Origin of the sequence: Sphingomonas sp. Leaf339, assembly GCF_001426195.1 — a bacterium.
Lineage (GTDB): Bacteria > Pseudomonadota > Alphaproteobacteria > Sphingomonadales > Sphingomonadaceae > Sphingomonas.
In genome coordinates, this window is record NZ_LMRS01000060.1 from 57,377 (window position 1) to 104,240 (window position 46,864).

Here is a 46,864-nt window from a genome sequence, read left to right on the forward strand (position 1 = left end):
TGCCGCTCCCAGCCAGCGTTCACCATAAAGCAGCAAGATTGCTGGCTTAGCTAACACCGCCAAACCGATCAGAATGGGTCCCATGATGCCGGAGATCGTCCGCATCGCGCGTAGATAGGTGTCGTGTAATTCGCCGGTATCGCGATGAACTTGCGAAAGCTTGGCGAAGATAACCCGGGTAGCGGCACCATAAACGTTTTGGAACAGCATCATGTTAATGCTGCTTGCTCGTGAAAAAAGGCCAAGTGCGGCCAACCCCAGCATCCGGCCAATGATGATGTCCGAGAAACGAGCAGCCAGCGCTGAAATACCGCCGATCGACATCATGCGCAGGCCGAAGATAACCATTGTGCGCCAGTCGCGTAGGGCAAAGCGCATGCCGACATATTGGCGGCCCAGCAGCGAATAGCCAAGCGATCCCGTCAGCGCATAGGCAATGGCACCGTAGCCTGCGCTCATGTAGCTAGCTCCCGCCAGTGCTGCTCCGACGGTAGCCATTGCGCTGGTGATCGTCTGCGAGACAGTAATGATCGAGATACGTTGAAACTGCATGGTGCGCTGCAGCATGCTGGATGGACGTAGATCGAAGACCGCGATCAACGGGGCTACTGCTAGCAAGCGAAGGACTTGTGCAACCGCCGGGTCACCCAGGAAACGCCCCGCACTGGAACTGATCGCTATTGTCACCGTGCTTAGTGCGACGTTCAAGATGGCGTTAACTGTGAAGGCAGTGGCCAGTACATCGTCGTCCGGATCTACCGCACGGACGATGAAATTACCTACCCCGAACGTGGCGATGACCTGAAACGCTCCATACGCGGCAAAGGCCACAGCATAGATTCCCATCTCCCGCGGTGTGAGCAATCGCGTCAGGACGATCATCGCGGCGAACGAGATGCCGAACGACAGAAATTGCGCCAGTATGGTCCACAGGAAAGCTCGACGTACCATCGTTCACTCGCGCAATAAAAGCGCACCTTGCAAGGAGGTCGCGTGCTGCCGCATCTCGGAAAGAGAGCGCTATATCGGATCGCTCTCTGTAGACAAGCGCCGGCTTCCCGCAGCGCTTAGCGCACGAACACCGCGTCACATTGCAGCACTTCGCCCGTGTCCCCATCATAATGACCGTTGAACATGCCTGCGCAGCGAAACCCGTGGCCGACGATGTCGGCGCATAACTCATAGAACAGCTTTTCACCTTCATAGAGGGGCTGGAGCGCCATTTCGCAATACACGACGGCTGTTTGTGCCAGCGTCATCGGGGCACCACGCAAAACCTCGCTTTCGAATCCCTGAACGTCCATTTTCAACAGATAAGGCGTGGCAAAGCCGTGTCGAGGAACCGCCTCGTCGAGAGGCAAAACCCCAATCTCCTCGGTGCCGACATAGGCGGATTCCGGTGCCGTCAAGCGATGCCGTTCCAGCATCGGCAGGATGGAAGAACTCTGCGAATTGCCGGCGACGTTGATCTTCACCGTGTCGCGGCCGGCACCGATCGCAGTGCGTGGGGCAATCGTCCATAGTGGGTCGGATTTCGCCGTCCGTGACAGGGCCGCGTGTGCATCGCGAAGTGGTTCAAACGACATGATCGGCCCGCCCCATCCAACGGACCGCATCTGTTGTGCGAATTGACCTTCATTGGCGCCGACATCCAGCACGCAGGCTACTCCAGCCTGATCTATGAGCCGCTTCACGGCCGCGATACGATCTTGCACCGAATTCACGCGCCGTAGTTCGACACCCGCGATCCGTAAGAGCCGTTGTATCGTATTCTTCACCGTTGACCTTTCTGTCGACTGTCCAATCCACTCGCGGTTTGCCGCACTTGGTCACATCCCTCCCTTCGGGCCATCCGTCTGTTTCGTCAAATCAGCGCAAACATCGCGACGGCCTCACACCGGCACACAGGTGGCCTCGTGCCATCAATTGGACGGTAAAAAGCCACGTCTTGCCATAACGAAACACACTAGGTAACACATATCGAAGGATAATTGGGTATCGACATTTCAAATCGCTTCAGTGGGGCGAATAAGGTAAACGGTCATTTCAACCCCCACTCTTCGCACGATCTCTGACGCCCCCACGTCCCGCCCCGTTGTGCGTGACGCAGAAGAACGGCGTCACGCGCGACGCCTGATTCCGTTCTTTTTCCGTCCTATACCTTCTAACCCCGATGCGCGCCCGAAAACACTTTATACTCTGCAGATCGGACGCGGTCTCGCCGCTCTAGCGGTATTATTCTATCATGCTAACCTAATAATCGGATTACCAAAATACTTTGGTACTCGCGCTGCTGATATTTTCATGCCCGGGCGTGCGGGTGTTCACTATTTCTTTGTGTTGAGTGGCTTTGTAATTGTACTAGCGCATTGGCGAGATTTAACGGAGTCTCCGGACATCGGGTCTTTTGCTTGGAAACGGTTTCGCCGGGTCTATCCGATGATTTGGGTTGTTCTAATACCTCTTATGGGTTTGGTCGCCATCGCCCCGTCCTTCTCGCCCGCTGGCGGCGCCTCACCTTGGCAGTTCCTCGCTGCGCTGATGATTACCCCACCTTTACACCGACCCTATGCCGAGCCATTTCTCGTCGCCGAGTGGACTCTACGCTACGAGATCATCTTCTATCTTCTTTTCCTCGTCTTGCTGAAAAGCAGATCGCTATTTGTCGTTCTCACCCTTCCTGTTTTGATTGCGGGTATGGTGAGTCTCTCCAGCACCACAGAAGAGCCCACCAACTTCTGGGTGGCGCCTTATTTTCTTCTTTTTTTCATGGGTATGGCAGGGGGCTGGGCGTTCAAATCACTGCCAATCGGCCGGCCCGCATGGTTGTTGGTCCTGGGCCTTGCGGGTCTGATCGCTTGCGCTTGGGTCGCCTATCGAACGGATATCACCCCCTTGCTTACCGTGGCCATTGGCCTGGTATCGACCATAGTAGTGGTGGGTGCGGCCCGGGCAGAGACGGGACGCCCCTCTGCCTTGGCGCGCGTCTTCACCTTTCTCGGTGATGCGTCCTATTCTATTTATCTCGTGCATTACCCGCTGCTTTCGATCTCAACAAAAATGCTGATGCCGGTGACCAACTCGCCGTATCTTGCGTTCTTGATAGTGACCGGTCTGGCTCTTGCAGGGGGGATCGGCTGCCATTTGATGGTTGAACGCCCGCTGCTGCGCCGTATCCCGCGACGGCCCCCGGGTTTCGGCCGTCGTGCCAAGGAAAGCTGATGTCTGATCGATCGACCCGCCGGATGTTCATGGGCACCGCCCTTGCCACCGGATTTGCCGCGCTTTCCATGCCCGCCTGCGCACAGCGGAATGGTCCCGCACGTAGGTTCGACGTGCAAGATTTCGGCGCTCTTGGTGACGGAAAGGGTGATGACGGGCCTGCTTTCCAGCGGGCGATCGACGCGGCTGCTGCGGCCGGTGGCGGAACGGTGCGTTTTGGCCCGGGTATCTTTGCCCTGCGGCTTTCCCCGGGGCCTGGCGGCAACGGTGGCGCAGCCTTCACTCTTCGGTCGGGTGTGCGGCTTGAAGGTGCTGATCGCGCCCGTTCGGTGCTGCGTCTGGCAGACGGACAGCTTGGCCCCGGCACTTTTCTGCGGATCATCGCGAGCGAAGGCACGCTGGAGAACGCCGGGCTTTCCGATTTCACGTTGGACGCCAATCGCACTGGGCAGGGTGAATTCCGTGACGCCTCAAACGGCGGTGCGATCGTGCTCGGTTGGGGCGGTCGCTGTACGAATGTATCGGTCGAACGCGTCACCGTGCGCGGCGCGAACGGGCAGGGCATGATGCTGCTGGGCGCCGTCGGCAATCCCGGTCGCGCCCTGCGTGTGGCGGACTGTCTGGTGGAACGGGCCAGCTATATCGGCATCCAGAGTTCGCAATTCGACGGGTTGGTGATTGAGCGTAACACGGTGACGGATTGCGTCGACAACGGCATCGACGTTTATGGCAATGACGATGCGAACCATTCCATCATTGCCACGTCGCACAGAGGGGTAATCCGCGGCAACGTGATCCGCCGATGCGGTATCGGTATCTTCCTGGAAACAGTCGCCGACTGCCAGGCGGTGGAAAACGATGTTACCGATTGCCGTCTGGCCGGCCTCAGGATCAACCGGATCAACGGGGAGCCGCGCAATCTGCTGGTGGCACGTAATCGCTTTGCTGGATCACCCTTCGGCGTGGCAGTCGGCGGGGATACCGGCGGTGTGGAAATCCGCGACAACACCATCAGTGGATTCACCACCGCGGGGGTTCAGTTCACCTACAATGTCAGCCACATCACGGTGGCTGGCAATCGTTTTCTGCCGGCTAAGCCAACCGTGCCGGTTGTACTTGGCCAGCCCATTGATCCTAAGCGGGACCCGCAGGAACAATTGGCTTTCGTCACCCTTGGACAGAACAGCGTGCCTCGCGGGCACCGGGCGGATGCGATGTTCGTCAACAACTACAAACGCCAGTTCATGATCGACGTCGGTCGTTTTGTGCCGACCCGCTAGAGCGGCTGGATTGCCGGCACAAGGGTGATTTCGGCCTGATGCAACGCAGGCGGGAAGCATGCTAGGTCCGGTGCCGCACCCGAGCCGGCACGCCGAACGCGACCGAGCCTGCCGGGATCGAGCGAGTGACGAGCGAATTGGCACCAATCACGCAGTCTGCACCGATCTCCACCCCATCGAGGATCGAGACGTTATTCCCCAGCCAGCAATGGTCGCCGATCGTCACGCCACGCCGTTCGGTACGACCGGAAACGAAACTGCCGCTTTCATCCGCGGCATGGGCCTCGGCCGTGATGGTAAGCCCGGCGCCCGCCTGCACGGAGGCACCGATGCGGATCGGCCCGCCGATCCCGATCACCGCGCGCGGTCCAATATAGGATCGTTCGCCGATCCACAGCCCTTCAGCCGGATCGTTCAATCCGCTGCGCCCCTGGATCCAGGAGTGTTCGCGGATCGTCACCCTGTCGGCCAACACGATCCCGTGGCGCGCAGACCCGTCGACATAGCTCATGCCGCCGATCAACACGCCCCGCCCCGTGCGCACCCGGCCGGCCATCACCCACTGGATGTTCGGTCCCAGCATCAGCCCGTTCCAGCGCCGCAACCGCAATGCCGACCAAGCAAGGCCACGTAGAGTAGGCCACCCACCCTTAGCGATCATGTAGCCCAGATCACCCGGCCCGATCGCATAGGTACGCCCGGTAGCGAGCTTGACGAGTTTCGCGATCATGACACCGCCTCTTCCATCATGACCTCGTCATAGATTGCGATCAGCCGTTCATGAAAGCGATCCCCAGAATAGGTTTCGGTAACCCGTTTGCGGGCGATCACACCCATCGCCCGGGCACGTTCCGGATCGGCCAGTATCCGGTCCAACGCATCGGAAAGACCTCTGACATCGCCCGGTTCGACTAGAATACCATCGATCCCGTCGCGTACTATCTCGGTCAGCCCACCCGTCCGACTCGCGATGACCGCCTTACCCGCCGCCATCGCCTCCGCTGCAGCCAGACCAAAGGTTTCCGGCGCGAGTGACGGCACCACGACGCAGGTCGCGGCTGCCACCGCCTGCGCCAGCGTGGCTTGATCCAGTTGACCAAGCATCTGCAGATTTGCGGGCCGGCTCGCCGCGATCGCGGCATGCAAGCTACCCTCTCCAGCCATGGCGAACACGGCATCGGGACGTCCTCGCGCCAGCTCGGCGAACAGGTTCGCCCCCTTGTAGCCCTCCATGCGCCCTACGAACAGCACCGGCGCACCCTTTCCTGGTGGCGGTGCGGGTCGCGCGGGGATAGCGACCGGGTTCGGCAAGGTGCGCATCCGATCGTCCGGCAGGCCCATAGTGCGCAGCAGTTGGCGCTGAAACTCGCTGACCGGCAGGAACCGGCGCACGATCCCGCGATATCCGAGCCGGTCGGCGATCTCCATGTCGGCAAGCGAGGCGATCGTCTTCGCCACCGATCCGTTGCACCGGTGCCGCAACGCCGGCCAGCGTCGTCCACCGGCACATTCGTAGCAAATGCCTCCGTCGCGAAACATCGTCGAACGCGAACACACGGTGCGGTAATCATGCAGCGTCTGCACCACCGGCGCGCGTGCACGCGCGAGCGCCGGCAGGATGGCCGGCGACAGGCGTTTGAACCAGCTGTGGAGGTGGATGACGTCGAATTGCTCGTCCCGCAACAGGTTCGCCAGCGCCCGTGCCGCACGCGGCCGCCACAGCGTCGCCGGGACTTCAGAGAGCGGTGTGCTGTCCGTGCGGGCCGCTTTTGGGAACCGGTCTGCCCATGGGCTCGGTGCGTCGGTCGGGTCTGCGGCGGTAAAGGGCACCACCTCATGTCCGTGTGCCTCCAGGATGCATGTTTGATCGAACATGACGCGATCCATGCCGCCGGCAATGTAATGGTTCTGGCTGATATTGAGGATGCGCATGATGGTACTCTGCTATGCCGTCAGCGCAGCGGAAACCGGCTATCCGGTCCCAAGCGTCCCGCCAGCCCCTCCGCAGCGCTTTGGCGGATGAAGCGGTAGTTCTGCATTCGGCCCGTTTTACGGGCGTAGAAACGCAGAATCGAGAAATAGAGCTGGCGGTTCAGCGCAAAGACCACCCGGTTGCGGCGTCGGAAACGGCTTTCGAAAAAGGCAAGATTGCGCACCGCATAATGGCTGCGAAAGTCGCTGTCGGTGAGCAGGGCGGCAGCAAAGCGATTGCGTAATCGCGCGGTCTGTTGTGCGGCCGGTTCCAGGTCTTCGATCAGGGCATCGGCCACCTGCACGACACGGCCGCCTGCGGCGGTGATGCGCCAGGTGAATTCGGTATCGTCGGCATACATGAAGAAGTCGCTGCGCGGTAACCCGAATCTGTCCACCAGCGACCGGTGGAACAACATGCCGCCGAAATGGGTCACCCCCACCTGCCTGTCGCGGGGCGCGTGCGGCGTCCGCCGGCGCGACAGGCGCCGCACGATCTTGTCCGCGATGTCCGAAACGTGAAAGCCCCCAAAACTGTCCCATCTCGTCAGCAACTGTCGCGCGCCGACATCGCCGATGGCATGTTCGGATCGGGCGGCGACAACGGCCAGCAGATTCACCGGGGTGCGCGCCGCCTGCCGCGCATGCGCGGCGAGCAGCACGGCCAGACAACCCTCGTACGGGCGGTTGTCGTCGTCCAGCACCCAGACCAAGGGTTTGTCCATCCGCATCGCCACTTCGAATGCCGCGGCAAAGCCCCGTGCGCTGCCGGTGTTGGCGCCCATGGCGACGACCTGCGCCCAGTCACCAAACCGTTCAGTAAGCGTTTCGTTGACGGGCCAATGCGCACCGTTGTCGATCACCACCGCGCGTGCCACCCCTTCCGCACGCAGCCGCTCCAGCACGGCCAACAGCAAGTCGCACCGCGCGCCGTAGGTGACAATGGCGGCGGTCACATCCCCGGGTGCGAACGCTATGACTGGTGCGATCACCCTGACAGGCTCTCGGGTGCCGGAAGAGCCGCCTGCGGACGTTTCAATTGCAGGCCGAACCGGAGTTTCTGGGGAATGGCGAAAGGATGACGAGCTTCCTCAAATGCTAGAAAGGCCCATAGCAGCGGCATGCATTTGGACGAGGTGAAGATGTCGATGAACAGCGCCACCACCGCCATCATCACCAGTGAATAGCGAGCCAGCCCGCGCGGATCGAGCCGCAGGATCGTCACTACCAGCCAGTACACGAACAGCGCCAAGCCCAACAGTCCGGTTTCCCCGAAGACACGCACATAGTAATTGTCGAGCGCGTTACCCCAGGAACCAGGCGACCAACCCACCACTGCAGCCAGCGGATTATTCAACGTGGTCTTGATGAGCGTGGGCCACCGCACCGCGCGGTAGCGGAAACTCAAATCACCCTTGGTGTCGACCATGTAGCGAAAGATCGTATCGCCATCGAGCAGGCGTTCGCGGAAAAAGGTCGGATCGTCCAGGACCGGGGCACGTTGCCACGAGATGACGAACGCATTGACCATGCGCTGCGGCCCTTCGGACTGGCCGATCCGTGTGTCTTGGATTGAATTCATGATCGGCTGCACAACAACGGAATACAGCAGGAAGACAAGCGCTGCCGCCACGATGCCGCGTAACGGTCGCGACGAAAAATAGCTGAACACCATTCCCACCAGTGTCACCCGCGACTGGGTAAGAAACACCATTATCAACAGCGGCCCCGCCATGAGATAGGTCGACACTCCATAGGCCAGCATCGCCAGCATGACCGATGTTTCAAACGGGCCAGATGTGTTAATCGTCAGTCGCTCGGTCGCGCCGGTGAATTTGCCAATAACCCCGATGACGCCGGAGAATTCGAGCGTGCCCCAGGCAACAAAAATCGCGCTTACCACGAGGAACGCCCGCCGCATCGTCCACCACGTTACTTGGTGACAGGCTTCATAAATTATAAAGTACCATACGAGATATTGAAGAAGTCGAACTGAATATACTATTCCGGTAAGTCCGAATGAACCTAAATTAACCAGTGCTGCAAAAAAGTTTGCTCCGACAAATACAAGGTATAGCTTGATTGGTAAGCTTATATTGAGCCGCTGCCGGCGCGGAAGCACCGCAAAGGCGCCAACCGCGATTAAGCTGATTATATCTTCAGGACGAACAGGAAAGGATATTAAAGGAAGATCTATCTTTGGAGCAATGATATATAATAAAAAAAGAACAAAATAGAAGTTCATCGTGTAGCCATCTTCATTGCGCTCATCATGAGTGACGATGATTGTTTTGCGCATATTTCGGTGAGTAAAAGATGCCCTTGGAATGCATTGGTGGCAGCCAGTTGAACGACGTGCGTGTGGCACGCGTTGCGCAATGCCATCCATCCTGTTGGCATCGCCGTAGCCGCACTTGATATCATCGCCGCATCCTTGGTCCGATCCAGCGTCAGCGTGCATGCTGGATCGCGCAGTCGATCAGGAATACAGCCGGTTGCGCTGGCGAACACATCGACTCCCTGAGCGTAGGCTTCGATCATAACCAGCGGTTCGGCTTCGTCCACTAAGGTCGTTGGCAGCACGAACAGATCGATGTCGCGGTAAAAGTCTGCCTTTTCCTTCCCGCCGATCATGCCGCGGTATTCGAACGCATCCGGATGCCGGGCCGCTGCCGCCGTGATCGCATGCGCCAGTTCTTGATCGCACACGGGCCCGGCCAAGATCAGGCGAATGCCTGGCACCTGCGCGACAAGGGTGTCGAACAGGTCAATCAGATAAAATACGCCTTTCGCACGGGTCAGCACCGACAGATGGCCCAAAGTGCATGGGCGTTCAGGCCGCGCAACAGGCCGAATTTGGGTGTCGGGCGGAAACAGGCAAGTGTTCGACAGCGTGTATGCCCGTCTTTGGGGAGAAGACAGATACATAGCGGCAAAGCGGTCGCGCATAACGTCCGACAGCAGAATGTGGTTCTGCCGTGATCCTGCACAAGCGACCAGCGCCCGCATCACTTTCAACGGCCCGCGATTAATCGATCGGAAGGAGTGGTGGTGAAACCACGCTTCCACTCCACGCAGCCGTAACGCTACGATTGCGGGAAGCAGCATCCAGGCGCCCAATTGACCGGGGACCGAAAAATAGGCGACATCGTCGGCGCGAGCGTGTCGCAGCAACATCCAGCCATTGGAAAACCCGCGAACGATCTTGGCCGTTACCGTGCGACCCACGCTGAGCGGCACCAGCGCGGCGCGTTCTGACAAGTGGCCAAGCATAGCAGAGTTGCAGTTGCTCTGGCCGTCAACAGGCGGCGGAAGCGAGGCGATGAACCACAGCCGAGCTTTGCCTGCCGATGCGACCGTACCCGTCGCCGTTCGGGCAACCGGCTCGCTAGGTTCGGCATTTGGCAAGTGGCTCTCCCAAAACGGCGCGTGAAACCACTGGCCTGATTGCCACTTATGCCGTCTCGTGCAATAGGCCCGCTTATAACGGTGTACCGGTTTGGAGAAAAGACGAAAATGACGCAGGCAGTTGGTCGCGGCGACGCCATCGCGGCCGGCGGATTGCTGGTCGTCACTTTGCTTTTCGGTGGTGGCAGCCGATTGTTTCCGACATATCGGTTGGTCGTGGAACTGGCCGCGGTTCTTGCGCTTGCGTGGTTTGCCTGGCGTTCTTGGCAAAGGCCGCAAGGCTGGCCGACCTGGGTAGCTGTCGCTTTGCTGACTAGCACCATCCTGATGCTGTTGGTGCAACTTATTCCGCTTCCATCGCCCGTTTGGCAAGCGTTGCCTGGGCGCGAAGATGCCGCTGCCGTCTACGCTGCTGCCGATGCAAGCGATCGTGCGGCTCCGCTCAGTCTCAATCCTGCCGGTACACGTTCCTCAATTGCCTTCTTCATAGTACCGTTTGCGATGTTCGTCGTTGCACTGCGGAGCGGCGCGGATGTGCGGCGGCTTTTGTTACAGTTGATTGCCGGATTTGCGATCCTGAATGGACTGTTGGTAGTTCTTCAATTCCAAGGTTTTCCTTGGCTGACGTTTTATTACACTACCAGCACTCGACCAGGTAGCGGGCTGTTCGCAAATAAGAACCACAGCGCAGTTTTTTTGGTGGCCGCAATGCCGGCGCTTGCGTGGACGATCAAGGAAAGATGGCATTCCGCCCCCCTTGCAACACGTCGATGGATTGCTGCTGCGGCGACGGGTTTTATCTCGTTGACAGTATTTGGGTGCTTGTCGCGCGCTGGTTTAGCATTGTTGCCGATCGGGCTTCTAGCATCGGGGATGATCCTAACGTCTGGTCGTCCTACCCGGCGCGGCATGGCGTTGACGTTCGGTGGGCTGGCCGCGGCAGCCGTGCTGCTTGTTATTGTGCTACCCCAGACGGCCGTAGTAGGACGGGCGCTTGAGCGCTTCGATGCCGGTTCAGATCTCCGCTATCAGTTCTGGCCGGTGGTCGTTGACACCACGAAAGCTTATTTACCCTTCGGATCTGGGTTCGGTACCTTTCCTGAAGTTTTTGCCGCTCGCGAGCCGCTGTCCATCGTTCGACCTACTTACGTTAACCATGCTCATTCAGACTATATGGAAATCGCGCTTGAGGGTGGCGTGCCAGCGATCGTCATTCTTGCGGGTTTCCTGATATGGTTCTGCGCAGTCGCCGCTTTACGGTTGCGGGCCTGCCGATGGGGAAGCGTGGGTTTTGCGCCCGTTGTGATCGCTGTCGCGGGGGTGCTGGAACTAATCCTCCACTCGCTCCTCGACTACCCGCTTCGCACCCTGGCTCTGGCGGGGCTTGCAGCCATGTACTGCGCCGTTCTTGCAGCGCCGCCAAGCGCTCTGGATTTAGAGCCGCCGAGGCGCTATCGCCAGAAGGTCCGCCGAACAGCCCGTTGAGTGGGTCGGGAAATGATCGCTGGCAAGCGTCCAGAGCAGGAAGATTTTGGAAACGTTATGACGAAGGCATTTTCGGTTGCTCTTTTGAGTCTGCCCGCTTTCCTAGCTGGATGTGCGACCAAGGAGAGTTTCCAACTTCCGCAGGGGCAGCAGGCATACCAGGTCATTCCGCCAAGAAGAATTGAGGCTGACCAGCCCGAATACAAGATCAATGCGCTCGACAGCCTGACCATCACGGTGTTTCGTGAACCTGATCTCGCCGTTCAGGCTGCAGCGGTTGAATCGGGCGGTGGCATCGTGCTGCCGCTGATAGGTCGGGTCCAGGCCGCTGGTCGTACCACGACTGAGCTTTCTAAAGCGATTGGCGAGCAGTTACGGCAGAACGGACTGCGCTTTCCCCGTGTCTCTGTTATCATCGCCGATACCGAGACGCAGAACGTAATCGTCGACGGAGCGGTGGGTCAGGCGGGCGTCTACCCCATCAACGGAAATACCACACTACTGCAAAGCATTGCTCGTGCACGGGGCGCTACCCGCACCGCCGATCTCGACCGGGTGGCAATCTTCCGGACTATCGACGGCAAGCGGAACGGCGCACTGTTCGACGTACTGGCGATCCGCGAAGGTCGCGCACCCGATCCCTACATCCGGCCAGGTGATTACATCGTGGTCGGTTCCTCGTCGATCAAATCTTTCTATTATGATGCGCTCGCTGTGTTGCCAGCTTTTGGTCTGTTTGCTCCCCTTCTTTATTGAGTGACATCGTTGCGCATCCTTTTTCGCTTTAAATCATCAGGCCTTGCTGCATGAACAAGCTTTCCTCCATTAATCTCCCTCGCGGCGCTCCCCAAGGCCGCGAAGAAAATGGCTTGCCGCCAGGCGCGACAGCGCGCGGGGGCGGCATGGCGTGGCAGTCGATCGATCTGCGCTCGCTCTGGTCGGTGGTCTATCGCAACCGCTACATTCTCATCGGCGCACTTGCAGTGTGCGTCACCCTCGGGATTATTATCACTTTCCTGAGCACGCCGATTTATCGGGCTACCGCGCGTATCCAGATCGACATGGAGTCGGCCCAGATCATTAAGGGTGGTGACGTGCAACCCCAGAGCGGCGTTGGGGACGCCGACCGTTATCTGGAAACTCAGGTCGACATCCTCGAAAGCCGAACGCTGGCGCGCGAGGTTGCGACCCAGCTCGGTCTGTTGCGCAATAACGCCTTTCTCGAACAGATGGGGATGAAGCAGTCTGAATCGGCAGAAGCAAGTCCGGCCGTGGATCGGGCCCGCCTCGAACAGGTACTCGGCGTGCTTGACGCCAATCTCAAGGTAAAGCTTCCCGTCGATTCCAGTGTCGTCAACATCGCTTTCGACAGCCCCGACCGAAATCTTTCCGCGAGGATCGCCAACAGCTTTGCTGAAAACTACATCACCAGCAATCTAAGCCGAAAGTATGATACGAGTTCCTATGCCAGGCAATTTCTTGAGGGGCAGTTGCGGCAAACCCGCCAGCGCCTCGAGGAGTCGGAGCGCGCGCTCATCGACTACGCCCGAGGCGCGCGACTGATCGATACCAGTTCTGGCGGCGGAACGGGATCGGGGTCGTTGACCGCGTCGAGCTTGGTTCAGCTAAACCAAAGCCTTTCCCAGACGGTTGCTGCCCGCATCGCGGCCGAACAGCGCTGGCTTCAGGCGCAATCAACGCCGCTGATGAACCTCGCGATAGTTCAGCAGAACGGCGCCATTTCCGCACTGGTCCAGCAGCGTGCCCAGTTGCGGGCACAATACCAGCAAAACAGTCTGCGTTACGATGCAAATTATCCGACCCAACGGGAGCTACAGACTCAGATAGACGCGTCTACCGCTCAGATTACTCGCCTAGCAACCGAGCTACGTGACGGCATTCGCCAGGATTATGTCATTGCGCAACGGCAGGAAGCCGGCTTGGAGAAACAGATTGCTGGCCTAAAGAACATGACGCTTGCCGAACAGGATCGCAGCGTTCGCTACAACATTCTACGCCGCGATCTGGACACTAACCGCACCCTGTATGACGGGCTACTGCAGCGCTACAAAGAGATCAGTGCTGCGGCGGGCATAACGGCTAACAATATCTCGATCGTCGACCGTGCTGATCCCCCAGGTGGCACCGTACGTCCACGCCCGCTTCTTAATCTGGCGTTGTCGATCGTTGCCGGCCTGTTGCTCGGTGCCGGACTCGCTTTCCTTCGTGAGAATTTCGACGATGCGATCCGCTCTACAAGCGATGTCGAGCGCATGCTTGGCTTGCCCGCGATCGGCGTAATTCCGAAGTTGAAGGAAGAAATGAACGTTCGCGAGGCAATGAACGATCGCAAATCGGATATGTCCGAAGCCTATGCTGCGTTGCGAAGCGCACTGCAGCTCTCCACCTCGACCGGAGCACCTAAAAGTCTAATCTTTACGAGCAGTGGGCCTGCTGAAGGCAAGTCGACCAGTGCACTCGCCATTGCCCGAAGTTTTGCTCAGATTGGGCACAAAGTCGTGCTAATTGATGCCGATATGCGTCGTCCGTCGCAACACAAGCGGTTTGAAGTCGATAACCAAAAAGGTTTGTCGAATGTTTTGGCTAGCCAAGCTAGTTTGGAGGATGTGCTGATCAAAACTGATCAGCCTGGTCTTGACCTAGTCACCGCGGGCCCCATTCCTATAAATCCAGCCGAATTGATTGCGGGGCCAGGAATGCTGAAGCTCGTCAACCAGTGTGAGCAGACCTATGACATGGTCGTAATTGACTCTCCACCCGTGCTGGGCCTAGCCGATGCTCCCACGCTAGCATCCGATGTTGGCAGCATGGTATTTGTGGTCGAGGCCAATCGCGTCCATGGTCGCCGCGCCAATGATGCGCTTGGTCGTCTGTCTGGTAGCAACGCCCGCATTCTGGGTGTGCTGCTGACCAAATTCGACGCGAAAGCCATCGGCTATTATTCCTCAGATTACGGCTACATTTATAGTTACGGCAATCGGCCTGCGAAAGATTGATGCTGGCGGAAAAAAGTGGGCCAACGAGGGGATGGATCAGTAGCCGCCGTGACCAAGGATGTTATCACAATCGTTCGAAAGGCGACCGCGCTAGTAGGCGCAGCGTTAATTGGCTGGTTTGTTTGCGAGCAGGGGATCGCCGCAATAGCTGCGCGCACAAACAGCACAGCGCTGCTCTCGCGTTTTGATCCCGCAAAGTATCCGGATGCTGGCACCCGCTTGGCCCAGATTGATCTAGCGAAGGGCCGGTTCGATCAGGCGGCCGCTCTAGCCCGTGCAGCAACACTCGCAAATCCGCTGAATGTCCGTGCCGTTCGTACCCTTGGACTGGCGCTTGATGTAAGTGACAAGACCGCCTCAACTCACATCATGCGTACAGCCGAAAAGTTAAGTAGGCGTGACACTCAGACCAGCATGTGGGTGCTGCGCGACGCGGCGCTAAATCAGGACGTACCGCGTGCGCTTGATCAGATTGATGCACTGGCGCGACGTCAAGTTCAATCAAAGCTGACCAGCAAAATATTTTACGCCGGTCTTACCGATGATCCATCCCGACGTGCTTTTGCAAAGCTACTTGCTCGCAGGCCACCGTGGCGCAGCGGCTTTTTTGCAAATATTCGAGTAAACTTGCCAGTTAACTCTTACGAGCAGATGGAGCTGTTCCTAAATCAGCTTGACCGAACAAATGCTCCAGCCTCTGCCGAAGAACGGATGACGTTCATCGACCGTATGGTTGATAGCGGCGATGTAAGGCGCGCTCGCGCTTATTGGTTTCGTAGCTTTAATATTTCTTCTGAAAATCAAGCTCAGACACCCTACGATCCGCAATTCCGCGTGGTCGCTGCACGTCGGGCAGATGCCCCGATCAGTCCTTTCGATTGGGCGATCAATCAAGATATGAACCAGTACATCAGCCTACGCTCAACCGATGAGGGGCCGGCGCTTGATATTGCCCCCGGATCCGGAGACGGAACAGCGTTGATCTCGCAGACACTGATGTTGGCCCCCGGCTCCCATCGGATTGATACCGTAGTAGAGGGTCCGGCAGACCAAGCACCGGCAGGTTGGCAACTGGTCTGTTCCCAGTCCAACTCCGCGTTGATCCGTTCCTTTGCCCGGCCTGGCGACGAATTATCAGGTGTCACCATCGACGTACCGGCCAACGGTTGCTCCACACAGCGGCTGATCCTGACGGCAAACGGTCGGATCGGAGCACGTCCAATCTCAATCCGGCAAGTCGTCATTCGCTGAACCGCCGTTTGCAGTGGTGTTGGGCATTCTCAGGGCTGTTGGCGGCGCCAATAGAAGGGTTGCATGGATAGTCGCATCTTCCATGCGTTTGACAGCGAAGCTTCGCGCGCGCCGATTTTGTAGCCGGCATATTTCGCAAGGAGTCTGATCCCGGCAGTTGGAAGGCGCCAGGGATCGTGCCGCGCGAGATACGCCATTTCGGAACGAGCGAAGCGCATCCCCTCCCCCTCGACCCGACCATAGGTGTCGAGCAGCCAACGATTGCGGCCGTGGAAAACACCCACATCGAAATAGCGCCGGAATTCCTCCGCGATGCTGTAATCGTGACTGTGTACCACCTCGGCATCGCCGCGATAGGTGATCTTCCAGTTTTTCATCAGCATCCGTCCGGCGACGAGCTGGTCTTCCGCGAAGAAAGCATCCTTAGGAAAACCGCCCGCGTCCGCCAGCGCCTTGGTGCGATAGGCGGCGAAGCTGTCGGAACAGAACACGACCTTGGCGCCTCGCCGTTGGCGATCGGCAAACTCACGCGTCTCCGATACGGGCGGGTAATTGAACAGTCGCGCATGCCGCTCGATCCCCTGTGCCATGGGGCGCGGTAATTGCCGGCCATAGGCCATGCCGACCGCCGGGTCGGCAAACGCGGATACCAGACGGGCGATCGTGCCGTCGCCTTGGGGAATGGCGTCCTGGGTCAGCATCACCACATATTCTGCCAGCGGCCGCATCTCCACCGCGCGCTGACGCGTACCGCCGTGATTGAAACTTGCTTGTTCGATCTCAACCACCGTCGCACCAAATTCTCGAAATGCAGCGGCGCTACGATCACGTGATTGAGAATCAAGCACTAGGAAACGGTCATGTGGTAGACCTTGCCGTGCAAGCGCGGGGAGCAGGTCGATCAGGAACGGTTCGGCATTCAGGACCGGGATAACCACCGACACGGTTGCAGGGTCGACCGTCCATACTGATCCTCGTTTCTCCGGAGGCGGCGCGGAATCAGAAAGCATTGGCATGTCGTATAACAAACAAGGTGCGGAACAGAATCCACAAGTCCCTGCCTATCGACCAGTCGATCAGATATTCGAGATCAGAAGCCAAGCGGTTGGTTAGGTCGGCCTGTTCCACCGTCGCGCCGCGATAACCGCGGATCTGTGCTAGACCGGTCACACCAGGCTTGACCACATGACGATGGCGATATCGTTCGTCGATTTCCCAGTAGAGTTTCTCGGCCGCCTTGGCGGACAGGGCATGCGGCCGGGGACCGACAATACTCATTTCACCCCGTAAAACGTTAATAAGTTGAGGAAGTTCATCGATGCTATTTCGGCGGATGAATTCACCTACCTTCGTGACCCGGGCATCCTGACGCGCCGTTAACCGGCTGGCGCTGCTGTCGCTCTGATCCGAATGCATGGAACGAAATTTATACATCCAGAACAAACGGTTGTCGCGCCCGATGCGTTGTTGGCGGAACAATGCCGCACCCGGCGTCTCCCACCTGATGGCAAGAGCGACCACAATAAAAGGCAGAGCGAGCACAAGCAGGCCAACCGAGGCAACTACGAGATCGAAAATGCGCTTCTGCAGGCGTTCGCGCAGATGTAGCGGGCCGGTCGAAACCACGATCGTCTGCCGTCCGGCATGGTAGTTGATGCCGATCGCACCTAGGCGATCAAAATCCGGGCCCAAGATTTCCCCGTCCACGGCCAGTGATTTCAATACGCGCGACCACGCCACCGCGCGATCATCGGAACAGACGACCAGCACTCTGTCTGCACCTACAAGCCAGGTAGCCAGGTCATGATAGGAATGAGGATCATCAGTCGTGGGATCAAATTTGAGCGCTTCCACATCAATGCAGATGTCCCCGGGCAGGCCTTTCCATGCAATTCCGTCGCATAGCACCACCGTGTTGAACGGGATTCCGCCGAACCGACGCTCAAGTATCCGGCCGATAACAAGCCTTTCCGACACGAGCATGACGGATGCCAGCAATGCTCCGGTCCAGAAGATAATACGCGAAAAAGCCGCACCAATCTTAAACGAATAGGCCAGGATCAACAATGCGACGAGTGCGAAGACCAAGGCGCGAATTGCCTTAAATGCCCCTTCGCGCGGACGTTGCAGAACGCGCGCACCATAGGCATTGTTGACAATGGCATCCCACAGAAAGATGGGTACGATCACCGCCGACATTGCGATCGCGTGCTGGAACCCCTCCACCGGCATATGAATTGCGTTGATCGCAAAAAAACTGCCGACAATAGCGACAATGTCCGAAAATATAATTAAACAATAAGCGCGAACACGCCGCACTAGGTTCGGGCTCGTTAATTTGTCATGCGTGTCCTCCTCTCTAGATGCAGGGTTAAGATAGCCCATCGGATCTTTCCGGATTCATATTTCTAGTCAAAGCGCTTTATTTAAGATTTAATTATCGTAGCGGGACATTGGTTTGATATTACCTTATAACTAACTGGCGGTAATCAACATGTAATGGCGAGACTGGGGATATAGAAGACTAAGAAATTACTAATACTTCCTAGATCCTTACAATAACCGTAAAAGATTCATCAATGAGCATGCTACGATCGCCTATTTAGCAATAACAATTCACAAAAAGTTCCTGCCAGACCACTAGTTTGGCGGTGGTTTACCGCAAGCCGTTGGCAATGCCAAGTCTCCCTCCCGGTCAGCCGGGTGGCCGGCAATCGCCGCAGCCTGTGCGCGGGATCGAGTGGCATGTGCGGCTGTTCGATGATCCACCCTTCTTTGACCCGCGAAAGCTTGGTCACGGTTGCGATCGTGCAAATACCCACGTTGACCCGTGGCAAAGATACGTTGCAATATCAACAGCTTGGAGCTCGTTTAGATCTGAGGCGTTGGGATAGGCACATCTCGGTGCTACTTCTGTTAATGAGTATCTGATCGGCGTTCCAAATCCGGCGTCGCCTCGTCGACGTGCCGTCCACGACGATACCTTTTCTCCGCTTGGCCCGGCGGGGGAGGAATGAATATAGAGTGCCATGGCCGACACCCTCATCCCATCTTCTCGTACGGTGCTAATGTTGGGTGGGACAGGTTTTTTGGGCACCAATCTGGCCGCTGATCTGGTCCGGGCAGGTCATCGCGTGATCGTCGCCGGACGTGAGGCCCGCATTGCACCGTACCGTAAGGATCAATTGCGATCCGATGTAATCCTCGCCGTGAACGATATCGAGGCCATCGTGGCGCTGGTCCGCGAGCAGGGTATAGACACGGTGGTGCACATGGCTTCAGCAATGGTCCCCTCGAGTTCCTTCGCAGAATATGAAATCGAGCAGCAAACTATCGCGCTGCCGACGATGGCGCTGGGGCGCAGACTAGCCGATCTCGAAACGGATCTGGTTTTCATGTCGTCCGGTGGAACGGTGTACGGAGCCTCGCCTAACGGCATGGCAGGTGAAGAGGACAGTTGTGAACCGATCAGCTTTTATGGGCAGGCCAAGCTTGCGATCGAAGCCGATCTCGCTTTTCTCCGCCGCGCGTACGGCCTGAATTATCTGATCGTACGGCCGTCCAATCCGTTCGGGCCGCACCAGTCCTTGCGCGGCACGCAAGGACTCATTTCGGTCATCCTCGGCAAAATTGCGGACAATCGTCCACTGGAGGTTTGGGGCGATGGCACCAGTATTCGTGATTATATCTACGTCGACGATTTCACGGCGTCGGTCCGCGGCCTGATCGAGCAGAGGGTCCGCAACACCATCGTCAATCTGGGCAGTGGAGAAGGGCATTCGCTGCTGGAGGTCGTCGCCACGGTGAAGAAGGTCACCGGCTGCGCGCTCGAACTGGTGTTTCGGCCGAGCCGCCCCGTCGACGTGCCGCGCTTGGTGCTTAATATCAGTCGGCTACGTGATCTGGGGCTTCACCACGCCCGTTCGCTGGAACATGGGGTGCGGACCTATGTGGACGTTCTTGCAAGCGCCGGCACGGTATAGATAAGGGCGTGCCCACGCCAACGGGTTTCGATGGGTCCAAGCGCCGCGGCCCGATGCCTGGATGACGTTCGATCTTAATGCCTTCATACGGACGAAAATGAATTAAAGGTAGCCTGCTTGCCAATCCGTTCCCTGTTGCGCAGTCTCCTGCGTCATCTGCCTGTCCGCATCACGATTCGTCTGCACGATGCAGCGCGGGCCATTCGGCTTAGGCGCCATTGGCAGCGGAAGAATCCGGCGCCAATCGCCCTTGTCTCCACGCACGAACTGAGCCTCAGCGGCGCGCCGCGTGTCGCGCTTGATGTCGCGCGTGTGCTTCGCGACGGGGGGCATCAGATCATCGTCATATCCCAATCCGACGGGCCCATGCGCGTGGAGTTCGAACAACTAGGGGCGCTGGTCCTGATCGATCTACTCCCTGGACGCAATCGCCCGTATTTGCATTGGCTCGCAGAGCGTGCGGAGGTTGCCTTCGCCAACACCGTCCTGTCGGCATCCCTCGTCGATGCATGGGCCGCCCGTGTTCCGACCTGCTGGTATCTACATGAATTATCGGCGTTCGAAACGCTTGCTGCCGCTGGCGTGCTAGCCAACCCGCTGGCGGGTGCCGCGCGGGTCTGGGCGGGTAGCGAGTTATGCGCTAGGCTCGTGCGGCCGTATCGTGCCGATGTTATGGTCCTGCCCTACGGTCTGGAACCGATCCAGGAGGTATCGCCAAACCGTTCTAGTGAGGGCGAGGAGGGTAGGCTCCAGATCGGGATCTTTGGCTCGATCGAGCCGCGCAAGGGCCAGGATTTGGCGCTCGACGGGCTGGCGATGCTCGATCCTGCCGACCGCGCGAAGCTGCGGCTGCATCTCTATGGCCGGCAGTTCGACCGCGAACTTACAAACTATGTTCTGCAGCAATGCGACACCATGCCGGAGGCTAGTTTTGATGGAGAGCTCGACGCTGCTAGCTATCGCACCGCCTTGGCCAGAACCGACTGCATACTCATCAGTTCCCGGGAGGATACGGCACCGCTGGTTTCGATCGATGCGCTGTCGGCGGGGCGCGTGTTGCTTCTCACCCGCGCGGTCGGCACCAGCGCCTGGCTGAGCGATGGCATCGACGCCCTAATTGAGGAACAGGCCGACGTGTCGGCCATGGCCCGCCTGTTCCGGCGCGCGCTTGCGACAAGGCCGTACGGTGCCGAGATCGGAGCGGCCGCCAAAGCTAGTTTCGACGCCAATTTCTCGCTTACCGCCTTTGCAACCCGGCTCAATGACGAATTCGCCTTGGCCAAATCCCACCGGCGCTGACAGGGGTAGAAATGGCCTTGTTCTCAACGATTGACCGCCTTGCCATAGAAGGCGTGCATTCCTGCGACACCCTCACGCGGGATTGGACCTTTGTGCCGTCCACCCCATGGTCGGGCGCGTTCGTGCATCGCCTCAAGGCGCAGCTGACGGAGCGTCGGCCCCCACCGCGCCGGCTCATCATGAAAGCGCCTGACCATAGAAAACGCTGGGTGCTCTATTTCATGTTCCTGCTCGACGGAGAGGTTACGGCAGCACATCGCTTCACCCTCGAACGACTCGCTGCACTGGACGCCGGCCTGTTCGTGATCTGCGCCCTGCCATCGCCCGACACGGTGCCTGCGGTGATTTTCGATTATGCCGATGCGGTCGTGGCAAAGGGCCTCGAAGGATATGATTTTTCCGCTTATGCCATCGGCCTGAACATGATTGTGGAGAACAGCCCGGGCTGCGACCTGTTCGTGATGAACGATTCGGTCTTCGGACCATTCACCGATCTGGGTTCGGAGATGGATACGGCTCTCTGGCGCTTCACCGGCTATACCGCCTATTCGCTGATCGAGAACCACATCCAGTCTTACGCCTTCATTCTGAAAGGGGTCGACCAAGGGATGGAGCGGGCCTTGCGCCCCGTCCTACCGCGCGGCTTTGTCTATGATCGCTACAAGGACGTGGTGTTCCAGCAAGAGACCAGACTTGCGCGAGTTGCCTCTCGCGGGATGTCTATAGGTGCTAAATGGTATTCCCATCACCGGTCGAATAGCGAGCCGGCATTTTTCTGTGCGTTGTCCCTACTGAAAACCGGGTTCCCATTCCTAAAAAAATCACTGTTCCGAAAAATGCCCGGCACTTACGATCCAGACGCGGTCGCCGCTGTATTGGAAGAACTGAGACATCCGCGACCCTAAGCGCTCAACGGAGTGCCTCCCAAAATCATATTCTGATATCAAAACGGCCCGCCTCGATCATCAAAGCGGGCCGTTCATTTAATTAAACCACCGCCAGTCCCACATCAACATTGCCCCGCGTCGCGTTGGAATACGGGCAAATCTCATGCGCTGTTTCCACCAGCGTCTGCGCTTGATCGCGGTCCAGGCCGGGGAGGGCGATGGTCAGGTCGGTGGTGATGCCGAAACCGCCGGCAGCGCGGGGGCCGATACCAACTTTGGCGGTGACCGTCATGTCGGTGGGCAGTTTCACCTTCAGTTGTTGGCCGGCGACCTTCAGCGCGCCGATGAAGCAGGCGGAATAGCCTGCGGCGAACAGCTGTTCAGGGTTGCTGCCGTCACCGCCGGCGCCGCCCAGTTCCTTGGGCGTCGAGAGCTTCACGTCGAGCGTGCCGTCTTCCGACCGGGCATGGCCGTCGCGACCGCCGGTGGCCATGGCGGTGGTGGTGTATTTAACGTCAACCAACATTACTTATCTCCACATTAGTTATTGTGATAAACATATGAGGGAGGTAAAAGGCTCTGTCCATCATTAATTTGCCGCAATAAGCATTATTGTGGTATTATCTTGATATGGAAGACGTCACCCCCCTGTCCGGTCCCCTGCCCCTCGACGAGCAGCTCTGCTTTTCGCTTTATGCCGCGACGATCGCGATCAATCGGGCGTACAAGCCGGTGCTCGACCAACTGGGCATCACCTATCCGCAGTTCCTGGTCCTCCAGACGCTGAACGAGGCGGGGGGCGGGCGATCGATCGGGGCGATCGCCGAGCGGCTGGCACTGGAGCCGAGCACGATCACGCCGCTGGCCAAGCGGCTAGAGGCGGCGGGCCTCGTCACCCGTGTCCGCAACCCGGCTGACGAGCGACAGGTGCATGTCCGTCTGACCGAGATGGGCAAGACGCGCTGGGCGGAAACCGGGTGCCTCGCGCCGTTGATCGTCGCGCGGTCGGGGATGACGCCCGAGCGGCTAGCGGCGCTGAATGCGGAGGTGTCGGCGCTGCGGCGCGGGCTGGCCGCGGCGTAAATTTGATGGCGAGATAGGCAGCCTGAGTGGGTGATCGATCCCGCTCGTACATGCTATCCGCTCCCGTCCTCATCCCTCTCTCGGTGAGTGAGGAAAACTTAGCTGTCCAGCGTCTGGCGGACTCTGGTGGCGAGTTCCTCGATGGTGAAGGGTTTGCCGATCAGCGCTATGCCGTCCTGCTGAATGGCGTCGCGGGCATAGCCGGTCGTAAAGAGTATCTTCAGGTCCGGCCAGCGCTCTGTCGCCTCCTGGGCCAGCTTCACACCGTTCACTTCCGGCATGACGATGTCGGTGAACATCAGCGCGACGTCGGAGCGCGTTTCCAGCAGGCGCAGCGCGGCCGCGGCGCCGTCGGCGGACAGGACGCGGTAGCCCAGTTCGGTCAGCGCATCGGTGCTGAACTGGCGGACCGTGGGTTCGTCCTCGACCACCAGCACCACTTCGCCCCGGTTGACCGGCACCGGCCCGGCCATGGCCTTGCCCTGCTGCTGCACACCATCGGCGCTGGTCAGGCGCGGCAGGGAGATCGTCACGCGCGTCCCCTGGCCGGGGGCGGAATCGATCGCGACATGGCCACCCGACTGGCGGGCGAACCCGTACACCTGGCTAAGGCCGAGGCCGGTTCCCTTGCCCACTTCCTTGGTGGTGAAGAACGGGTCGAACGCCTTGGCGATCACCTCGGCGGTCATGCCCGTGCCGGTGTCGCCGACGGTGATCGCGACATAGTCGCCGGGGGTGAGGCCGGGATGGTCGCTACCCAAAACGACGTCGCGCGTCTCGATCGTCAACCGCCCGCCCTCCGGCATCGCATCGCGCGCGTTCATCGCCAGATTGAGGACGACGTTCTCGAGCTGGCTCGCATCGGCCAGCGCGCGCCAGCCGCCACCGGCCAGCACAGTCTCCATCACGATATCGGCGCCCAGTGCGCCGCGGATCAGGTCGGTCATGCCGGTTACCAGCGCGTCGACATCGACGGGTTCGGGATTGAGCGGCTGGTTGCGGGTGAAGGCGAGCAACCGCTGCGTCAGGTTGGCTGCCCGCCGCGCGCCATCCAGCGCGGCATCGACATAGCGCCTGATGCGCGCGTCCTGACTGTCGACCCGCCGATTCAGTAGGTCGAGCGAGCCGATGATGACGGCGAGCATATTGTTGAAATCATGCGCGATCCCGCCGGTCAGCTGGCCAACCGCTTCCATTTTCTGGCTCTGGCGCAGCGTCGCTTCGATCCGCGCCTGTTCGGCCAGTGCAGCGGCGACGCGGGCCTCCAGCTCTGCCTCGGCGACCTTGCGTTCCTCGATGTCGATGACCGATCCGACATAACCCAGATAGCTGCCATCGATGTCGAAACGCGGCGCGGCGGTATCGATCGTCCAGCGATAGACGCCGTCGGCGCGGCGCAGGCGGAAATCGACGCGGTACTGGCGCTGTTCCGCATTGGCGGTGGCGAAGGCCTCGCCGGCCAACGGCCGGTCGTCGGGATGGACGGCGTCGAGCCAGCCATTCCCCTCGCCGCTACCGTGTTCCTGCCCGGTGAAGTCGTACCACCGCGCGTTCAGATAGGTGCAATAGCCGGTCGGATCGGTCACCCACATCATCACCGGCGCATTATCGGCCATGTTGCGGAACCGCGCCTCGCTCTCACGCAGGCGGTCGTCGGCGCGCAGGCGCTCGATCGCGGTGGCGATCTGCGCGATCAGGGTGCGCAGGACGCCCAGTTCGCCGTCCGAAAATGGCGGCCCCCGCCGCCCGAACGACAGGGTGCCGAGTAGGCGGTCGTCATGGATCAACGGCGAGCTGACATAGGCGTCCAGCCCCAGCATCCGCAGGAACGCGGCCTCGGGATCGTCGGACAGCTGGATGTCAGTCAGATGCGCCGGTGTCCGCGTCTGGGCGACGATGCCGCAGATGGTCTGGCCGAATTCCAGGCGGCGGGCCTGCCGCTGTTGTTCGGGCGTCAGCCCGGCGGACGCGACGAGGCGCAGGTCCTGATCGCTGCAGGTGTAGAAGAACGATACGTTGAGCCCGAACGGCTCCTCCAGCAACGCATAGACGTCGCGGATCATGGTCGCAGCATCGTCGGCCGCCAACAGGCTGGCCGCACCCTTCGTCAACAGGGCCAGCCGCTGTCCGCGCTTCTCCGCCCGTGCCGCTTCCGCCTCGGCCAGCGCGGCGGTGCGCCGCAGTTCCAGCTGCGTCATGGTATAGGCGGCCAACATCTTTAGCGTGCGTTTCTGTCGTTCGCTGATCCCGTCCGGCCGGGGCATCGTGTCGAGAACACAGACCGCGCCAACGGGTATGCCATCCGGCGTTTCCAGCACGGCACCGGCATAGAAGCGCACACCCTCTGCCTGGATCAACGGGTTGTCGTCGAACCGGCTGTCGCGCGCCAGATCGGGTACGACCACCACACCCGGTTCAAGTATGACATGTCGACAAATCGACATGTCGATAGGTAGATTGTTCCAGTCTACCCCTATCGCGGCCTTGAACCATTGCCGGTCGCCGACCACGAAATTGACCATCGCCATCGGCGCTTCAAGGATTTCGGCCGCCATGGCTGCGATGTCGTCGAATGCCGCCTCTGGTGGGGTATCGAGGATGTTGTAGCGGGCGATCGCATCGATCCGGGCGCGATCGTCGAGTATCGTATCCTCGCCCCTGTCATCACAGTCGCCGTTGCTCATCCGCCATCTGTCCCGCCGGTGGTGTTTTCACCCATCAGATGGTCGATCGACCAAAAGTGCGTTTCGTTCCAGTGTTAAAGCGGGTCTGGATCGTCAACCCGCGCGTTAACTGATGATCGATTACCCCACATCTTTTCCCGGTGGCGATGTCTTCCCTCTCTCCTGTGTAGCGATATCACCATGCCCTTCCGCGCCATCTTCTTCGATATCGACGGCACGCTGGTCGACAGCAATGACAGTCACGTAGCGGCATGGGAGGCGGCGTTCGCAGGGGTCGGCGTGACGTTCGACCGACAGGTGATCCATGACCAGATCGGCAAGGGCGCCGACATGCTGGTGCCGACGCTGATGCCCGACAGCGACCAGGAGATGCAGGAGAAACTGGGCAAGGCGCAGGGCGCGGCATTTCGCACAGGTTTCCGCGACGCGATCAGGCCGTTTCCGGAAGCACATGCGCTGCTGGCCCGCGCGGCCGCGAACGGGCAGACGGTGGTCCTTGCCTCGTCCGCCTCGCGTGAGGATCTTGACCATTATCTGGGCCTGCTGGGCGCGCATGATCTGGTCGATGCGACGACCAGCGCCGACGATGTCGAAAGTACCAAGCCCGCGCCCGACATCTTCGCAATCGCGCTGAAAAAGGTGGCACCGCTCACCGCCGGCGATGTTGTCGTGGTGGGCGATACGCCCTATGATGTCGAGGCGGCGAAGAGGTGCGGGATCGCGGCGATCGGCCTGCGATCGGGCAAATTTCCCGATGACGCATTGCTGTCGGCAGGTGCCATCGCGCTCTACGACGATGTCGCAGCGCTGCTGCGTGATTATGAGGCATCCCCACTAGGTCGATGAGCCTCCATTCAGTTAGTGATAATCACTTGCATTAGCCGCTGCCGGTTCTATGCACCCTCCACTTGCGGATTGGGAAAGTGGTTTCATGTCGATGGTTTTGGCGCTGATCGCCGCGGCAACGGCACCAATTGCGGATGTTCCCGTGGCGGAGAGGGAAGTCGCCGTCGATCCGCAGCGCAGCGACGAGATCGTCGTCACCGCCCGGACCGAGGGCAGCGATGATTACGGCGTGAAGGCGCAGACCACCGCGACGCGGATGCCGCTCAGCCAGCGCGAGACGCCGCAATCGGTCAGCGTCGTCACCCGCGCGCAGATCACCGATTTCCAGCTGAACGACGCCAACGCACTGTTGGCAACGGTGCCGGGTGTCACCGTGCAGGCGCAAGAGAGCGACCGATTCTATTATTCGGCGCGCGGGTTCGACATCCAGACGTTCCAGATCGACGGCATCGGCCTGCCTTTCGCGTTCGAGGTGCAGACCGGATCGATCGATACTGCGACCTATGACCATATCGAGGTCGTGCGCGGCGCGCCGGGCCTGTTGTCGTCGACCGGCAATCCGTCCGCCGTCGTCAATTTCGTGCGCAAGCGGCCGACCCGCGAATTCCAGGCATCGGGCAGCGCGCAGTACGGTTCGTTCGACAACCTCCGCCTCGACGGCGATGTCAGCGTGCCGCTGACGAAGGACGGCAGCATCCGCGCGCGGGCGGTCGGCGCGTTGCTCGACACCGACAGCTATCTCGATCGGTATCACCTGCGCCGCTGGACGGGATACGGCATCGTCGAGGCCGATCTGGGGCCGAACACGGTGGTCAGCGCCGGCTATGGCCATCAGGAGCACAAGTCGAACGGCGCGATGTGGGGGGCGTTGCCGCTCTATTACACCGACGGCACGCGCATCGACCTGCCGCGATCGACCAACACCGGCCCGGACTGGTCGAGCTGGAACGTGATCGACCGCCAGATCTTTGGCGACATCACCCACCAGCTTGGGGGCGGTTGGGTCGTGAAGGTCAGCGCGATCCGCCGCGCGATCGATGAGAATGACGAGATCTTCTACGTCTACGGCAATCCCGATCGGGCGACGGGGCTGGGTATCTTCAGCTATCCGGGCGCGTTCCGGGCGCAGACGCGCAACCTGACGATCGACGCGAATGTCGGGGGCAAGCTGTCGCTGTTCGGCCGGGATCACGACGTGATGCTGGGCGTCAACCGCAGCGCGCAGGCCTATGGCCAGCAATCCAGCTACGACAATGCGACGATCGGCGTGTCGTTGCCGCTGGCGACCGCGTTCGACGGGTCGTTCCCGCGGCCGAACTTCCCGACCACGTTCGACACAAGCCCAGCGTTCAGCCAAGATTCGCACCTGCGCCGGGAAACCGTTTACGGTCTCGTCCGGCTCAACCTCGCCGATCCGTTGAAGGTGATGCTGGGCGGTAACTACACCCACGCGTTCAGCGAGGGTGTGTCGTACGGGGCGGCGACCGATTACGACCGCAAGCGCTTCCTGCCGTTCGTCGGCGCGACGTTCGACCTGACGAGCAACATCAGCGCCTATGCGAGCTTCGCGACGATCTTCAATCCGCAGACGCAGTTCGGGGCCGACAACCGCCTGCTGGCACCAATCAAGGGCGACAATTGGGAAGCGGGGGTGAAGGGCGAATGGTTCGGCGGGCGCCTGAACGCCAGCGCCGCGCTGTTTCAGGCCCGCCAGAAGAACACCGCGGAAAGCGCCGGCTTCGATCCAGTCCTGCTGCGGACGATCTATCGCGGCGTGGATGCTACGTCGCAGGGTGTCGAGCTGGAATTCAGCGGCCAGCTGGCGCCCGGCCTGCAGGCGACGGGCGGTTACACGATCATGCGCGTGCGCGGCGACGACGACCGGGCGGTGCGCACCTTCGTACCGCGCAACACCGCGCGCCTGAACGTCAGCTATGCACCGCCCGCGTTCGACCGGGCGAAGGTCGGTGCTTCATTCCAATATCAGAGCCGCATCTATCTGGAGCCGGCGGGTATCCTGTCGTCCACCACCCAGCAGCAGGTGCGGATCACGCAAGGGGGATACGCACTGCTCGACCTGTTCGCGCGCTATGCGCTGACGGACAACCTCGCGGTGAGCGCGAACCTGCGCAACGTGACGAACAGCAAATATCTGGGGGCGCTGAATTACGACCAGGGTTTTTATGGCGCGCCGCGCACGGTGCTGGGGACGGTGAGCTTCCAGTATTGAGGACGTCTATCGGATAGCCCCCGAATGGTTTAGTCCTGCCCGGGACGAACGGGATGGGTCGGGGCGATGCCGGCCTTCGCCCGGTGCAGCGCCGTCACCCGCTTGACCTGCGCGATGCTGCATGCGGCGAGTTCGGCTGTCCTGGCGATACTGATACCGGCCTCGCGCAGGGACACGATGCGGCGATGCTGGGCGATGTCGGCCTTGCGCCCAGTATAGCGCCCCGCCGCGCGGGCGATCGCGATCCCCTCGCGCTGGCGTTCGCGCCGCGTTTCGTAATCGTCGCGCGCTGTCTGGAGCGCCAGGCGCAGCAGCATGTCCTGTACTGCCTCCAGCACGATGCGCGCGACGCCGGCGCTGTCGGCGACCAGATCGGACAGATCGACGATCCCCGGCACCGCCAGCCGCGCACCCTTCGCCCGGATCGCGGCGACCAGCAGCTCGGCCTCGGGCAGTGGCAGGCGGCTGATCCGGTCGATCTTCTCGGCCACCACCACCTCGCCCGGTTGCAGGTCGGCGACCATTCGCAACAGCTCTGGCCGGTCTGGCCGCGCGCCCGACGCCTTCTCGCGGTACACTGCCGCCACATAATATCCCGCCGCCCGCGCACCGGCGACGATCGCTTCCTGCCGCGCAAGATCCTGTTCCTCGGTACTGACGCGCAAGTAAACGCGCGCCGCCCGGATCGTCTGGTGGTCGTGGCGTGTCATATGGCTCTTTCGGGTACACCTTTGATGGCTATCATTACTGGCAATGGCCAATAAATGGCAATGGCGATGCTGTGTAGCCTGGCCAAGCTAGCCGACCCTTGTAAGCTATCAATCTCAATATGAACGTACCTGATGCGAACGTGACACCTAAAAGAGAAAATGATACCTAATTCTTAAGCAGGTCAGAGTATGGAGTTTTCTGGAATGGAAGCGCAGCGGGTCAAGATCGTCGAGGGCGGCAAACTGGTAATACCAGCCCTGATGCGTCGTGAACTTGGAATCGGGGCAGGTGATACCGTTTTGGTCGATATCAATAATGGCGAGTTGCGGGTGCGATCCGTGTCCAAGGCGCTCGAACGCGCACGGGCCATCCTGCGGCGTCATATTCCCGAAGGCGTCAATCTGGCCGATGAACTGATAGAGGACCGTCGTGCCGAGGCAGAGCATGAGTAACAGGATCGTACTCGATGCGTCGGCATTGCTCTGCCTGCTCAATGACGAACCCGGCGCCGATCGGGTTGCGGCGGTTCTGACTCGCTCCCTGATCGGCGCGACGAATCTGGCTGAGGTCGTATCGAAACTTCGCGAACGCGGTCTTTCCCTGGACGAGGTGCGGGAAGCGCTGGGGGGCTTGCATCTCGATGTCCGCCCCTTGTCGCCGGCGCAGGCGATGCTGATCGGCGACCTGCGCCCCGCCACCCGGCCGCTCGGCCTGTCGCTGGGGGATCGCGCCTGTCTGGCGCTGGCGATGGAGCTGAGTGCGGAAATCTATACGACGGACGCTGCCCTGACCAAGGCGGACGTCGCGATCACCGCGACCGATATTCGCCTCTGACCGGCCGGATATCATCGCGGGCCTCCCTCTCCCGCGGGGAGAGGGAGGAAATCGCTTACCCTACGCCTTCAACCCCTTCGCCATGTTCAGATGCGCGGTGACGGTGGGGACCAGACCGGCCGCGAAGGCCTTTAGCGTCGGGGTGTCGCCGGTCGCGGCATAGGCTTTCAGCGCGTCCAGCGTCTGCTGGTGGCCGGCGGTCTGTTCGGTGATGTACGCCTCGTCGAACGCCTTGCCGTTCAGCGCCTTCAGCTGATCGACCTTCTGCTGCTGGTCGGGCGTCAGCGTCGGGTCGGGCGTCACCGCCGGCGTCGCGCCGGCCGCTGCGGTCTTCAGCTTGGCGGTCGAGGCGGTGTGCGCGTCGATCATCTTGCGGGCATAGGATTTCACCGATGCGGCCGATCCGTTGGTCAGCGCCAGTTGCGAGGTAGCGATCTCGAACGCGTCGCTGGCGGCTGCGGTGTTGGCGAAGGTCTGCGCGGCGCTGACGGCGGGTGCGGCGGTCGCCGGGGCCGAGACGTTGGCGGCGTCGAAGCCGGCCGCGTTGGCGTTGGCGTCGTCCGCCTTCTTGCCGCTGCCGCAGGCGGCCAGCGCCAGCAGGGCGGTGGACGCGATGATCGTGTGGCGGATGTTCATGCTGTGTCTCCTCGGCATGCGCTCGGGCGCATCGGTGTCACAAGCGCGCGTCGTTGGGGTTCCGTTCCGATATGCCCTATTCGGCACGGACCTTACGGGGCGTCCGCGTCGTTCTTGGCGGCAATCGCCCGATGCGGGCCATGCGCAAGGAACGGATACGATGAGCATCTTCGGCAATATCATGGGGAAGATCTTCGGCCACCCCAAGGCAGCCGCTCCTGCGGCCCCCGCCGCGCCAACGCCCGCCCCGCAGGCTGCTCCGGCCGCCACCCCGACCCCTGCCCCCGCCGCGGCAACGCAGAGCGTCGATGTCGGCGCGGTGCTGTCGGAAATGGCGTCGATGAAGGATGGCGGCGGTAATTATCAGACGTCGATCGTCGACCTGCTGAAACTGCTCGACCTGGATTCCAGCCTGTCCGCACGCAAGGAACTGGGCGACGAACTGGGCGTCCATGCCGGTGCCGACGGCAGCGCCGAACAGAACATCGCGCTGCACAAGGCAGTGATGGCGAAGCTGGCCGAGAATGGCGGCGTGGTGCCGGACTCGCTGCGCAATTGATAAGCCCCTCTTCTCCCTATCCCGACGGGAAAGGGAGGGAACGGTGAAGCCGCGGAAGGATGAGGGCCGAGGGTGTGAAGCCCCTCGGGGCAACCCTCCGGACCGCCAGACGTTATCCTGGATCAACTGCGAAAGATCATCATGACCCACGCTCCCCCCGTCCCGGCCGGGAACCAGTCCCCCTATCCGATCGCCGAGCCTCCCCACACCAAGTCCGCCGCTCATGGATCGGACGCATCGTCGGGCAAGGATGACAACACGACGAGCACCGTCACCGACATCGTCGCCCGGCTGCCGTCGGTCGAACCCCGCACCGCCTATATCGGCGCGATCGCGGTAGTGGCAGCAGGGCTCGTCGGTGGACTGTTCTATGCGCTGACCAATCGCCAAACGAAGACACCTGCCAAGCCTGCGCCGAAATTATCGCGCAAGTCGGCGCCGAAATCGTCCCCCAAGCCCCGCGCGAAAGCCACGGCTGGCACGCGGCGTAAGGCGTCGGACGCGAATTAGGTCTATCGCCGGTCCGTCAATGACGGACCGGCATTCTTTTCGTCTTCCGTCGTTCTTCCTATGTATCCGGGAACAATGGCTTCCTCCCCGCTCATCCTGGCGCTCGGCGATAGTCTGATCGCCGGTTACGGCTTGGCGTCGGCCGACAGCCTGCCCGCCCGGATCGAACATCGCCTGCGCATCGACCGGCCTGACGCCCGCGTCATCAATGCCGGCGTGTCCGGGGACATGACGGGCGACGTATTGCGCCGCCTGCCGACGGTGATGTCGCGGCTGAATCGTCGCCCCGATCTCGCGATCGTGCAGGTAGGCGCCAACGACGTGCTGCGTCAGGTATCGCCCGCGTCGATGCGCGCCAATCTGGCGGCGATCCTGATTGAGCTGGATCGGTGCTGCGTGCCGGTGTTGCTGACGATCGTCGATCCGCCGGCCATCCTGCGCGATCGCGCCGCAGCGTATCTCGGCGTGCACGAGCAGCTGGCGGCGGAACACGGCGCCGCCATCTGCGCGTTCTTCCCCGCCGGCGTGCTGGGCCATCCGGCGATGGTGCTGGCCGACCGCTTTCATCCGAACGCAGCCGCCATCGCACTGGTCGTCGATGCGATGATGCCCGCGATCGAGCGCGCGCTGGGCGATGCGGACGGTCGGCTGAAAACGGCCTAAGCCGCCAGCCGTCAGAGGCGCACGCCCGGACCAAGGATCAATACGAACACCGCGACCGACAGGATCGCCGCCACGCGCAACGCCATACTCTTGCGAAGCGTGAACGTCCCCGGCTCGTTCGATGACATTGTAAAACGGGGAATGGTCAGCAGCCCCGCATTGCCGCCCAGCGCCACGCCGATCGAGGCTCCCAGGGTAGACCGCCAACCAGCCCCCGCCATCACAGCTGCCAACAAAGATTCGATACCGGTCGTCAACCAGATGGTCGTCGTGATCCGGCGCGCATCCGCCATCGCGGTCGGGCTGTGCAGCAGCCGCGACAGCATTGCGGCGCTCAAGCGGATGACGGCGACATAGCCGGCGACGCCGATGATCGCCAGCACGGCCCGCGCCAGCCCGGTGTTTGATACGCCCGCGATCACGCCAGACGTGTTCCAGTCGCCAATCCCGAAGGCCGCCGAAAACACCAGATAGCCGAATGTCGTCAGGCCGTTCACGGCGATGACGATCCACGCCGCCAGCCGGGCCATCGGGTCGCCGACGCGACGCCACCACAGATAGCCCAGTGCCATCAGGGCTACGTTCACGGCGGTGCCCGCTCCCGCGATGACCCGCCACCCCGATAGCGACACCGATTGATGATCGCAGTTGAAGTGGAAGGTGCTCCAGCCGATCGGGTCGCCGCCCGTTAACCGGCACGCGACGCCGTGTCCCAACCCTTCATGCAGGGTGGCGGCTGCGACCCATACCAGCGCGGCAAGCGCGGCAACGTCCATGGTGCGGTTGGTGTTCACGGCGCTGCCCCCAGCTTGTTCGGTTCGCGGATGTCCGTTTCAGACCGATAATACAAGGCGTTGCATGGCAGTCGCTGCGGTAGATTCCGGCCGACCCGGTGATGCGGTCATCGCCGATCGGTACCACCCGAGACATAAAAACCATGAACGATCCGTCATGAGGGTTTACGCACCCAACCTTGGTCGCTAATGAGAATAGCTATCAAATAAGGGGAATGAAGTGCTGGCTGGTTCTAGCCTGTTGTCGATGGCGCTTGTGCTGGCGGGTGCGCCGGTGATCGATCCTGCCGCAACACCGTCGCCGTCATCATCGGCTGATGTCGTGGTCGATGCCGATACGGCACCCGACGATCAGGATCAGGACATCGTCGTCACCGGCGAAAAGGACAAGCGGCCGACCACGGCGATGAAGTTGCCGCTGACGCTGAAGGAAACACCGCAATCGGTGACCGTCGTCGATCGCCAGCGGATCGAGGATTTCAACCTCACCAGCGTCATCGAGGTGCTGGCCCAGACGCCCGGCGTCACGATCTCCACCACCGACAGCAACCGCACCAATTTCAACATCCGCGGCTTCGCGGTGCGCAATTTCCAGCTGGATGGCGTGCCGACGATCTATCAGGTCAGCGGCTACGAAAACAGCGCGGTCGGCGACATGGCGATCTATGACCGGGTCGAGGTGATCCGGGGTGCGGCCGGTCTGGTCGCGGGCGTCGGCGATCCGTCGGCGACGGTGAACCTGATCCGCAAGCGCGCGCCCGCCGAATTCCGCGGTTATTACACCATGCAGGGCGGCAGCTTCTCGACCTATCGGTTCGAGGGCGATGTCGGCGGGCCGGTGACGAAGGACGGGTCGGTCCGCGCGCGCATCGTCGCGGCGTACACCGACCGGGCATCGTATATCGATTACCAGCACGATCGTATTCCCGTGCTGTACGGCACGATCGAATGGGATGTGACGCCGCATACGCGGCTGCGCGTCGGGGCGGATTACCTGCGCACGGATTCACGCGGGTCCGGCTGGGGATCGGTGCCGCTGCTTTATAGCGACGGCACGAAGACGAACTTCCCGCGATCGTTCAGCACCGCCGCCAATTTCAATCAGTGGCTGCGCGAGACGACGACGGTGTTCGCATCGGTCGAACAGGATATCGGCCGCGACTGGGTGGCGCGCGTCAGCTACAACGGCCGGCGCGGCGACAATGACAGCACGTTGTTCAACGCGCCCAACGGCTATCCCAATCGCGACGGCACCGGCATCGGCACGCCGTTCAGCTTTTACGGCGAGGTCGACCAGAACGAGGATTCGGTCGATGGCTATATCGCGGGCAAGGTCCGCCTGTTCGGCCGCGAGCATGAGGTGGTCGGTGGCCTGAATTATTTCGAGCGCGATTTCGCGGCTGGCCGCACCGCGTTCGGCACCTCGCCCCCCGGTTATCCGGATGCCGCCACGATCGACATCGATCCGTGGAACCCGGCCATCCCGCGCCCGCCGATCGTCCGCACCGATGCGCTGCTGTTCTCGCAGGACCTGCGCCAGATCGGCGGATACGGTGTCGTGCGGTTGAACCCGGCGGACTGGCTGAAGATTATCGCCGGCGCGCGCTACACCGATTACCGCGTCGACCGGAACGATTACAATGCCGCCGGCGCGCTGGTGCCGGATGGTCCCAACAGTGTGCAGCATGAGAAGAAATGGGCGCCCTATGGCGGCGTCGTGGTCGATCTGACCAAGGCGGTGTCGCTTTATGCCAGCTATGCGTCGGTGTTCAATCCGGTGTCCGCGCGCGACGTGAACAACGACATCCTGCCCCCGACGACGGGCGCGAATTACGAGGCGGGGGTGAAGGCGACGCCGTTCGGCGAGGGCTTCACCATGTCGGTCGCGGGTTTCCACATCAAGCAGGACAATCTGACGCTCACCGATCCCAACGGCATCCCCAATTCGCTACCGGGCAACCTGACGCCGTCGATCTCGGTATCGGGCATCAAGACCTGGGGCGGCGAGGCGGAGGTGTCGGGCGATCCGCTGCCCGGCTGGACGATCAACGGCAGCTATACCTATGCCCGGACCGAGGATCGCACCGGCCTGCGCGTCAATCCGTTCTTCCCGCTGCATGTCGGCCGCGTCTACACCACCTATCGCCTGCCCGGCGATCGGTTGACGATCGGCGGAGGCGTCACCGCGCAGTCGCGCATCTTCGACCGGGGCAACGTGCCGTCAGGCCGCTTCAATGCGAACGGCACGCCGGTGCTGATCCCCGGCACGGTCGAACAGGGCGCCTATGCCACCGTCGACCTGCTCGGCCGCTACAAGATCACCGAGCGGGTGACCCTCAGCGTCAACGCCACCAACCTGCTCGACAAGGGCTATTATCGCAACGTCCGCTTCGCCTTTGGCGGGCCGGGTGGTTTCTATGGCGAACCGCGGCGGGTGATGGGCAACATCCGCGTGGCCTTCTAGAAGGCCGTTCGGGCGATGGGACCGGATATGGCGCGGCGCAGGGGAATGTCATGGCGACGGCGCGGCGATGCGTCCTTGCGCATCCTCGCCGCCATGCCGGTCGGCTATGCGGTCGCCAGTCTGTGGGCGATGGCGCTGGCCCGGTTGCTGCCGATGACACCGGCGGGCGCGACCGTCACCGCCACCATGATCGCCTTCGTCCTGTGCGCCGGCGCCGCGATGTGGGCCTATGCCGCGCGCAGCGGCTGGCGGGCGCTGTGGACATTGCTGGTCGCGGGCGCGGTCGCCGGGGCCATTGCGTGGCTGTCGATCGAGATGGGGGGCCGTGCATGAACCGGGGTTTCCGCCAGTCGCAATCGACGCTCCACACCTGGTCGGGATTGCTCCTCGGCTGGGTGCTGTTCATCATCTTCATCGCCGGCACCGCCGCCTATTGGCGCGAGCCGCTCAACCGCTGGATGCGGCCGGAAACCCCGCGTGTCGAACGACCGCTGGAGGCGCTCGCCGGCGCACAGCGCTTCCTGGAGCGCAAGGTGCCGGATGCCAAGACGTGGTTCGTCACCATCGCCGGCACCGATGGCCCCGGCACGTACGTCTTCTGGGTACCGCAGCCCGATCCGAAGGCCAAAGAGCGGCGACGCCGGCGCGACACGTTCGCGCTGATTGGCGCGGACGGTGCGCCCGTCGCGCGAGAGACGCGGGGCGGCGACTTCTTCTACCGTTTCCATTTCGACCTTCATTACATGCCGGTGATCTGGGCGCGCTGGCTGGTCGGGGTGGCGGCGATGATGATGCTCGTCGCGATCCTGACCGGGATCGTGACGCACAAGAAGATCTTCAAGGATTTCTTCACGCTGCGCCGGGAAAAGGGCCAGCGGTCATGGCTCGACGGACATAACGCCACCGCGGTGCTCGGCCTGCCGTTCCACCTGATGATTACCTATACCGGCCTCGTCACGCTGGCGACGATGCTGATGCCGTGGGCGACCGTTGCCAATTATGCCGATAGCACCACGCTGTTCCCCGCGTCGGAGGCGGTCGCCCGGACCGGTCGCCCCGCGCCGCTGGTCGATCTGGCAGCGCTGGTCCGCGATGGCGAGCACCAACTGGGCGGCCCGGTCGGCTTCATCGAGGTGGCCGAACCCGGCGACGTCGCAGCCCGCGTCACGATGACCCGCGCCAGCAAGGCGACGCTGGCCACCTATGGCGCGCGTGTTACCTATGACGGCGTGACCGGGCGGCTGTTATGGCGGTCGCCTCCGCCGAACGGCGCGATCACCACCTATGGTGCGATGATCGGCCTGCACGCCGGCCGCTTCGGCGACCTGACGATGCGCTGGCTGTATTTCCTGTGCGGGCTGGGCGGCACGGTGATGGTCGCCAGTGGCCTGGTCCTGTGGACGGTGAAGCGGCGCGAGAAGCTGGCCGATCCGCTGCGCCCACCGTTCGGGTTCCGCGTCGTCGAGCGGCTGAACATCGCGGTCATCGCCGGCTTTCCGCTCGGCTGCACCGGCTTCTTCCTCGCCAACCGGTTGCTGCCGCTCGCCACCCCCGACCGGGCGGAGCGCGAGATCACGGTGCTGTTCGTCACCTGGGGCATCGCCACGCTGGCGGCGCTGGCCTTGCGGCCGGTGCGCGGCTGGACGGTGTTGCTGGGGGCGACCGCGATCGGGCTGGTCGCGGTGGTCGCGTGCGACCTGCTGGTCCTGCGGCCGGGCCTCGTCCAGTGGATCGCGGCGTCCGACTGGCTGATGGCGACTGTCGATGCGGTGCTGCTGGTACTGGCGATCGGTTTCACCTGGACCGCGCGCCGCGTCGCCCGCCACCGGCCGCGCGTCCGCAAGCCTCGTGCGATCCACACGCCCGCCGAGGCGGCGCGCCTGCCCGAGCCGGTCGCGGCGGAATGACCATCCTCGCCACCCTGCTGGCGCTGACCGCGTTCCTGTCGTTCGGCCTCGCCAGCGACCGTCACCACGAACCCCGCTTCGGCCGGCGCCTGTCCGCCCCGGACGCCCGCCGCTGGCGTCTGGCCGGCTGGGCGTTGCTGGCGGCCGGTTTCGTCGCGGCGATCATGGCGCGCGGATGGGTGTTCGGGCCGGTGCTGTGGACCGGACTGGTGATGGCCGGCGCGGCGGTGAGCTTCCTGTGGCTCAACCTGACGGCGCCACCAAGGGACCGGAACCGGCGATAGGTTCACGCGAAAACGCGAAGCGAAAAAGAAGGTGGTTTCGCGCGGAGGCGCGGAGGTGTTGCGCGCCGGGTTGGTCGCAGGCTGTCATTACGAACGCCGCTGCGATCAAGATGATGGCTGCGCCGCTTTCTTCTTCTCCGCGTCTCCGCGCCTCTGCGCGAACCATTTTCCTCGCGGCTCCGCGGCTTCGCGTGAACACCTTTCCTATCGACCTGTATGATTGTCGACACTCCGACACGAGAATCGCAAAAGCCCGAACCGGGAGCAAAGCCGCCCCTCCGGTGTTTCACCCCCGTAACGGGTTCCCCATCGGGGCAACCCGCGATGCGGCATTCCATTCGCCGCGTTTTCTCTGGCAGGGCATACCCACTCAATGGCGGTCGACAATCAACGCGTGGACAATGGGGGACTGATCCTGTTCCTCGTCATCATCACCGTGGCGCTGGGGTCGATCGTGTCCAGTTTCGCGAGCGCGCTGCTCTGGGCGGGGTTGGCCGCATTGCTGTTCCAGCCGCTATATCAGCGATTGCTGCGACGCTGGCCGGGGCGCAGCAACACCGCCGCGCTGGTCACGATGCTCATCATCACCTTCGCGGTCGTCATCCCGGCGCTGATCGTTGCCAGCCTTGTCGTCGATCAGGCGGCCGGCGTGTACACTCAGATGCGCAGCGGCCAGATCAACTTCGCCGCCTATTTCCAGCAGGTCCACGACGCGCTGCCGACGCGGTTGCAACAACTGCTCGACCGCTCCGGCCTCGGCAGCTTCGACGCGGCACAGTCCCGCATCTCGTCCGCGTTGCAGGGCAGCGTCAGCACGCTCGCCAGCCAAGCGCTGTCGATCGGGCGCAACGCGGCCGCGTTCCTGCTCGCCTTCGGTGTCGGGCTATACGTGACGTTCTTCCTGGTGCGCGACGGCAGCCGGATCGGGCCGGCGATCGTCCGCGCGCTGCCGCTCGACCGCGGCGTCGCCGATCGCCTCGCCGACAAGTTCGTCGCGGTGGTGCGCGCCACGATCAAGGGATCGGGCGTCGTCGCGCTGGTGCAGGGTGCGCTGGGCGCCATCACCTTCTGGATCGTCGGCCTGCCCGCCGGGTTGCTGTGGGGCGTGCTGATGGCGATCGCGGCGTTGCTGCCGGCCGTCGGCCCGGCGCTGATCTGGGTGCCGGTCGCGATCTACCTGCTGGCGATCGGCGCGATCTGGCAGGCGGCGGTCGTCATCGCATCGGGCGTGCTTGTCATCGGGCTGGCCGACAACATCCTGCGCCCGATCCTGGTCGGCCGCGACACCGGTATCCCCGACTGGCTGGTGCTGGTGACGACGCTGGGCGGCATCGAACTGGTCGGCCTCAGCGGCATCGTCATCGGCCCGCTGGTCGCCGCGCTGTTCATCACCGGCTGGCAGATCCTGACCGAACAGCGACTAGATACCGCGGTCTGAAACTTGTGCGGCTGCCGGTTCGTTGAGGCGGCAGCTTTTCACTACCAAAGGACACGGATCATGGGCCTGTTTTCCAAGGACATCGTCACGTTCGAAGACCTGTTCCTGCACCAGTTGCAGGACGTCTATTACGCCGAGAACCAGATCACCAAGGCGCTGCCGAAGATGTTCGACAAGGCGACCGCGCCCGCGCTGAAGCAGGGCTTCGAGACGCATCTGCGCGAAACCGAAGGGCAGATCGCCCGGCTGGAGCGCATCTTCGACCTGCTGGGTGAAAAGGCCAAGGCCGTCACCTGCCCGGCGATCGACGGCATCATCAAAGAAGCCAACGAAGTCGCCGGCGAGATCGAGGACAAGGCGGTACTTGACGCCGCGCTTATCGCCTCGGCCCAGGCCGTCGAGCATTACGAGATCACGCGCTACGGCACGCTGATCGCGTGGGCGAACCAGCTTGGCCGCAGCGAGATCGCCGCGATCCTGAAGGAAACGCTCGACGAGGAATATGCCACTGACGACAAGCTGACTGCGATGGCGACGTCGAAGATCAACGCGAAGGCGGATGCCGTTACCGCCTGACCTAACTGCCCCGGGGCCTCATGCCCCGGGGCACTATTACCGACAGGACATCGACATGGCCGACGCCCCCTCGTTCACCCTGCCGGAAGCGTTGCGCGCCCAGCAGCATCTGCGCAAAACCCTGGGGCTGGGCGAGGAGCGGTTTCCCGTCCCCGCCTTCGTCAACATGATCTCCGACGAGATCGAACAACTCCGCGACACCGGCCGCACCGACGCCGAGATCGCTACCCTGATCGAACAGGCCAGCGGTCACACGTTGTCACCAGACGATCTTGCCCGATACTATACACCCGCCGGCGAACGCCACGGCCACGAGGGCTGAGGGCCTGACCGTACGGCAATCCACCGTTGCTTCGATATGGATCAACGCCGCATCGATTTGCTAGCACAGGCGTCATGATCGCCCGCGCCGCCCGTTGGAACCTCGTCGCATTGGCGGGCGCGGTGGCGATGATCGTGATCGTCTCGCTCAGCATCCACGTCGTCATGCTGCAGGTGTTCTGGGTGCCCTACCCTGAGGCCAAGAACCTCGGGATCTGGGGGTGTTCTATCCATTCATCCAATCACTGGGCCTTGTCGCGCTGGCGGCGACTGCCTTGCCGTGGCTGCATCGCTTTCACCCCGTGATGCGCGCTCTCATCATCGCGATGCTGTTCGCGACGATGAACGGCATCGTCCGCAACGCATTAATGGCGGGTGTCGCACAACCGACTTTGGCGGGTCGCTCGCGGGGTTCCTCCGACAGGCGCTGCTTGATCTGATCCTTGGCGCGCTCGCGGTCGCAGCGGTATCGATTCTGCGCGGCACCGTCCCTCGCATCGTCGTCGCGATTGCGCTGCTCGCAGCGAGCATCTTTCTCTTCATCCCCGCGCTGGCATCGCTGCTTGCCCCGGTCATCGCATGGTCGGCACGCCATACTCATGCGGATATCTATCTGCCGCCCTATGCGCTTCGTCGTCACCTTCCGCGACCCTGCATGGGATCGGACGGGGCTGATCCGCTATGTTGGGCTGGTGCTCCTGGTGCGCGGCACCAGTGTGATGATGGTCGCCTAGGGACCGATCATCGGGATGCTGAGCGTCAGCCAGTTCTTCCTGCAGGATCTGGTAATGGCCCTGCTGATACACGCCACATGGATGCGTTTTGGCGGGTACCGCACGGCGGTATAAGAGGCGGGCGACTATCATGTGGCGGGGGCGCTCGACTGGAACCGATCGGCGTTATCAAGTTCATCGATATCTCGGCCGAGCCTGTTTTGATGATGACCAATGGAGGTGGCGCGATGTACATTCTTCCGATCCGGACTGACGAGGACCACGACACCACGTTGCGTGAGATCGAGGCGCTATGGGGCGCAGAGGAAGGCACTGACGCCGGCGATCGGCTCAACATATTGACGACGTTGATCGAGACATATGAAAGCCGTCGCTGGCCGATAGAACCGCTAGAGCCAGCAAGTGTGTCAAACGCGCCCTGACCCAGTTGGGGTTGAACAATGTGATCGATGAAACCGACCGGTACGTCCTAATGATAATAATTGGGTGGAAACCGGAACGACACCTTTCAGGGATGCGGGTAGCAGTAGCCGTCTCTGCGAGACATTGCCTCCATTCCCACAAAGTGCTCCAACTTCCTGAGCCGACAACACGATGCCTATGGCTAATTGTCGCATACACTCACTCAATCCATTTTCACCTCCGCGTTTGGAGTGGTTTCGCTCCAGAGAAGTTGTTGTTTGATGGGAGTTGGCAGTTACTAGGGATGGCAGGATATGCCTCACGGCACCAATGTTGAACATTGGCTTGTGGGGCGCCGCTGCACGGGGCTTTTGGAATGAATGTAGGCCTGCGGTTGAGGGACGAGTTGGTCGCCGAGATCGACCGCGTTGCCGCAGCGAATGGGCAGAACCGCAGCAGCTGGATGGCAAGCGTGTTGGCCAACGCCGTGCTGGCCCCGGAGAACGATGACATCCCGGTGCTGCCAATTCAGGGCAGGGGGCATCCCGACGACCTCATTCGCGTCACGGTCCGGCTCGACAGGAGCGAGATCGAAGGTATCGACAGCGTGGCTGCGCCAATGAGGATGACGCGAAACGAGTGGATCAAACGCACGCTTCGCTGGCAGCTCTGGCATAAGGCGGGCGTGCTGAGGCTGGCCCCGGCCACCCAGGTTGAGATCGTCAAATTGCGCAAGCAGGTGCTTTTGATCGGCCGGAACATCAATCAAGCGGTCCATGCAATGAACGCCGCGAACCAGCCCGAAAGCTCGCTCGACATCGTCCGCATCGCCGGTCCCTTCATCGAAAAATGTGAGGAGCTGAAGGCGCTGATGTTTACGACCCGGTTGGCCCTATCTGCTTTGATCGGGGCAGAGGTCGGGTACTGGACCGAAACCTACCGAGCGTCAGCAGCGTGAGCTTCCGCTTCTCTTCCGGGACGATGGACTCCATGGCGGGCGTCTTCGCGCCGCCGAAGAAGTACCGCCCCGGGACCGGAGGCGGCAGCACAAAGGGCCCGAAAACCGGGAGCACGATGCTCGGCCTTGCCGTCGCATCGATTTTCCCGAAGGCCGCATCATCTTTGGCCACGTCGCGTGCGAGTGCGCAGGCGAAGCACGCTTTCGGGGGCGGATCGCAGGCCCGGATAAACGGCCGTGCAGTGATGACTGCGGATCGCACATCACGTCGAGTTCCAGAGGTTATGGTGCGGATCACGGGGCGTCAGCATGGCGGCGGACACGTCCTTGCCAACTTCGCCTATATCAGTCGGCTGGGGCATGGTCCCGACGAGGAACTCGGGCTTGAAACCAGCGAGGGGATCGTTCTGCGGGATGGACGCGATATGCAGATCCTCGCGAAGGATTGGCATAACTTCGAGATGGACGGGGACGCCAGACGAAAAGGTGCGACGTCGATATCCATGATCCTCTCGATGCCGACGGGGACCGATCCGGAGCGTTTGAAAGCGGCGGCCCTGGACTTCGCACGCGAGGAGTTTGCGAACCGGTCGTGGGTTGCCGGCCTTCACGTCGATCGCGACCATCCGCACGTTCACATCACGATCGCGCGTCGCGATTTTGACGGGCGCCGCTTTCATCCGGACCGGGATGATCTGTTTCGATGGCGGCAACGCTTCGCCGAGAAGCTCCGCGAGCGCGGCATCGAGGCCAACGCCACGCCGACCAGAGCGCGCGGTATTGACCCCGCGTATGAGCACATTGCGGTACGGAAGATGCGCGACAAAGGGCGGGTTCCGCGGATTGATGCGAGCCGCGCCGATCGCGCCCGGCGCCTCCGTGACCAAGGTATCCCAGACCCGGTCGAGGCCATTCTTGTAGCTCGGCAGGTGACGGTTCGCGCGACGTATATGCGGTCTATTGCTGAGCTGTCGGCTTCGCCTTCCCTAGCCGATCAGGTGGTCGCACAGAGCCTTCGACGGTTTGTAGAAGCATTGCCGCCGCCCGAGCCCAACTCCACCCGGGCGCTGCGTTTGGCTTCACCTACCCGCCAGCGCGATGGCGCGGTTGTCGATGGTCAGACGCGCACGGCTGTTGCAGATCCTGGGCTTGATCTGATCGCAGCAGCACTGGAGCGTTCTCGCGTCATGCGTGAAAAGCTTGAGGCGAAACAGGCTCTCCAGGGGTGGTCCAACCGAGCCGAAGCCGCGCAGCATGGCCATCGACCCTCGGGGATATCGGACGGCCTCCGCTCGCTGATGGACGAAGCCGTAAGGCAGTCCACGGCACCGACGCCAAGCAAGTCAGAGGAGGTCCTTCGCGAAATATTGGACCGTGATCGCGCAGCTCGGGAAAGGAAGCGTTCGCCAGATAGGAACGGGCCAGACCGATGAGTACGGATCAGGTAAGCGCTGCGCTGGCGGGGCTCTTGGACGCGTTGACGCTCATGCAAGGGCAACTCGATACGCTGACCGAGAGCGGGCAGCGCATCGAGGCGACACACAAAGATATTGTGAACAGGCTCGATACGATCGATGCGGGCCAGGCCGCCGCGACGGATTTGACCCCGATCCTTGAGATGATCTTAGGACGATTGATCGACGACTGTGAAATCATGAAGACGCGGCTTGGTACGATTGCAGCGGCGATCAGCTTTGCCCATCCTCGCTTCGTTCTTTTCAGCGTAGATGGCTCGAAAAAGGGTCCGGTTTAAGTCTAATCTTAGCTTAACTTTCGGACTCCCATAAATGCCAGTGGGCAAGCGGGCCGGCCGCAACGGCCGACCCGCTTCCCATCCTCAGCCCTTCTTGCGCGCGCGCTTTGGGGCGGCTGCGGCTTCGGCATCTTCCTCTTCGTCCGGTGCGTCCTCGCCAGCTTCGGTCAGCGCTTCGCCCAGCGCCTTCAGCTTGTCTTGCGACTTATCTGCCTTGTCGGCGATCTTCGTCGTTGCGGTGCCGAGGCGATGGAGCAGTGCGTGGATGCGGTCGGCATCTGGCTCGCCCTTCTCCAATTGCTTGCGCAGCGATCCCAGGTCGCGGAGGATGCCCTTGGCGCCCGACACGTCGCTGTCGGCCAGCGCGGCTTCCCAATCCTCGACGATGTCGGCGCCCTTGGCCGGCTTCGTCGCATCTAGTCCGCGATTGATCGCGTTCATCGTTCCTGCAAATTTCACGGCCATAGTCAGTCTCTCCGCATGCCACCCGCTGGCGCAGATCAACGACGCGGATCGGCAAACGCCCGGCCGGAAACGTCAGCTTTGTTGCGGTATGTTTACCCAGATGCCGAACATCGCCAGCCCTATTAACTGGATTGCATCATTTGTCTGAGTAATTAGGATGAAGAGCGAACATCCGGTCCGGCGCGACGCGGACGAGCTTTGGGAGAAGACATGAAGGCGATCCTCGCATTGGCGACCATGGCGCTGGGTTTCGGCACCGTCGGCCTGTCCGCCCGCCCGGCCCCGCAGGCAGAAGCGGACGCCACCCGGCAGCTCGCGATCGTCCCCACCATCGCCGCATCCCGCCCAAAGGCGACGAAGGCGGAAGCACGATCCGCCTATCTGCTTGCCTATTTCAAGGACGAGACCCACTCGCTGTATTTCGCTACTTCGCCGGACGGCTATACCTTCACAGATGTGAATGGTGGCGAGCCGGTACTGGCCGGTCGCGCGGTTGCCGACCAGAAGGGGCTGCGCGATCCGCACATCATGCGCGGGCCGGACGGCGCGTTCTATCTGTCGATGACCGACCTGCACATCTATGGCCAGCGTGAGGGGCTGCGTACGACCCAGTGGGAGCGGCCCGAGAACGAGTTCGGTTGGGGCAACAACCGCAACCTGTTGCTGATGAAGAGCAACGACCTGCTCCACTGGACGCTGGCGAAGGTCGATATGGCCAACCTGTTCCCGACCTATGCGAAGGCCGGCAATGCCTGGGCACCGGAGACGATCTGGGACCCGGCAAAGAAACGCATGATGGTCTATTTCACGACGCGGATCGGCAACGGGCCGAACTTCATGGTCTATTCCTATGCGAACCCTGCCTTCACCACGCTGACGACCGAGCCGAAGAAGATCCTGGAATATCCCCGGCCCGAGGTGAACGTGATCGACGCCGATATCACGAAGGTCGGCGACAAATACCACATGTTCTACGTCGCGCATGAAAAGCCCGGCAGCATCCGCCAGGCGGTGTCGAGCCGGATCGATGGCGGGTACGTCTACGATCCGCGCAAGGTCGATCCCGAGAATGTTGCGGCCGAGGCACCCACGCTTTGGCGCCGCCACGGCACGAACACCTACGTGCTGATGTACGACGTGTTCGGCGCGAAGCCGAACAATATGGGCTTTGCCGAGACGACCGATTTCCAGACGTTCCGCAACATCGGCCGTTTCAATGATGCCGGTTCGCGGATGAAGACGACCAATTTCACCGGCCCCAAGCACGGCGCGGTGATGGCGATCACCCCGGACGAGGCCGACCGCCTGCGTGGGTATTTCGCGCGATGAGGGCGGGTCTCCGGTCGCTGATCGCGGTGGGCGTCGCCGCCATGGCCACGTCGGCCATCGCCCAGACATCGACCCAGGTCCAGGCGGCCCCGACCACGCTGCTGGTCCATGCCGACCACCCCGGCCCGCGCATCGCACCGGAGATTTACGGCCAGTTCGTTGAGCATCTCGGCCGCGGCGTGTACGAGGGCATCTGGGTCGGCGAGGATTCCACCATCCCCAACACGCGCGGCATTCGGCGCGATGTGGTGGCGGCGCTGAAACAGGTGAAGGTGCCGGTCATCCGCTGGCCGGGCGGGTGCTTCGCGGACTCCTATCACTGGCGCAACGGCATCGGTCCCGCCGGCAAGCGCGCGCAGGAGATCAACGCGTCATGGGGCGGCAAGCCCGATACCAACGCGTTTGGCACCCACGAATTCATGGATTTCCTCGGCCAGATCGGCGCCTCGCCGTTCGTCTCGGTCAATGTTGGGTCGGGCAGCGTGCAGGAGGCGGACGACTGGATGCGGTACATGACTGCACCCGCCGACAGCGATCCCGGCCGCGCCCGCGCCGCCAACGGCCATGCCGCCCCCTGGGCGGTACCGTTCGTCGGCGTCGGTAACGAGACATGGGGCTGTGGCGGCAACATGATGGCCGACACCTATGCCGCGTCGTTCCGCCATTACGCCGCGTTCCTGCGCAGCTATTCCGGCCCGCGCGCCAATCTGGTCGCGGTGGGCGCCGATACCGACGACTACGCCTGGACCGAGACGATGATGGCCAAGGCGATGAAGTGGCGGCCCGATCCGTCGCCGCTGGCGCTCACGTCGGACACGCCGCTGATGTGGGGCCTGTCGCTCCACTTCTACACCTTTGCGGGCAACGACTGGTACGACAA

Annotated in this window: 46 protein-coding genes and 1 pseudogene (1 of these 47 only partly in view); 31 read left to right on the top strand and 16 right to left on the bottom strand. The window is 61.6% G+C overall.

The window, feature by feature from the left end; genetic code table 11:
* Positions 1-951, bottom strand: partial view of an oligosaccharide flippase family protein gene (locus tag ASG67_RS17455; protein WP_056532834.1) — the 5' portion only. It extends 495 nt beyond the left edge of the window; only the first 951 of its 1,446 coding nucleotides appear in the window; the start codon lies at positions 949-951; the stop codon falls past the left edge of the window.
* Between the two features lie 116 nt (positions 952-1,067).
* Positions 1,068-1,778 (bottom strand): FkbM family methyltransferase, encoded by a 711-nt coding sequence (locus ASG67_RS17460; protein ID WP_056532837.1) that lies wholly within the window; start codon positions 1,776-1,778, stop codon positions 1,068-1,070.
* 319 nt (positions 1,779-2,097) lie between these two features.
* Between ASG67_RS17460 and ASG67_RS18630 the strand changes: the two genes are divergently transcribed.
* Both ASG67_RS18630 and ASG67_RS17470 read left to right on the top strand, forming a co-directional pair.
* On the top strand, positions 2,098-3,222 hold the full coding sequence (locus ASG67_RS18630) for an acyltransferase family protein (RefSeq protein ID WP_162244378.1): 1,125 nt from the start codon (positions 2,098-2,100) through the stop codon (positions 3,220-3,222).
* A complete protein-coding gene (locus ASG67_RS17470; protein WP_056532843.1) occupies positions 3,222-4,502 on the top strand; it encodes a right-handed parallel beta-helix repeat-containing protein in 1,281 nt (426 codons plus the stop codon). Before ASG67_RS18630 ends, ASG67_RS17470 begins: the two co-directional genes overlap by 1 nt.
* 61 nt (positions 4,503-4,563) lie before the next feature.
* Here the strand turns inward: ASG67_RS17470 and ASG67_RS19085 are convergent, their stop codons facing one another.
* The 5 genes from ASG67_RS19085 to ASG67_RS18635 are packed head-to-tail and all read right to left on the bottom strand — an operon-like array spanning position 4,564 to position 9,881.
* A complete protein-coding gene (locus ASG67_RS19085) occupies positions 4,564-5,232 on the bottom strand; it encodes an acyltransferase (protein ID WP_056532847.1) in 669 nt (222 codons plus the stop codon).
* Positions 5,229-6,434, bottom strand: a complete 1,206-nt coding sequence (locus ASG67_RS17480) for a glycosyltransferase family 4 protein (protein WP_056532850.1) — start codon at positions 6,432-6,434, stop codon at positions 5,229-5,231. Before ASG67_RS17480 ends, ASG67_RS19085 begins: the two co-directional genes overlap by 4 nt.
* Before the next feature lie 20 nt (positions 6,435-6,454).
* Positions 6,455-7,429, bottom strand: coding sequence for a glycosyltransferase (locus ASG67_RS17485; RefSeq protein ID WP_056532853.1), 975 nt, complete (start codon positions 7,427-7,429; stop codon positions 6,455-6,457).
* A gap of 32 nt (positions 7,430-7,461) precedes the next feature.
* Positions 7,462-8,772, bottom strand: a complete 1,311-nt coding sequence (locus ASG67_RS17490; protein ID WP_156460906.1) for a hypothetical protein — start codon at positions 8,770-8,772, stop codon at positions 7,462-7,464.
* A complete protein-coding gene (locus ASG67_RS18635) occupies positions 8,715-9,881 on the bottom strand; it encodes a glycosyltransferase family 4 protein (RefSeq protein ID WP_156460907.1) in 1,167 nt (388 codons plus the stop codon). Before ASG67_RS18635 ends, ASG67_RS17490 begins: the two co-directional genes overlap by 58 nt.
* 81 nt (positions 9,882-9,962) lie before the next feature.
* Here ASG67_RS18635 and ASG67_RS18640 point away from each other — a divergent pair, with 81 nt between their 5' ends.
* The 4 genes from ASG67_RS18640 to ASG67_RS19090 are packed head-to-tail and all read left to right on the top strand — an operon-like array spanning position 9,963 to position 15,634.
* Positions 9,963-11,366, top strand: a complete 1,404-nt coding sequence (locus tag ASG67_RS18640) for an O-antigen ligase family protein (protein WP_162244379.1) — start codon at positions 9,963-9,965, stop codon at positions 11,364-11,366.
* Positions 11,367-11,378: 12 nt separating this feature from the next.
* Entirely contained in the window at positions 11,379-12,122 is a 744-nt protein-coding gene (locus ASG67_RS17505) for a polysaccharide biosynthesis/export family protein (RefSeq protein ID WP_082543638.1), read from the top strand.
* A gap of 50 nt (positions 12,123-12,172) precedes the next feature.
* A complete protein-coding gene (locus tag ASG67_RS17510) occupies positions 12,173-14,383 on the top strand; it encodes a GumC family protein (protein WP_082543639.1) in 2,211 nt (736 codons plus the stop codon).
* Positions 14,384-14,431: 48 nt separating this feature from the next.
* Positions 14,432-15,634 (top strand): hypothetical protein, encoded by a 1,203-nt coding sequence (locus tag ASG67_RS19090; protein WP_156460908.1) that lies wholly within the window; start codon positions 14,432-14,434, stop codon positions 15,632-15,634.
* Positions 15,635-15,663: 29 nt separating this feature from the next.
* Here ASG67_RS19090 and ASG67_RS17515 read toward each other — a convergent pair whose 3' ends face one another.
* Positions 15,664-16,644: a glycosyltransferase gene (locus tag ASG67_RS17515; RefSeq protein ID WP_056532871.1), complete on the bottom strand. Its 981-nt coding sequence runs from the start codon at positions 16,642-16,644 to the stop codon at positions 15,664-15,666.
* Positions 16,634-18,019 (bottom strand): sugar transferase, encoded by a 1,386-nt coding sequence (locus tag ASG67_RS17520; protein ID WP_082543640.1) that lies wholly within the window; start codon positions 18,017-18,019, stop codon positions 16,634-16,636. Before ASG67_RS17520 ends, ASG67_RS17515 begins: the two co-directional genes overlap by 11 nt.
* A gap of 644 nt (positions 18,020-18,663) precedes the next feature.
* On the opposite strand from ASG67_RS17520, the gene ASG67_RS17525 reads away from it, so the two are divergent.
* From ASG67_RS17525 to ASG67_RS17540, 3 genes are all read left to right on the top strand, one after another.
* Positions 18,664-19,617 carry an NAD-dependent epimerase/dehydratase family protein gene (locus ASG67_RS17525; protein ID WP_082543641.1) on the top strand — a complete coding sequence of 318 codons (954 nt, stop codon included), beginning with the start codon at positions 18,664-18,666 and terminating at the stop codon, positions 19,615-19,617.
* Positions 19,618-19,752: 135 nt separating this feature from the next.
* On the top strand, positions 19,753-20,916 hold the full coding sequence (locus ASG67_RS17535; protein WP_162244380.1) for a glycosyltransferase family 4 protein: 1,164 nt from the start codon (positions 19,753-19,755) through the stop codon (positions 20,914-20,916).
* A gap of 11 nt (positions 20,917-20,927) precedes the next feature.
* On the top strand, positions 20,928-21,821 hold the full coding sequence (locus tag ASG67_RS17540; protein ID WP_156460909.1) for a hypothetical protein: 894 nt from the start codon (positions 20,928-20,930) through the stop codon (positions 21,819-21,821).
* An 82-nt stretch (positions 21,822-21,903) separates the two neighbouring features.
* On the opposite strand, the gene ASG67_RS17545 is transcribed toward ASG67_RS17540, so the two are convergent.
* On the bottom strand, positions 21,904-22,329 hold the full coding sequence (locus ASG67_RS17545) for an organic hydroperoxide resistance protein (RefSeq protein WP_056532887.1): 426 nt from the start codon (positions 22,327-22,329) through the stop codon (positions 21,904-21,906).
* Positions 22,330-22,433: 104 nt separating this feature from the next.
* Here ASG67_RS17545 and ASG67_RS17550 point away from each other — a divergent pair, with 104 nt between their 5' ends.
* Entirely contained in the window at positions 22,434-22,886 is a 453-nt protein-coding gene (locus ASG67_RS17550) for a MarR family winged helix-turn-helix transcriptional regulator (RefSeq protein WP_056532889.1), read from the top strand.
* Positions 22,887-22,984: 98 nt separating this feature from the next.
* Here ASG67_RS17550 and ASG67_RS17555 read toward each other — a convergent pair whose 3' ends face one another.
* The gene (locus tag ASG67_RS17555) at positions 22,985-25,570 is read right to left on the bottom strand and encodes a GAF domain-containing protein (RefSeq protein ID WP_056532891.1); all 2,586 of its coding nucleotides are present in this window, start codon (positions 25,568-25,570) and stop codon (positions 22,985-22,987) included.
* Between the two features lie 180 nt (positions 25,571-25,750).
* Between ASG67_RS17555 and ASG67_RS17560 the strand changes: the two genes are divergently transcribed.
* Both ASG67_RS17560 and ASG67_RS17565 read left to right on the top strand, forming a co-directional pair.
* Positions 25,751-26,416: an HAD family hydrolase gene (locus ASG67_RS17560; protein WP_056532894.1), complete on the top strand. Its 666-nt coding sequence runs from the start codon at positions 25,751-25,753 to the stop codon at positions 26,414-26,416.
* A gap of 85 nt (positions 26,417-26,501) precedes the next feature.
* Positions 26,502-28,646, top strand: a complete 2,145-nt coding sequence (locus tag ASG67_RS17565; protein WP_056532897.1) for a TonB-dependent siderophore receptor — start codon at positions 26,502-26,504, stop codon at positions 28,644-28,646.
* 29 nt (positions 28,647-28,675) lie between these two features.
* Here the strand turns inward: ASG67_RS17565 and ASG67_RS17570 are convergent, their stop codons facing one another.
* Complete coding sequence (locus ASG67_RS17570; protein WP_056532900.1) at positions 28,676-29,356, bottom strand: recombinase family protein; 681 nt, start codon at positions 29,354-29,356, stop codon at positions 28,676-28,678.
* Between the two features lie 189 nt (positions 29,357-29,545).
* Between ASG67_RS17570 and ASG67_RS17575 the strand changes: the two genes are divergently transcribed.
* The gene (locus tag ASG67_RS17575) at positions 29,546-29,809 is read left to right on the top strand and encodes an AbrB/MazE/SpoVT family DNA-binding domain-containing protein (protein WP_235535284.1); all 264 of its coding nucleotides are present in this window, start codon (positions 29,546-29,548) and stop codon (positions 29,807-29,809) included.
* Positions 29,802-30,191, top strand: a complete 390-nt coding sequence (locus tag ASG67_RS17580) for a type II toxin-antitoxin system VapC family toxin (protein ID WP_056532906.1) — start codon at positions 29,802-29,804, stop codon at positions 30,189-30,191. The genes ASG67_RS17575 and ASG67_RS17580 overlap by 8 nt, the downstream gene beginning before the upstream one ends.
* Before the next feature lie 60 nt (positions 30,192-30,251).
* Here the strand turns inward: ASG67_RS17580 and ASG67_RS17585 are convergent, their stop codons facing one another.
* On the bottom strand, positions 30,252-30,827 hold the full coding sequence (locus tag ASG67_RS17585) for a DUF4142 domain-containing protein (protein WP_056532909.1): 576 nt from the start codon (positions 30,825-30,827) through the stop codon (positions 30,252-30,254).
* A 160-nt stretch (positions 30,828-30,987) separates the two neighbouring features.
* Between ASG67_RS17585 and ASG67_RS17590 the strand changes: the two genes are divergently transcribed.
* The 3 genes from ASG67_RS17590 (at position 30,988) to ASG67_RS17600 (ending at position 32,559) form a co-directional block, all read left to right on the top strand.
* On the top strand, positions 30,988-31,386 hold the full coding sequence (locus tag ASG67_RS17590) for a DUF3597 domain-containing protein (protein ID WP_056532991.1): 399 nt from the start codon (positions 30,988-30,990) through the stop codon (positions 31,384-31,386).
* Between the two features lie 141 nt (positions 31,387-31,527).
* Positions 31,528-31,896, top strand: coding sequence for a hypothetical protein (locus ASG67_RS17595; RefSeq protein ID WP_056532912.1), 369 nt, complete (start codon positions 31,528-31,530; stop codon positions 31,894-31,896).
* A 75-nt stretch (positions 31,897-31,971) separates the two neighbouring features.
* The gene (locus ASG67_RS17600) at positions 31,972-32,559 is read left to right on the top strand and encodes a GDSL-type esterase/lipase family protein (protein ID WP_056532915.1); all 588 of its coding nucleotides are present in this window, start codon (positions 31,972-31,974) and stop codon (positions 32,557-32,559) included.
* Between the two features lie 11 nt (positions 32,560-32,570).
* On the opposite strand, the gene ASG67_RS17605 is transcribed toward ASG67_RS17600, so the two are convergent.
* The gene (locus tag ASG67_RS17605) at positions 32,571-33,353 is read right to left on the bottom strand and encodes a hypothetical protein (RefSeq protein WP_056532918.1); all 783 of its coding nucleotides are present in this window, start codon (positions 33,351-33,353) and stop codon (positions 32,571-32,573) included.
* Between the two features lie 220 nt (positions 33,354-33,573).
* On the opposite strand from ASG67_RS17605, the gene ASG67_RS17610 reads away from it, so the two are divergent.
* The 8 genes from ASG67_RS17610 (at position 33,574) to ASG67_RS17645 (ending at position 40,649) form a co-directional block, all read left to right on the top strand.
* Complete coding sequence (locus ASG67_RS17610) at positions 33,574-35,817, top strand: TonB-dependent siderophore receptor (RefSeq protein ID WP_156460910.1); 2,244 nt, start codon at positions 33,574-33,576, stop codon at positions 35,815-35,817.
* A 27-nt stretch (positions 35,818-35,844) separates the two neighbouring features.
* Positions 35,845-36,150: a hypothetical protein gene (locus ASG67_RS17615; protein ID WP_056532924.1), complete on the top strand. Its 306-nt coding sequence runs from the start codon at positions 35,845-35,847 to the stop codon at positions 36,148-36,150.
* Positions 36,147-37,724, top strand: coding sequence for a PepSY-associated TM helix domain-containing protein (locus ASG67_RS17620; RefSeq protein WP_056532927.1), 1,578 nt, complete (start codon positions 36,147-36,149; stop codon positions 37,722-37,724). The genes ASG67_RS17615 and ASG67_RS17620 overlap by 4 nt, the downstream gene beginning before the upstream one ends.
* A complete protein-coding gene (locus ASG67_RS17625) occupies positions 37,721-38,008 on the top strand; it encodes a DUF3325 domain-containing protein (RefSeq protein WP_056532930.1) in 288 nt (95 codons plus the stop codon). The genes ASG67_RS17620 and ASG67_RS17625 overlap by 4 nt, the downstream gene beginning before the upstream one ends.
* 373 nt (positions 38,009-38,381) lie before the next feature.
* Complete coding sequence (locus ASG67_RS17630) at positions 38,382-39,446, top strand: AI-2E family transporter (RefSeq protein WP_056532933.1); 1,065 nt, start codon at positions 38,382-38,384, stop codon at positions 39,444-39,446.
* A gap of 60 nt (positions 39,447-39,506) precedes the next feature.
* On the top strand, positions 39,507-40,022 hold the full coding sequence (locus ASG67_RS17635; RefSeq protein ID WP_056532936.1) for a ferritin-like domain-containing protein: 516 nt from the start codon (positions 39,507-39,509) through the stop codon (positions 40,020-40,022).
* Positions 40,023-40,077: 55 nt separating this feature from the next.
* Complete coding sequence (locus ASG67_RS17640) at positions 40,078-40,344, top strand: hypothetical protein (RefSeq protein ID WP_056532939.1); 267 nt, start codon at positions 40,078-40,080, stop codon at positions 40,342-40,344.
* 74 nt (positions 40,345-40,418) lie between these two features.
* Positions 40,419-40,649 (top strand): hypothetical protein, encoded by a 231-nt coding sequence (locus ASG67_RS17645; protein WP_056532942.1) that lies wholly within the window; start codon positions 40,419-40,421, stop codon positions 40,647-40,649.
* On the opposite strand, the gene ASG67_RS17650 is transcribed toward ASG67_RS17645, so the two are convergent.
* Positions 40,639-40,983, bottom strand: a complete 345-nt coding sequence (locus ASG67_RS17650) for a hypothetical protein (RefSeq protein WP_156460911.1) — start codon at positions 40,981-40,983, stop codon at positions 40,639-40,641. The two genes, ASG67_RS17645 and ASG67_RS17650, sit on opposite strands and share 11 nt — an antisense overlap.
* A 321-nt stretch (positions 40,984-41,304) precedes the next feature.
* Here ASG67_RS17650 and ASG67_RS17655 point away from each other — a divergent pair, with 321 nt between their 5' ends.
* The 4 genes from ASG67_RS17655 (at position 41,305) to ASG67_RS17675 (ending at position 44,190) form a co-directional block, all read left to right on the top strand.
* Positions 41,305-41,499 carry a hypothetical protein gene (locus ASG67_RS17655; protein ID WP_200940835.1) on the top strand — a complete coding sequence of 65 codons (195 nt, stop codon included), beginning with the start codon at positions 41,305-41,307 and terminating at the stop codon, positions 41,497-41,499.
* A 386-nt stretch (positions 41,500-41,885) separates the two neighbouring features.
* Positions 41,886-42,437 (top strand): hypothetical protein, encoded by a 552-nt coding sequence (locus ASG67_RS17660; protein ID WP_235535285.1) that lies wholly within the window; start codon positions 41,886-41,888, stop codon positions 42,435-42,437.
* A complete protein-coding gene (locus ASG67_RS18645; RefSeq protein ID WP_235535286.1) occupies positions 42,434-43,870 on the top strand; it encodes a relaxase/mobilization nuclease domain-containing protein in 1,437 nt (478 codons plus the stop codon). The genes ASG67_RS17660 and ASG67_RS18645 overlap by 4 nt, the downstream gene beginning before the upstream one ends.
* On the top strand, positions 43,867-44,190 hold the full coding sequence (locus tag ASG67_RS17675; protein ID WP_056532955.1) for a hypothetical protein: 324 nt from the start codon (positions 43,867-43,869) through the stop codon (positions 44,188-44,190). Before ASG67_RS18645 ends, ASG67_RS17675 begins: the two co-directional genes overlap by 4 nt.
* Positions 44,191-44,274: 84 nt before the next feature.
* Here ASG67_RS17675 and ASG67_RS17680 read toward each other — a convergent pair whose 3' ends face one another.
* Entirely contained in the window at positions 44,275-44,655 is a 381-nt protein-coding gene (locus ASG67_RS17680; protein ID WP_235535287.1) for a hypothetical protein, read from the bottom strand.
* A gap of 210 nt (positions 44,656-44,865) precedes the next feature.
* Here ASG67_RS17680 and ASG67_RS17685 point away from each other — a divergent pair, with 210 nt between their 5' ends.
* Together ASG67_RS17685 and ASG67_RS17690 are read left to right on the top strand one after the other, a co-directional pair.
* Complete coding sequence (locus tag ASG67_RS17685) at positions 44,866-45,984, top strand: glycoside hydrolase family 43 protein (protein ID WP_056532958.1); 1,119 nt, start codon at positions 44,866-44,868, stop codon at positions 45,982-45,984.
* Positions 45,981-46,864: pseudogene (locus ASG67_RS17690) on the top strand (alpha-N-arabinofuranosidase); the annotation flags it as partial. The gene ASG67_RS17685 and the pseudogene ASG67_RS17690, both read left to right, overlap by 4 nt.

Coding starts and splice junctions, on each gene's coding strand:
- ASG67_RS17470 (WP_056532843.1), top strand. CDS start 3,222: ATGTCTGATCGATCGACCCGCCGGATGTTCATGGGCACCGCCCTTGCC.
- ASG67_RS19085 (WP_056532847.1), bottom strand. CDS start 5,232: ATGATCGCGAAACTCGTCAAGCTCGCTACCGGGCGTACCTATGCGATC.
- ASG67_RS17480 (WP_056532850.1), bottom strand. CDS start 6,434: ATGCGCATCCTCAATATCAGCCAGAACCATTACATTGCCGGCGGCATG.
- ASG67_RS17490 (WP_156460906.1), bottom strand. CDS start 8,772: ATGCGCAAAACAATCATCGTCACTCATGATGAGCGCAATGAAGATGGC.
- ASG67_RS17505 (WP_082543638.1), top strand. CDS start 11,379: ATGATCGCTGGCAAGCGTCCAGAGCAGGAAGATTTTGGAAACGTTATG.
- ASG67_RS17510 (WP_082543639.1), top strand. CDS start 12,173: ATGAACAAGCTTTCCTCCATTAATCTCCCTCGCGGCGCTCCCCAAGGC.
- ASG67_RS17515 (WP_056532871.1), bottom strand. CDS start 16,644: ATGCTTTCTGATTCCGCGCCGCCTCCGGAGAAACGAGGATCAGTATGG.
- ASG67_RS17520 (WP_082543640.1), bottom strand. CDS start 18,019: ATGGGCTATCTTAACCCTGCATCTAGAGAGGAGGACACGCATGACAAA.
- ASG67_RS17525 (WP_082543641.1), top strand. CDS start 18,664: ATGGCCGACACCCTCATCCCATCTTCTCGTACGGTGCTAATGTTGGGT.
- ASG67_RS17540 (WP_156460909.1), top strand. CDS start 20,928: ATGGCCTTGTTCTCAACGATTGACCGCCTTGCCATAGAAGGCGTGCAT.
- ASG67_RS17545 (WP_056532887.1), bottom strand. CDS start 22,329: ATGTTGGTTGACGTTAAATACACCACCACCGCCATGGCCACCGGCGGT.
- ASG67_RS17550 (WP_056532889.1), top strand. CDS start 22,434: ATGGAAGACGTCACCCCCCTGTCCGGTCCCCTGCCCCTCGACGAGCAG.
- ASG67_RS17555 (WP_056532891.1), bottom strand. CDS start 25,570: ATGAGCAACGGCGACTGTGATGACAGGGGCGAGGATACGATACTCGAC.
- ASG67_RS17560 (WP_056532894.1), top strand. CDS start 25,751: ATGCCCTTCCGCGCCATCTTCTTCGATATCGACGGCACGCTGGTCGAC.
- ASG67_RS17565 (WP_056532897.1), top strand. CDS start 26,502: ATGTCGATGGTTTTGGCGCTGATCGCCGCGGCAACGGCACCAATTGCG.
- ASG67_RS17570 (WP_056532900.1), bottom strand. CDS start 29,356: ATGACACGCCACGACCACCAGACGATCCGGGCGGCGCGCGTTTACTTG.
- ASG67_RS17575 (WP_235535284.1), top strand. CDS start 29,546: ATGGAGTTTTCTGGAATGGAAGCGCAGCGGGTCAAGATCGTCGAGGGC.
- ASG67_RS17580 (WP_056532906.1), top strand. CDS start 29,802: ATGAGTAACAGGATCGTACTCGATGCGTCGGCATTGCTCTGCCTGCTC.
- ASG67_RS17585 (WP_056532909.1), bottom strand. CDS start 30,827: ATGAACATCCGCCACACGATCATCGCGTCCACCGCCCTGCTGGCGCTG.
- ASG67_RS17590 (WP_056532991.1), top strand. CDS start 30,988: ATGAGCATCTTCGGCAATATCATGGGGAAGATCTTCGGCCACCCCAAG.
- ASG67_RS17595 (WP_056532912.1), top strand. CDS start 31,528: ATGACCCACGCTCCCCCCGTCCCGGCCGGGAACCAGTCCCCCTATCCG.
- ASG67_RS17600 (WP_056532915.1), top strand. CDS start 31,972: ATGGCTTCCTCCCCGCTCATCCTGGCGCTCGGCGATAGTCTGATCGCC.
- ASG67_RS17615 (WP_056532924.1), top strand. CDS start 35,845: ATGGCGCGGCGCAGGGGAATGTCATGGCGACGGCGCGGCGATGCGTCC.
- ASG67_RS17620 (WP_056532927.1), top strand. CDS start 36,147: ATGAACCGGGGTTTCCGCCAGTCGCAATCGACGCTCCACACCTGGTCG.
- ASG67_RS17625 (WP_056532930.1), top strand. CDS start 37,721: ATGACCATCCTCGCCACCCTGCTGGCGCTGACCGCGTTCCTGTCGTTC.
- ASG67_RS17630 (WP_056532933.1), top strand. CDS start 38,382: ATGGCGGTCGACAATCAACGCGTGGACAATGGGGGACTGATCCTGTTC.
- ASG67_RS17635 (WP_056532936.1), top strand. CDS start 39,507: ATGGGCCTGTTTTCCAAGGACATCGTCACGTTCGAAGACCTGTTCCTG.
- ASG67_RS17640 (WP_056532939.1), top strand. CDS start 40,078: ATGGCCGACGCCCCCTCGTTCACCCTGCCGGAAGCGTTGCGCGCCCAG.
- ASG67_RS17645 (WP_056532942.1), top strand. CDS start 40,419: ATGATCGCCCGCGCCGCCCGTTGGAACCTCGTCGCATTGGCGGGCGCG.
- ASG67_RS17655 (WP_200940835.1), top strand. CDS start 41,305: ATGTACATTCTTCCGATCCGGACTGACGAGGACCACGACACCACGTTG.
- ASG67_RS17675 (WP_056532955.1), top strand. CDS start 43,867: ATGAGTACGGATCAGGTAAGCGCTGCGCTGGCGGGGCTCTTGGACGCG.
- ASG67_RS17680 (WP_235535287.1), bottom strand. CDS start 44,655: ATGGCCGTGAAATTTGCAGGAACGATGAACGCGATCAATCGCGGACTA.
- ASG67_RS17685 (WP_056532958.1), top strand. CDS start 44,866: ATGAAGGCGATCCTCGCATTGGCGACCATGGCGCTGGGTTTCGGCACC.